Annotated in this window: 55 protein-coding genes and 1 tRNA gene (1 of these 56 only partly in view); 10 read left to right on the top strand and 46 right to left on the bottom strand. The window is 64.8% G+C overall.

The annotated features are described in order from the left end of the window. From ACQR0Z_RS20710 to rpsL, 27 genes are all read right to left on the bottom strand, one after another. Positions 1-274, bottom strand: the start of a protein-coding gene (locus ACQR0Z_RS20710) for an adenylate kinase (protein WP_434919825.1). 623 nt of this gene lie to the left of the window's left edge; the window shows 274 of its 897 coding nt (coding positions 1-274); the start codon lies at positions 272-274; its stop codon lies off the left edge, out of view. Between the two features lie 87 nt (positions 275-361). Beyond that, on the bottom strand, positions 362-1,699 hold the full coding sequence (gene secY / locus ACQR0Z_RS20705; RefSeq protein WP_434858704.1) for a preprotein translocase subunit SecY: 1,338 nt from the start codon (positions 1,697-1,699) through the stop codon (positions 362-364). A gap of 157 nt (positions 1,700-1,856) precedes the next feature. After that, positions 1,857-2,342, bottom strand: coding sequence for a 50S ribosomal protein L15 (gene rplO, locus ACQR0Z_RS20700; RefSeq protein WP_015667606.1), 486 nt, complete (start codon positions 2,340-2,342; stop codon positions 1,857-1,859). 11 nt (positions 2,343-2,353) lie between these two features. Continuing rightward, entirely contained in the window at positions 2,354-2,545 is a 192-nt protein-coding gene (rpmD, locus tag ACQR0Z_RS20695; RefSeq protein ID WP_434858703.1) for a 50S ribosomal protein L30, read from the bottom strand. Positions 2,546-2,589: 44 nt separating this feature from the next. Continuing rightward, on the bottom strand, positions 2,590-3,162 hold the full coding sequence (rpsE, locus tag ACQR0Z_RS20690; RefSeq protein ID WP_006611855.1) for a 30S ribosomal protein S5: 573 nt from the start codon (positions 3,160-3,162) through the stop codon (positions 2,590-2,592). 48 nt (positions 3,163-3,210) lie between these two features. Beyond that, a complete protein-coding gene (rplR, locus tag ACQR0Z_RS20685) occupies positions 3,211-3,573 on the bottom strand; it encodes a 50S ribosomal protein L18 (protein ID WP_008963474.1) in 363 nt (120 codons plus the stop codon). Positions 3,574-3,584: 11 nt separating this feature from the next. Then, positions 3,585-4,118 carry a 50S ribosomal protein L6 gene (gene rplF, locus ACQR0Z_RS20680; protein ID WP_434878108.1) on the bottom strand — a complete coding sequence of 178 codons (534 nt, stop codon included), beginning with the start codon at positions 4,116-4,118 and terminating at the stop codon, positions 3,585-3,587. 13 nt (positions 4,119-4,131) lie between these two features. Further along, positions 4,132-4,530, bottom strand: coding sequence for a 30S ribosomal protein S8 (gene rpsH, locus ACQR0Z_RS20675; RefSeq protein ID WP_012045037.1), 399 nt, complete (start codon positions 4,528-4,530; stop codon positions 4,132-4,134). A gap of 12 nt (positions 4,531-4,542) precedes the next feature. Then, entirely contained in the window at positions 4,543-4,848 is a 306-nt protein-coding gene (gene rpsN, locus ACQR0Z_RS20670) for a 30S ribosomal protein S14 (protein WP_006611851.1), read from the bottom strand. A gap of 46 nt (positions 4,849-4,894) precedes the next feature. Then, complete coding sequence (rplE, locus tag ACQR0Z_RS20665; protein ID WP_006611850.1) at positions 4,895-5,452, bottom strand: 50S ribosomal protein L5; 558 nt, start codon at positions 5,450-5,452, stop codon at positions 4,895-4,897. After that, positions 5,445-5,759, bottom strand: a complete 315-nt coding sequence (gene rplX / locus ACQR0Z_RS20660; RefSeq protein ID WP_006611849.1) for a 50S ribosomal protein L24 — start codon at positions 5,757-5,759, stop codon at positions 5,445-5,447. The genes rplE and rplX overlap by 8 nt, the downstream gene beginning before the upstream one ends. Further along, positions 5,759-6,127 (bottom strand): 50S ribosomal protein L14, encoded by a 369-nt coding sequence (gene rplN / locus ACQR0Z_RS20655; RefSeq protein WP_006611848.1) that lies wholly within the window; start codon positions 6,125-6,127, stop codon positions 5,759-5,761. The genes rplX and rplN overlap by 1 nt, the downstream gene beginning before the upstream one ends. Before the next feature lie 100 nt (positions 6,128-6,227). Further along, the gene (gene rpsQ / locus ACQR0Z_RS20650; protein WP_008963469.1) at positions 6,228-6,476 is read right to left on the bottom strand and encodes a 30S ribosomal protein S17; all 249 of its coding nucleotides are present in this window, start codon (positions 6,474-6,476) and stop codon (positions 6,228-6,230) included. A 10-nt stretch (positions 6,477-6,486) separates the two neighbouring features. Further along, complete coding sequence (gene rpmC / locus ACQR0Z_RS20645) at positions 6,487-6,693, bottom strand: 50S ribosomal protein L29 (protein WP_006611846.1); 207 nt, start codon at positions 6,691-6,693, stop codon at positions 6,487-6,489. A 5-nt stretch (positions 6,694-6,698) separates the two neighbouring features. Continuing rightward, positions 6,699-7,112, bottom strand: coding sequence for a 50S ribosomal protein L16 (gene rplP, locus ACQR0Z_RS20640; RefSeq protein WP_006611845.1), 414 nt, complete (start codon positions 7,110-7,112; stop codon positions 6,699-6,701). A 40-nt stretch (positions 7,113-7,152) separates the two neighbouring features. Next, positions 7,153-7,863 (bottom strand): 30S ribosomal protein S3, encoded by a 711-nt coding sequence (gene rpsC, locus ACQR0Z_RS20635; RefSeq protein WP_006611844.1) that lies wholly within the window; start codon positions 7,861-7,863, stop codon positions 7,153-7,155. 21 nt (positions 7,864-7,884) lie between these two features. After that, positions 7,885-8,265: a 50S ribosomal protein L22 gene (rplV, locus tag ACQR0Z_RS20630; protein WP_015667616.1), complete on the bottom strand. Its 381-nt coding sequence runs from the start codon at positions 8,263-8,265 to the stop codon at positions 7,885-7,887. A 10-nt stretch (positions 8,266-8,275) separates the two neighbouring features. Beyond that, entirely contained in the window at positions 8,276-8,554 is a 279-nt protein-coding gene (gene rpsS / locus ACQR0Z_RS20625) for a 30S ribosomal protein S19 (RefSeq protein WP_008963465.1), read from the bottom strand. A gap of 12 nt (positions 8,555-8,566) precedes the next feature. Continuing rightward, complete coding sequence (gene rplB, locus ACQR0Z_RS20620) at positions 8,567-9,400, bottom strand: 50S ribosomal protein L2 (protein WP_434858700.1); 834 nt, start codon at positions 9,398-9,400, stop codon at positions 8,567-8,569. A 12-nt stretch (positions 9,401-9,412) separates the two neighbouring features. Continuing rightward, positions 9,413-9,712, bottom strand: coding sequence for a 50S ribosomal protein L23 (locus ACQR0Z_RS20615; RefSeq protein ID WP_284423129.1), 300 nt, complete (start codon positions 9,710-9,712; stop codon positions 9,413-9,415). Continuing rightward, positions 9,709-10,329, bottom strand: coding sequence for a 50S ribosomal protein L4 (rplD, locus tag ACQR0Z_RS20610; RefSeq protein WP_434919824.1), 621 nt, complete (start codon positions 10,327-10,329; stop codon positions 9,709-9,711). Before rplD ends, ACQR0Z_RS20615 begins: the two co-directional genes overlap by 4 nt. Further along, positions 10,330-11,049 carry a 50S ribosomal protein L3 gene (rplC, locus tag ACQR0Z_RS20605; RefSeq protein WP_006611838.1) on the bottom strand — a complete coding sequence of 240 codons (720 nt, stop codon included), beginning with the start codon at positions 11,047-11,049 and terminating at the stop codon, positions 10,330-10,332. A gap of 57 nt (positions 11,050-11,106) precedes the next feature. Next, positions 11,107-11,415: a 30S ribosomal protein S10 gene (gene rpsJ, locus ACQR0Z_RS20600; protein ID WP_002712302.1), complete on the bottom strand. Its 309-nt coding sequence runs from the start codon at positions 11,413-11,415 to the stop codon at positions 11,107-11,109. An 87-nt stretch (positions 11,416-11,502) separates the two neighbouring features. Then, positions 11,503-12,693, bottom strand: a complete 1,191-nt coding sequence (tuf, locus tag ACQR0Z_RS20595; protein WP_434858699.1) for an elongation factor Tu — start codon at positions 12,691-12,693, stop codon at positions 11,503-11,505. 39 nt (positions 12,694-12,732) lie between these two features. After that, entirely contained in the window at positions 12,733-14,805 is a 2,073-nt protein-coding gene (gene fusA / locus ACQR0Z_RS20590; protein ID WP_434858698.1) for an elongation factor G, read from the bottom strand. Positions 14,806-14,838: 33 nt separating this feature from the next. After that, positions 14,839-15,309, bottom strand: a complete 471-nt coding sequence (gene rpsG, locus ACQR0Z_RS20585) for a 30S ribosomal protein S7 (RefSeq protein ID WP_006611835.1) — start codon at positions 15,307-15,309, stop codon at positions 14,839-14,841. A gap of 42 nt (positions 15,310-15,351) precedes the next feature. Continuing rightward, positions 15,352-15,723 (bottom strand): 30S ribosomal protein S12, encoded by a 372-nt coding sequence (gene rpsL / locus ACQR0Z_RS20580; RefSeq protein ID WP_006611834.1) that lies wholly within the window; start codon positions 15,721-15,723, stop codon positions 15,352-15,354. A gap of 833 nt (positions 15,724-16,556) precedes the next feature. On the opposite strand from rpsL, the gene ACQR0Z_RS20575 reads away from it, so the two are divergent. Next, on the top strand, positions 16,557-17,780 hold the full coding sequence (locus ACQR0Z_RS20575) for an FAD-dependent monooxygenase (protein ID WP_434920203.1): 1,224 nt from the start codon (positions 16,557-16,559) through the stop codon (positions 17,778-17,780). Here the strand turns inward: ACQR0Z_RS20575 and ACQR0Z_RS20570 are convergent. From ACQR0Z_RS20570 to secE, 11 genes are all read right to left on the bottom strand, one after another. After that, entirely contained in the window at positions 17,711-19,786 is a 2,076-nt protein-coding gene (locus tag ACQR0Z_RS20570; RefSeq protein ID WP_434919823.1) for an ABC transporter ATP-binding protein, read from the bottom strand. The genes ACQR0Z_RS20575 and ACQR0Z_RS20570 overlap by 70 nt on opposite strands. Positions 19,787-19,988: 202 nt before the next feature. Beyond that, on the bottom strand, positions 19,989-22,052 hold the full coding sequence (locus ACQR0Z_RS20565; RefSeq protein ID WP_434858693.1) for an FAD-dependent oxidoreductase: 2,064 nt from the start codon (positions 22,050-22,052) through the stop codon (positions 19,989-19,991). 339 nt (positions 22,053-22,391) lie between these two features. Then, on the bottom strand, positions 22,392-26,591 hold the full coding sequence (gene rpoC, locus ACQR0Z_RS20560; protein WP_434919822.1) for a DNA-directed RNA polymerase subunit beta': 4,200 nt from the start codon (positions 26,589-26,591) through the stop codon (positions 22,392-22,394). Between the two features lie 134 nt (positions 26,592-26,725). Next, on the bottom strand, positions 26,726-30,844 hold the full coding sequence (gene rpoB / locus ACQR0Z_RS20555) for a DNA-directed RNA polymerase subunit beta (protein ID WP_434858691.1): 4,119 nt from the start codon (positions 30,842-30,844) through the stop codon (positions 26,726-26,728). 545 nt (positions 30,845-31,389) lie between these two features. Next, positions 31,390-31,767, bottom strand: coding sequence for a 50S ribosomal protein L7/L12 (gene rplL / locus ACQR0Z_RS20550; RefSeq protein WP_008963453.1), 378 nt, complete (start codon positions 31,765-31,767; stop codon positions 31,390-31,392). Between the two features lie 60 nt (positions 31,768-31,827). Next, a complete protein-coding gene (gene rplJ / locus ACQR0Z_RS20545; RefSeq protein ID WP_434858690.1) occupies positions 31,828-32,346 on the bottom strand; it encodes a 50S ribosomal protein L10 in 519 nt (172 codons plus the stop codon). A gap of 574 nt (positions 32,347-32,920) precedes the next feature. Beyond that, complete coding sequence (locus ACQR0Z_RS20540; RefSeq protein ID WP_434878103.1) at positions 32,921-33,889, bottom strand: 2-hydroxyacid dehydrogenase; 969 nt, start codon at positions 33,887-33,889, stop codon at positions 32,921-32,923. A 79-nt stretch (positions 33,890-33,968) separates the two neighbouring features. Continuing rightward, positions 33,969-34,661: a 50S ribosomal protein L1 gene (rplA, locus tag ACQR0Z_RS20535; protein ID WP_434919821.1), complete on the bottom strand. Its 693-nt coding sequence runs from the start codon at positions 34,659-34,661 to the stop codon at positions 33,969-33,971. A 6-nt stretch (positions 34,662-34,667) separates the two neighbouring features. Next, a complete protein-coding gene (rplK, locus tag ACQR0Z_RS20530; protein WP_006611824.1) occupies positions 34,668-35,096 on the bottom strand; it encodes a 50S ribosomal protein L11 in 429 nt (142 codons plus the stop codon). Positions 35,097-35,498: 402 nt separating this feature from the next. Beyond that, positions 35,499-36,056 carry a transcription termination/antitermination protein NusG gene (gene nusG / locus ACQR0Z_RS20525; RefSeq protein ID WP_434858687.1) on the bottom strand — a complete coding sequence of 186 codons (558 nt, stop codon included), beginning with the start codon at positions 36,054-36,056 and terminating at the stop codon, positions 35,499-35,501. Beyond that, on the bottom strand, positions 36,056-36,247 hold the full coding sequence (gene secE / locus ACQR0Z_RS20520) for a preprotein translocase subunit SecE (RefSeq protein WP_006611822.1): 192 nt from the start codon (positions 36,245-36,247) through the stop codon (positions 36,056-36,058). Before secE ends, nusG begins: the two co-directional genes overlap by 1 nt. A 422-nt stretch (positions 36,248-36,669) precedes the next feature. Here secE and ACQR0Z_RS20515 point away from each other — a divergent pair, with 422 nt between their 5' ends. Beyond that, complete coding sequence (locus ACQR0Z_RS20515) at positions 36,670-37,902, top strand: ABC transporter substrate-binding protein (protein ID WP_434878100.1); 1,233 nt, start codon at positions 36,670-36,672, stop codon at positions 37,900-37,902. A 104-nt stretch (positions 37,903-38,006) separates the two neighbouring features. On the opposite strand, the gene ACQR0Z_RS20510 is transcribed toward ACQR0Z_RS20515, so the two are convergent. Then, positions 38,007-38,082: transfer RNA gene (locus ACQR0Z_RS20510), tRNA-Trp, on the bottom strand. A gap of 165 nt (positions 38,083-38,247) precedes the next feature. Here ACQR0Z_RS20510 and ACQR0Z_RS20505 point away from each other — a divergent pair. Next, positions 38,248-39,480, top strand: coding sequence for a serine hydrolase domain-containing protein (locus ACQR0Z_RS20505; RefSeq protein ID WP_434919820.1), 1,233 nt, complete (start codon positions 38,248-38,250; stop codon positions 39,478-39,480). Between the two features lie 309 nt (positions 39,481-39,789). Here ACQR0Z_RS20505 and ACQR0Z_RS20500 read toward each other — a convergent pair whose 3' ends face one another. Both ACQR0Z_RS20500 and ACQR0Z_RS20495 read right to left on the bottom strand, forming a co-directional pair. After that, the gene (locus ACQR0Z_RS20500) at positions 39,790-40,557 is read right to left on the bottom strand and encodes an SDR family NAD(P)-dependent oxidoreductase (protein ID WP_434878098.1); all 768 of its coding nucleotides are present in this window, start codon (positions 40,555-40,557) and stop codon (positions 39,790-39,792) included. Between the two features lie 248 nt (positions 40,558-40,805). Next, positions 40,806-41,513 carry a histidine phosphatase family protein gene (locus tag ACQR0Z_RS20495; RefSeq protein ID WP_434858683.1) on the bottom strand — a complete coding sequence of 236 codons (708 nt, stop codon included), beginning with the start codon at positions 41,511-41,513 and terminating at the stop codon, positions 40,806-40,808. Positions 41,514-41,657: 144 nt separating this feature from the next. On the opposite strand from ACQR0Z_RS20495, the gene ACQR0Z_RS20490 reads away from it, so the two are divergent. Together ACQR0Z_RS20490 and ACQR0Z_RS20485 are read left to right on the top strand one after the other, a co-directional pair. Beyond that, on the top strand, positions 41,658-42,443 hold the full coding sequence (locus ACQR0Z_RS20490) for an SDR family NAD(P)-dependent oxidoreductase (protein ID WP_009031819.1): 786 nt from the start codon (positions 41,658-41,660) through the stop codon (positions 42,441-42,443). Positions 42,444-43,451: 1,008 nt separating this feature from the next. Beyond that, the gene (locus tag ACQR0Z_RS20485) at positions 43,452-43,733 is read left to right on the top strand and encodes a hypothetical protein (RefSeq protein WP_434919819.1); all 282 of its coding nucleotides are present in this window, start codon (positions 43,452-43,454) and stop codon (positions 43,731-43,733) included. A 250-nt stretch (positions 43,734-43,983) separates the two neighbouring features. Here the strand turns inward: ACQR0Z_RS20485 and ACQR0Z_RS20480 are convergent, their stop codons facing one another. Both ACQR0Z_RS20480 and ACQR0Z_RS20475 read right to left on the bottom strand, forming a co-directional pair. After that, complete coding sequence (locus tag ACQR0Z_RS20480) at positions 43,984-45,042, bottom strand: phosphotransferase family protein (RefSeq protein WP_434919818.1); 1,059 nt, start codon at positions 45,040-45,042, stop codon at positions 43,984-43,986. Between the two features lie 321 nt (positions 45,043-45,363). Next, on the bottom strand, positions 45,364-46,599 hold the full coding sequence (locus tag ACQR0Z_RS20475) for an acyl-CoA dehydrogenase family protein (RefSeq protein WP_250174032.1): 1,236 nt from the start codon (positions 46,597-46,599) through the stop codon (positions 45,364-45,366). A gap of 210 nt (positions 46,600-46,809) precedes the next feature. On the opposite strand from ACQR0Z_RS20475, the gene ACQR0Z_RS20470 reads away from it, so the two are divergent. Further along, positions 46,810-47,481, top strand: coding sequence for a TetR/AcrR family transcriptional regulator (locus ACQR0Z_RS20470; RefSeq protein WP_434858678.1), 672 nt, complete (start codon positions 46,810-46,812; stop codon positions 47,479-47,481). A gap of 19 nt (positions 47,482-47,500) precedes the next feature. Next, positions 47,501-47,740 (top strand): hypothetical protein, encoded by a 240-nt coding sequence (locus ACQR0Z_RS20465; RefSeq protein WP_434919817.1) that lies wholly within the window; start codon positions 47,501-47,503, stop codon positions 47,738-47,740. Positions 47,741-47,976: 236 nt separating this feature from the next. Here the strand turns inward: ACQR0Z_RS20465 and ACQR0Z_RS20460 are convergent, their stop codons facing one another. Then, on the bottom strand, positions 47,977-49,203 hold the full coding sequence (locus tag ACQR0Z_RS20460; protein WP_434858676.1) for a CaiB/BaiF CoA transferase family protein: 1,227 nt from the start codon (positions 49,201-49,203) through the stop codon (positions 47,977-47,979). Positions 49,204-49,523: 320 nt separating this feature from the next. Further along, the gene (locus ACQR0Z_RS20455) at positions 49,524-51,623 is read right to left on the bottom strand and encodes a methyl-accepting chemotaxis protein (protein WP_434919816.1); all 2,100 of its coding nucleotides are present in this window, start codon (positions 51,621-51,623) and stop codon (positions 49,524-49,526) included. 243 nt (positions 51,624-51,866) lie between these two features. Between ACQR0Z_RS20455 and ACQR0Z_RS20450 the strand changes: the two genes are divergently transcribed. After that, positions 51,867-52,430: a hypothetical protein gene (locus ACQR0Z_RS20450; RefSeq protein WP_434875588.1), complete on the top strand. Its 564-nt coding sequence runs from the start codon at positions 51,867-51,869 to the stop codon at positions 52,428-52,430. Positions 52,431-52,589: 159 nt separating this feature from the next. Here ACQR0Z_RS20450 and ACQR0Z_RS20445 read toward each other — a convergent pair whose 3' ends face one another. Beyond that, the gene (locus ACQR0Z_RS20445) at positions 52,590-53,342 is read right to left on the bottom strand and encodes an NUDIX hydrolase (protein WP_434919815.1); all 753 of its coding nucleotides are present in this window, start codon (positions 53,340-53,342) and stop codon (positions 52,590-52,592) included. A 109-nt stretch (positions 53,343-53,451) separates the two neighbouring features. Here ACQR0Z_RS20445 and ACQR0Z_RS20440 point away from each other — a divergent pair, with 109 nt between their 5' ends. Beyond that, on the top strand, positions 53,452-54,489 hold the full coding sequence (locus ACQR0Z_RS20440) for an SPFH domain-containing protein (RefSeq protein ID WP_434919814.1): 1,038 nt from the start codon (positions 53,452-53,454) through the stop codon (positions 54,487-54,489). Further along, the gene (locus tag ACQR0Z_RS20435; RefSeq protein WP_434919813.1) at positions 54,476-55,405 is read left to right on the top strand and encodes a sugar kinase; all 930 of its coding nucleotides are present in this window, start codon (positions 54,476-54,478) and stop codon (positions 55,403-55,405) included. Before ACQR0Z_RS20440 ends, ACQR0Z_RS20435 begins: the two co-directional genes overlap by 14 nt. Positions 55,406-55,575 lie beyond the last annotated feature (170 nt).

The following is a 55,575-nucleotide window of genomic DNA, read 5'->3' as shown; positions in this document are numbered from 1 at the left end:
GCGGCACCGTGCGCGGGAAACCATCAAGGATGAAGCCGTTCTTGGCGTCGGGCTGCTCGATCCGGTCGGCGATGATGCCGACCACGACCTCGTCCGGCACCAGGCCGCCGGCGGCCATGATGTCCTTGGCCTTCAGCCCGATCGGCGTCTGTGCGGCCACGGCGGCGCGCAGCATGTCACCGGTCGAGAGCTGGACAATGCCGTACTGCTGGACCAGGCGCTGCGCCTGCGTCCCCTTGCCCGAACCGGGCGGTCCCAAAAGAATGAGTCTCATCGAATTCCGCCCCCCGGCACACGGTGGGCGACCCTCCCGCACACCTTGTTCTTGGCTTGTTGGTTCCCGGGCCGCGATCCGCCGCAACTAGCGGCGGCGCCCCCGCAACTTCGACTTCCTGATCAGGCCCTCATACTGATGGGCGAGCAGATAACCCTGAACCTGCGCCACGGTATCCATCGTAACGCTGACCACGATCAGAAGCGAAGTGCCACCAAAGTAGAACGGGACGGAAGCGTAGGAAATCAGAATTTCCGGGATTAGACACACGATCGCCAGATAGATGGCACCGATGACGGTGATCCGCGACAACACGTAATCGATGTATTCCGCGGTGCGCTCGCCGGGCCGAATGCCCGGGATGAAGCCGCCATGCTTCTTCAGGTTGTCCGCGGTCTCGGTCGGGTTGAACACGATCGCGGTGTAGAAGAAGGCGAAGAACAGGATCAGCGCCAGATACAGCACCAGGAACAGCGGCCGGCCATGGCCGAGCTGGGTGGTGATCCATTGGAACCACTCCCACCCCGAGCCCTTGCCGACGTTGAAATTGGCGAAAGTGGCCGGCAGCAGCAGCAGCGACGAGGCGAAGATCGGCGGGATGACGCCGGACGTGTTCAGCTTCAGCGGCAGATGCGAGGACTGGCCCTCGAACATCTTGTTGCCGACCTGGCGCTTCGGATACTGGATCAGGAGGCGGCGCTGGGCACGCTCCATGAACACGATGAAGGCGATCACGGCGACCGCCATCACGATGACGACCAGGATCAGGCCGGTCGACAGCGCGCCCTGGCGGCCGAGCTCGAGCATGTTGGCGAGCGCCGAGGGCAGCTCCGCCACGATGCCGGACAGGATGATCAGCGAGATGCCGTTGCCGATGCCGCGCGAGGTGATCTGCTCGCCCAGCCACATCAGGAACATGGTGCCGCCGGTCAGCGTGATCGCGGTCGACAGGCGGAAGAACAGGCCGGGATCGGCGACGACATTGCCGGCGCCCTCGAGGCCGACGGCGATGCCGTAGGACTGCACGGCGGCCAGGATCACCGTCAGATAGCGGGTGTACTGGTTCAGCATCTTGCGGCCCGCCTCGCCCTCCTTCTTGAGGGCTTCGAGCTGCGGTGACACCGTGGTCAGGAGCTGGATGATGATCGATGCCGAGATGTACGGCATGATGTTAAGCGCGAAGATCGCCATGCGGTGGATGCCGCCGCCGGCGAACATGTTGAACATGCCGAGGATGCCGCCGGACTGGCTACGGAACACCGAATCCCAGATGTTCGGGTCGATGCCGGGCAGCGGAATATAGGTGCCGAGGCGGTAGACCAGCAGCGCGCCGAGGGTGAACCAGATGCGCTTCTTCAGCTCATCGGCTTTTGCAAGCGCGCCGAAATTGAGGTTTGCCGCAAGTTGTTCCGCTGCTGAGGCCATATCTAGCTTTCTCCCGCCGCCCGTTCTTGACCGCATCAGCCCCGCGAGGGCTCGCGGGGCTTGGGCAGACGTCGGATATTATCTGGTACGCGAACGCGTTCTGTCCATTGCCCTGCCCTCTTCGGCGCAAGCCGGCCGCAGGGCAATGACGCAGAAGTTACGCCGCTTCGCCTTCATCCTTGGCGGGCGCCAGGATCTTGACGGTGCCGCCGGCCTTCTCGACCGCCGCGATCGCCGACTTCGAGGCGCCATACACCTCGATGTTGATCTTGGCCTTGAGCTCGCCGCGGCCAAGCAGACGCACGCCGTCCTTGGAGCGGCGCAGCGCGCCCGACTTCACCAGCGCCTCGGCGTTGATCACGCTGCCGGCGTCCAGCTTCTTGGCATCGATCGCCTGCTGGATCCGGTCGAGATTGATCTCGACGAAATCGAGCGCGAAGATGTTGTTGAAGCCGCGCTTCGGCAGACGGCGATGCATCGGCATCTGACCGCCTTCGAAGCCCTTGATGCGCACGCCGGAGCGCGCGGTCTGGCCCTTGCCGCCACGGCCGGACGTCTTGCCCTTGCCGGAGCCGATGCCGCGGCCGACGCGCATGCGCTTTTTGCGCGCGCCGGCGTTGTCGGCGATATCGCTGAGCTTCATCGCCCTTCTCCTTACTTCTCGTCGACGATGCGGACGAGATGATGAACCTTCGTGATCATGCCACGGACCGCCGGCGTATCCGCCAGCTCGGTCACGCGGCCGATCTTGTTGAGCTTCAACCCGATCAGCGTCTCGCGCTGCGAGTGATGCCGGCGGATCGGGCTGCCGATCTGCTCGATCTTGATCGTCTTGGCGTCAGCCATTGTCCTCACTCCGAGATGCGCCTGCCAAAGGCGGCGCGCGTTCGTTAGTCGGCGGCTGCCTCGGCATCGCCACCGACGCGGCGGGCCTGCAGGGTCGACACCTTGATGTTGCGGCGGGCAGCGACCGAGCGCGGGCTGTCCTGATGCTTCAGCGCGTTGAAGGTCGCGCGCACCATGTTGTACGGGTTCGACGAGCCGATCGACTTCGCCACCACGTCCTGGATGCCCAGCGTCTCGAACACGGCGCGCATCGGGCCGCCGGCGATGATGCCGGTACCGGCCGGAGCGGCACGCAGATAGACGCGGCCCGCACCGTGACGACCGAAGATGTCGTGGTGCAGGGTGCGGCCCTCGCGCAGCGCGACGCGGGTCAAATTGCGCTTGGCGGAGTCGGTCGCCTTGCGGATCGCCTCCGGCACTTCGCGCGCCTTGCCGTGGCCGAAGCCGACCCGGCCCTTCTGATCGCCGATCACGACGAGCGCCGCAAAGCCGAAGCGCTTACCGCCCTTCACGACCTTCGCGACTCGGTTGATGTGGACGAGCTTGTCGACGAACTCGCTGTCGCGCTCCTCACGCTCCTTGCGATCGCGACCGCCTCGTTCCCGTTCACCTGCCATGGTGCTATCCAATCTTCTGTGGGGCTCTCGCGCCCAAATCCGTTGATATTAGAAGCTCAGCCCGCTCTCGCGCGCCGCGTCGGCCAGCGCCTTGACGCGACCATGATAGAGATAGCCGCCGCGATCGAACACGACTTCCTTGATCCCGGCCTTCACCGCGCGCTCGGCGAGCAGCTTGCCCACCGCCTTGGCTGCATCGATGTCGGCACCGGTGTTGCCGGCCGCGCGCATCTCCTTCTCCATCGACGACGCCGAGGCGAGCGTCTCGCCCTTCTGGTCGTCGATGACCTGCGCGTAGATGTGCTTCGACGAACGGAACACCGACAGACGCGGACGGCCGCCGGCGGAGCGGCGCAGCGACAGCCTCACACGCTGCTTGCGCCGGGCATTCGTAACCTTTGCTCTCGACATGTCCGGCTCCGTTACTTCTTCTTGCCTTCCTTGCGGAAGATGAATTCACCCGCGTACTTCACACCCTTGCCCTTGTAGGGCTCCGGCGGACGGTAGGCGCGGATTTCGGCGGCCACCTGGCCGACGCGCTGCGGGTCGATGCCCGTGATCGTGATCTCGGTCGGCTTCGGCACGGCGATCGTGATGCCTTCCGGGATCTGGTAGACGACGTCGTGGCTGTAGCCGAGCGCGAGCTGCAGGTTCTTGCCCTGCATCGCGGCGCGGTAGCCGACGCCGGTGATCTCGAGCTTCTTCTCGAAGCCCTTGGTGACGCCCTCGACCAGGTTGGCGATCTGGGCGCGCGCGGTGCCGTAGAGCGAACGGGCGCGCTTGGTCTCGGAGCGCGGAGCGACCTTGACTTGGCCGTTCTCGAACTTCACCTCGACGTCGTCATGGACGAGGAACTGAAGCTGGCCCTTCGGCCCCTTCATCTTGACGGTCTGTCCGTCGACGGTGGCGGTCACACCGGACGGCACCGTCACAGGCTTCTTGCCAATACGTGACATGGCTCAATCCTTCTTAGAACACCGTGAAGAGAACTTCACCGCCGACATTCGCGTCACGCGCGCTATGGTCGGCCATGATTCCCTTCGGCGTCGACAAAACAGAAATTCCGAGCCCGTTGTTCACGCGCGGCAGGTTCTTCACCGAGGTGTAGACGCGCCGGCCAGGCTTGGAGACGCGCTCGATCTCGCGGATCACGGGCTCGCCGTCGAAATACTTCAGCTCGATCTCGATCTCGCTGCGGCCGGACGGATGCTCCAGCGTGGCATAGCCACGGATGTAGCCCTCGGACTTCAGCACTTCGAGCACGCTGGCGCGCATCTTCGAGCCGGGGGTCGTGACCTTCGACTTCGAGCGCATCTGCGCGTTGCGGATGCGGGTGATCAGATCGCTGATGGGATCGTGCGTTGACATGTTCGACCCTCCTTACCAGCTCGACTTCACGAGGCCCGGAACCAGGCCCTTGGAGCCGAGCTCGCGCAGCGCGATGCGGCTCAGCTTGTTCTTGCGGTAGTTCGACCGCGGGCGGCCCGTCAGCTCGCACCGGTTGCGGATGCGGGTCGTCGACGAGTTGCGCGGCATTTCCGCGAGCTTCAGGGTCGCGGCAAAGCGCTCCTCCATCGGCTTTTCCTTGTCGGCGATGATCGCCTTCAACCGGGCGCGCTTCGGAGCGGCGTTCTTCGCCATCTTCTTGCGCCGGTTGTTCTTCTCGACTGAACTCTTCTTTGCCATGCTTGGCTCCTGGGTATCCGCGTTTGAGAAGCTAGAAGTCAGCTGCTCACTGCCGGAACGGGAAATTGAATGCGGTCAGAAGGGCACGGGCCTCGTCGTCGGTCGTCGCGGTGGTGCACACCGTGATGTCCATGCCCCAGCTCTCCCCGGCCTTGTCGAAGTCGATCTCGGGGAAAATGATGTGCTCCTTGATGCCGAGCGAGTAGTTGCCGCGGCCGTCGAAGCTCTTCGGGTTCAGGCCGCGGAAGTCGCGGACGCGCGGCAGCGCGACGTTGATCAGGCGGTCGATGAACTCGTACATCTTGGCCTTGCGCAGCGTGACCTTGCAGCCGATCGGCTGGTTCTCACGCAGCTTGAAGGTCGCGATGGCGACGCGCGAATAGGTCACGACGGCCTTCTGACCGGCGATCAGCGACAGGTCGGCCGCAGCCGTCTCCGCCTTCTTGCGGTCGTTGACGGCCTCGCCGATGCCCATGTTCAGCACGACCTTGTCGAGCCGCGGCACCTGCATGACGTTGGCGTAGCCGAACTTCTCGGTCAGCGCGCTCTTGATCTTGCGGTCGTATTCCGTGCGGAGGCGCGGGGTGTAAGCGGTCTCAGCCATCGATCTCAACTCCCGAGCTCTTGGCAACGCGGACCTTCTTGCCGTCCGCCTGAATCTTGAATCCGATGCGCGTCGGCTTGCCGTCCTTGCCGACGTAGGCGACGTTCGACAGGTTGATGGGGGCTTCCTTGGTGATGATGCCGCCCTCCTGGTTCTGCGTCTGCTTCTGGTGACGCTTCACCAGGTTGATGCCGCGCACCAGCGCCGTGCCGGCGTCGGGACGCACCTCGAACACCTCGCCGGTGCGACCCTTGTCGCGGCCGGTCAGGACGATCACCTTGTCGCCCTTGCGGATCTTGGCAGCCATCACAGCACCTCCGGCGCGAGCGAAATGATCTTCATGTGGTTCTTGGCGCGCAGCTCGCGCGGCACCGGCCCGAAGATACGGGTGCCGACCGGCTCGGACTGGTTGTTGATCAGGACGGCCGCGTTGCGGTCGAAGCGGATCACCGAGCCGTCGGCGCGGCGGATGTCCTTGCGGACGCGCACCACGACGGCCTTCATGACGTCGCCCTTCTTCACCTTGCCACGCGGAATGGCTTCCTTGATCGACACCACGATGATGTCGCCGACGGTGGCATAGCGGCGCTTCGAGCCACCCAGCACCTTGATACACATAACACGGCGTGCGCCGGAATTATCGGCCACGTCGAGGTTGGTCTGCATCTGAATCATTGATGCACCTCGTCCTCTTCATATGCTGCGCAGGAAAGCTGCGCCTTTTCTGATCCCGAAAGCGAAACGGGCCCCTTCAATCAGGGCCGCGTCTCACGACTCAGGCGGTTTTCTTATGCTCGCCGCGGACCACCGTCCAGCGCTTGAGCTTCGAGATCGGCTTGCTCTCCTCGATCCAGACCATGTCGCCCGGCTTGAACTCGTTGTTCTCGTCGTGGGCGTGGTAGTTCTTCGAGCGGCGGATCGTCTTCTTGTAGATCGGGTGGGTGAAGCGCCGGTCGACGCGCACGACCACCGTCTTGGCCTGCTTGTCGCTGACGACAACGCCCTGGAGGGTCCGTTTCGGCATGTCGAGCCTCTTACTTCGTCTTGGCGCGCTGCTGCGCGGCGATGGTCTTGATACGGGCGATGTCGCGGCGCGCCTCACGCAGGCGCGCGGTGTTCTCGAGCTGCCCGGTGGCGCGCTGAAAACGCAGGTTGAAGCGCTCCTTCTTCAGATTGACGATCGCATCGTCCATCTGGTCGGGGCTCATCGCGCGAATGTCGGCAATCTTCATCTCGGCCATGACCATTACTCCGCAATGCGTTCGACGAAGCGCGTCTTGATCGGCAGCTTGGCAGCGGCCAGCGTCAGCGCCTCACGCGCGATCTGGTTGCTGACGCCGTCGATCTCGAACATCACCCGGCCCGGCTTGACGCGGGCCACCCACAATTCCGGCGAACCCTTGCCGGAGCCCATGCGGACTTCGGCCGGCTTCTTCGACACCGGCAGATCGGGGAACACCCGGATCCAGACGCGGCCGGCACGCTTCATGTGACGAGTCAGCGCACGACGGGCGGCCTCGATCTGGCGCGCGGTGACGCGATCCGGCTCCATCGCCTTCAGCCCGAACTGGCCGAAGGCCAGCGTCGCGCCCGAGGACGCAACGCCGTGGATACGGCCCTTATGCGCCTTTCGGAACTTGGTCTTCTTTGGTTGCATCATGGCTTTGAGCCCTCAAACCTGTCTTGTCGCGGCTGATCGATCAGGCCGCGTCGCGGCGCGAACGCGGCGACGGGCTTTCGCCACCGCCCTCGTTCATCCGCTTGTCCTGTGCCATCGGATCGTGCTCGAGGATCTCGCCCTTGAAGATCCAGACCTTCACGCCGCAGGTGCCGAAGGTCGTGAACGCGGTGGCCACACCGTAGTCGATGTCGGCGCGCAGCGTGTGCAGCGGCACCCGGCCCTCACGATACCACTCCATGCGGGCGATTTCCGCGCCGCCCAGACGGCCCGAGCAGTTGATGCGGATGCCCTCGGCGCCGAGGCGCATCGCCGACTGAACGGCGCGCTTCATGGCGCGGCGGAACGCGACGCGGCGCTCAAGCTGCTGCGCGATCGATTCGGCGACCAGCGTGGCATCGAGCTCCGGCTTGCGGATCTCGACGATGTTGATGACGACGTCCGACGAGGTGATGTCGGCGACGCGCTTGCGCAGCTTGTCGATGTCGGCGCCCTTCTTGCCGATCACGACGCCCGGACGGGCCGAGTGGATCGTGACGCGGCACTTCTTGTGCGGACGCTCGATCACGATGCGGGCGACGGCCGCCTGCTTGAGCTCCTTGTGCAGGATCTCGCGGATCTTGACGTCTTCATGCAGCAGCTTGCCGTACTCGGCCTTGCCGGCGAACCAGCGCGAATCCCAGGTCCGGTTGATGCCGAGACGCAGACCGATCGGATTGATCTTTTGACCCATCGTATTCTCCCAGCGCCCGGTTTAAGCGCTCGCCTCGACCTGACGAACAATGATCGTCAGCTGCGAAAACGGTTTGAAAACTCGGCCCGAACGGCCACGGCCGCGCGGCGAGAAACGCTTCATCACGATTCCCTTGCCGACGAAAGCCTGGGTGACGACCAGATCGTCGACCTCGAGCTCGTGGTTGTTCTCGGCGTTGGCGATCGCCGATTCCAGGCACTTCTTGACGTCGACCGCAATCCGCTTGCGCGAGAACTGCAGGTCGGCGAGGGCTGCCGACGCCTTGCGGCCGCGGATCATCTGCGCCACCAGGTTCAGCTTCTGCGGGCTCACCCGAAGCATCCGGGCCACAGCCTTGGCCTCGTTGTCGGGGAGGCTCCGTTCGCGCTTTGGTTTGCTCATCGCTTAATCCTCAAGCCTTCTTGGCTTTCTTATCGCCCGAATGGCCGTGGAAAGTGCGGGTCGGCGAGAACTCGCCGAACTTGTGGCCAACCATTTCCTCGTTGACCGCGACCGGCACGTGCTTCTGGCCGTTGTAGACGCCGAACGTCAGGCCGACGAACTGCGGCAGGATGGTCGAGCGGCGGCTCCAGATCTTGATGACGTCGTGACGGCCGGACGCGCGCGCCGCATCTGCCTTCTTGAGCAGCGACGCCTCGACGAACGGGCCTTTCCAGACTGAACGAACCATGTCCGTCGTTCCTTACTTCTTCCGCTTGTGGCGGCTCAAGAGAATGAATTTGTCGGTCGACTTGTTGGTGCGGGTCTTCTTGCCCTTGGTGGGCTTGCCCCACGGAGTGACCGGGTGACGACCGCCCGAGGTACGGCCTTCGCCGCCGCCGTGCGGATGGTCGATCGGGTTCATCGCGACACCGCGGTTGTGCGGGCGGCGGCCCATCCAACGCTTGCGGCCGGCCTTGCCGATCGAGGTGTTCATGTGGTCCGGGTTCGACACCGCACCGATGGTGCCGCGGCAACGGCCATGCACCAGGCGCTGCTCGCCCGAGTTCAGGCGGACGATCACGTAGTCCTGGTCGCGGCCGACGATCTGGGCGTAGGTGCCGGCCGAACGTGCGAGCTGGCCGCCCTTCCCGATCTTGACCTCGATGTTGTGGATGATCGTGCCGACCGGCATGTTGCCGAGCGGCATGACGTTGCCCGGCTTCACGTCGACATAGTTGCCGGCGACGATGGTGTCGCCGACGGCCAGGCGCTGCGGCGCCAGGATGTAGGCGAGCTCGCCGTCCTGATACTTGACCAGGGCGATGAAGGCCGTGCGGTTCGGATCATACTCCAGGCGCTCGACGGTCGCGGGAACGTCGACCTTGTCGCGCTTGAAGTCGACCGTGCGGTACGACTGCTTGTGGCCGCCGCCGAGGAAGCGGACGGTGATGCGGCCGGTGTTGTTACGACCGCCGCTCGACTGCTTGCCTTCGGTCAGCGCCTTGACCGGCTTGCCCTTGTACAGGGCCGAACGATCGACCATCACCAGCTGGCGCTGGCCCGGCGTCGTGGGGTTGAATGTCTTCAGTGCCATGGCAGCGTCGCCTTACAGTCCGGTGGTCACGTCGATGCGGTGGCCCTCTTCGAGGGTCACGATCGCGCGCTTGCTGTCCGATTGCGAACCGAGATTGCCGCGGAACACCTTGGTCTTGCCCTTGCGGACGAGCGTATTCACGCTCCGGACCTTGACGTCGAACAGCTTCTCGATCGCTTCCTTGATCTGCGGCTTGGTCGCCTTGGCGGCCACCTTGAACAGAACCTTGTTCTGCTCCGAGGCAAAGGTCGCCTTCTCGGTCACGACAGGCGCGATGATGATGTCGTAGTGGCGCGGATCGATGGTCTTCATTTGAAGCGCGCCTCCAGCGCATCGATCGCCGCCTTGGTCAGCACGAGCTTCTGACGGCGCAGGATGTCGTAGACGTTGATGCCCTGGATCGGCAGCACGTCCAGGTTCGGGATGTTGCGGGCCGCAGCGGCGAAGCCGTTGTGCAGCTCGGCGCCGTCGATGATCAGCGCATTGGTCAGGCCGAGACCCGAGAAATGGCCGATCAGCGCCTTGGTCTTCGCCGCCTCGAGGGTGGCGTTCTCCAAGACGACGAGATCACCGTCCTTGGCCTTGGCCGACAGCGCATGCTTCAGGGCGAGCGCACGGACCTTCTTCGGCAGGTCGGTCGCATGCGAGCGCACGACCGGACCGAAGGCACGGCCACCGCCACGGAACTGCGGCACGCGGGCCGAGCCGTGACGAGCACCGCCGGTGCCCTTCTGCTTGTACATCTTCTTGCCGGTGCGCCAGATCTCGGCGCGGCCCTTGGCCTTGTGGGTGCCGGCCTGGCGCCTGTTGAGCTGCCACTGGACGCAGCGCTGGATGATGTCAGCGCGCGGCTCCAGACCGAAGATGGCGTCGGACAGCTGGACGGAGCCCGCTTCCTTGCCCTCGAGCGTGGTGACTTTCAGTTCCATTTATGCGCCCTCCTGCACGGCCGGCGCTTCGGCAGCCTGCTCACCCGCGACCTTGAACTTGCCGGGCTTCGGCGCTTCCTTCGGCAGCGGCTTCTTCACGGCGTCGCGCACCGAGATCCAGCCACCCTTGGAGCCGGGCACCGCGCCTTCGACCAGGATCAGGCCGCGCTCGACGTCCGTCTGCACCACACGCAGGTTCAGCGTGGTGATGCGATCGACACCCATGTGACCGGGCATCTTCTTGTTCTTCCAGGTCTTGCCGGGGTCCTGCCGGCCACCGGTCGAACCGATCGAACGGTGCGAGATCGACACACCGTGCGTGGCGCGCAGACCGCCGAAGTTCCAGCGCTTCATGCCGCCGGCGAAGCCCTTACCGACCGAGGTGCCGGTGACGTCGACGAACTGGCCGACGACGAAGTGGTCGGCCTGGATCTCGGCACCGACCGGGATCAGCGAGTCCTCGCTGACACGGAATTCGGCGAGCTTGCGCTTCGGCTCGACCTTGGCGACCGCGAACTGGCCGCGCTCCGCCTTCGGCATGTAGACCGTCTTGCGGCTGCCGCTGCCGAGCTGCAGCGCGACGTAGCCGTTCTTCTCGGTGGTACGGTGACCGACCACCTGGCAATTGCCGAGCTTCAGCACGGTCACGGGGATATGTTCGCCGGTCTCCGTGAAGACCCGCGTCATCCCGACCTTTTGTGCGATCACTCCGGAGCGCATCGGCGTGCTTCCTGTTCTTCTCTATGTCCGCGAAAAGGCGAACGTGAATCCAAAAACTTAGAGCTTGATCTCGACGTCGACACCGGCGGCCAGATCGAGCTTCATGAGAGCATCGACGGTCTGCGGGGTCGGATCGACGATGTCGAGGAGGCGCTTGTGGGTGCGCATCTCGAACTGCTCGCGGCTCTTCTTGTCAACGTGCGGCGAACGGTTGACGGTGAACTTCTCGATGCGGGTCGGCAGCGGAATGGGTCCGCGAACCTGCGCGCCGGTCCGCTTCGCCGTGTTGACGATCTCGCGCGTCGACGTATCGAGGATGCGATGGTCAAACGCCTTGAGACGGATGCGGATGTTTTGGCCGTTCATTGCCGTATCTTTCTGTGAGTAGTGAGTGGCGAGTAGCGAACGGCGAATGGATCACCATTCGCCACCCGCCATTCCCTATTCGTGTTGTTACTCGATGATCGAGGCGACGACGCCGGCGCCGACGGTGCGGCCGCCTTCACGGATGGCGAAGCGCAGCTTCTCTTCCATCGCGATCGGCACGATCAGGTGCACTTCCATCGCGATGTTGTCGCCCGGCATCACCATCTCGGTGCCTTCCGGCAGGTGAACGACGCCGGTCACGTCGGTCGTGCGGAAGTAGAACTGCGGACGATAGTTGGTGAAGAACGGGGTGTGACGGCCGCCCTCCTCCTTGGTGAGGATGTACGCCTCAGCCTTGAACTTGGTGTGCGGCTTGACCGAACCCGGCTTGCAGAGAACCTGGCCGCGCTCGACGTCCTCACGCTTGGTGCCGCGGAGCAGCGCACCGATGTTGTCGCCAGCCTGGCCCTGATCGAGCAGCTTGCGGAACATTTCGACGCCGGTGACGGTGGTCTTCTGGGTGGCGCGGATACCGACGATCTCGATTTCCTCACCGACCTTGATGATGCCGCGCTCGACACGACCGGTCACCACGGTGCCGCGGCCCGAGATCGAGAACACGTCTTCGACCGGCATCAGGAAGGGCTGGTCGATCGGACGCTCCGGCTGCGGAATGTACTCGTCGACATTGCGCATCAGCTCGAGGATCGCGTCGTGGCCGAGCTTCTTGTCCGAATCTTCGAGAGCGGCCAGCGCCGAGCCCTTGATGATCGGGATCTTGTCGCCCGGGAATTCGTACTTCGAGAGCAGCTCGCGAACCTCGAGCTCGACCAGCTCGAGCAGCTCCGGATCGTCGACCATGTCGCACTTGTTGAGGAACACGACCAGCGCGGGAACGCCGACCTGGCGGGCGAGCAGGATGTGCTCGCGGGTCTGCGGCATCGGGCCGTCAGCGGCCGACACGACCAGAATCGCGCCGTCCATCTGCGCAGCGCCGGTGATCATGTTCTTCACGTAGTCGGCGTGGCCGGGGCAGTCGACGTGCGCGTAGTGGCGGTTCTTGGTCTCGTACTCGACGTGGGCGGTCGAGATGGTGATGCCGCGGGCCTTCTCTTCCGGCGCCTTGTCGATCTGGTCGTAGGCAGTGAACGTCGCACCGCCCGTCTCGGCCAGGATCTTGGTGATTGCAGCGGTCAGCGAGGTCTTGCCGTGGTCGACGTGACCGATGGTGCCGATGTTGCAGTGGGGCTTGTTACGTTCAAACTTAGCTTTGGCCATTTGACTCTCCGTTCAGTCGCTAACTTGAGCTCGCGACAATCAGGCAAACTTCTTCTGGACTTCAGCCGACACGTTGGCCGGCGCTTCAGCGTAGTGCGAGAACTGCATCGTGAAGGTCGCGCGACCCTGGCTCATCGAGCGCAGGTTATTCACGTAACCGAACATGTTCATGAGCGGCACCATCGCGTTGATGACGTTGGCGTTGCCGCGCATGTCCTGGCCCTGGATCTGGCCACGACGCGAGTTGAGGTCGCCGATGACCGAGCCGGTGTAGTCTTCCGGGGTCACGACTTCGACCTTCATGATCGGCTCGAGCAGAACCGACTTGCCCTTCTGCAGCGCCTCGCGGAAAGCCGCGCGGGAGGCGATTTCGAAGGCCAGTGCGGACGAGTCGACGTCGTGATACTTGCCGTCGACCAGCGCCACCTTGACGTCGACCACGGGGAAGCCCGCGACCACGCCTGCGCCGAGCACGCTCTCGATGCCCTTTTCGACGCCCGGGATGTATTCCTTCGGAACCGCACCACCGACGATCTTGGACTCGAACACGTAGCCGCCGCCCGGCTCGTTCGGCTCGACCACGAGGCTCACGGCCGCGAACTGGCCGGTGCCGCCGGTCTGCTTCTTGTGGGTGTAGTCCACATTGGCCGGCTTGGTGATGCGCTCACGGAACGCCACCTGCGGCGCGCCGATGTTCGCATCGACCTTGTAGGTGCGCTTCAGGATGTCGACCTTGATGTCGAGATGGAGCTCGCCCATGCCCTTGAGGATGGTCTGGCCCGACTCGTGATCGGTCGACACGCGGAAGGACGGATCCTCCGCGGCGAGCTTCGCCAGCGCGATGCCCAGCTTCTCCTGGTCGGCCTTCGACTTCGGCTCGATCGCGATCTCGATGACCGGCTCCGGGAATTCCATCTTTTCCAGGATCACCTGGTTGTTCGGGTCGCACAGCGTGTCACCGGTGCGGGCTTCCTTGAGGCCGGCGAGAGCGACGATGTCGCCCGCATAGGCTTCCTTGATGTCCTCGCGGTTGTTCGCATGCATCAGCAGCATGCGGCCGATGCGCTCCTTCTTCTCGCGGGTCGAGTTCACGACGCCGGTGCCCGAGGTCAGGATGCCCGAATAGATGCGGCAGAAGGTGATGGTGCCGACGAACGGGTCGTCCATGATCTTGAACGCCAGCAGCGACAGCGGCTCCTTGTCGTCCGCCTTGCGCACGACCTCGTTGCCCTTGTCGTCGGTGCCCTTGATCGCGGGAACGTCGAGCGGCGACGGCAGATAGTCGACGACGGCGTCGAGCAGCGGCTGCACGCCCTTGTTCTTGAACGCCGAGCCGCACAGCACCGGATAGAACGCGCCCGAGAGCACGGCCTTGCGGATGAGACGCTTGAGGGTCGCCTCGTCCGGCTCGGTGCCTTCGAGATAGGCCGACATGGCGTCGTCGTCGAGCTCGACGGCGGCTTCCACCAGCTTCTCGCGATATTCCTTGGCCTGGTCGGCGAGGTCAGCGGGGATCTCGACATAGTCGAACTTCGCGCCGAGCGACTCGTCGTTCCAGACGATCGCCTTCATGGTCACGAGGTCGACGCAGCCCTTGAAGTTGTTCTCGGCGCCGATCGGCAGCTGGATCGCAACCGGCTTCGCGCCCAGGCGGTCGACGATGTCGGCCAGGCACTTGAAGAAGTCGGCACCCGTCTTGTCCATCTTGTTGGCGAAGACGATGCGCGGCACCTTGTACTTGTCGCCCTGGCGCCAGACGGTCTCGGTCTGCGGCTCGACGCCCTGGTTGGAGTCGAGCACGCACACGGCGCCGTCGAGCACGCGGAGCGAACGCTCGACCTCGATGGTGAAGTCGACGTGGCCGGGGGTGTCGATTATGTTCAGGCGCTTGCCGTTCCAGAACGCGGTGGTGGCAGCGGAAGTGATCGTGATGCCACGCTCCTGCTCCTGCTCCATCCAGTCCATCGTCGCGGCACCTTCGTGCACTTCGCCGATCTTGTGGCTCTTGCCGGTGTAATACAGGATGCGCTCGGTCGTCGTCGTCTTACCGGCGTCGATATGCGCCATGATACCGAAGTTACGATAGTCTTCGATGGCGTGTTGGCGGGGCATGGATCTGTTCCCTGATTTCCGTTCGGGCCGCTGTTACCAGCGGTAGTGCGAGAAGGCGCGGTTGGCTTCCGCCATCCGGTGCACGTCTTCACGCTTCTTCACGGCGTTACCCCGGTTGTTCGAGGCATCGAGCAGTTCCGCCGAAAGCCGCTCGGTCATGGTCTTCTCGTTGCGGTCGCGAGCGGCCGAGATCAGCCAGCGGATGCCCAGCGCCTGACGGCGGGTCGAGCGGACTTCGACGGGCACCTGGTAGGTCGCACCACCGACGCGGCGCGAACGCACTTCGATCGTCGGCATCACGTTTTCCAGCGCCTGCTCGAACACCGTCAGCGGGCTCTGCTTGGTCTTGGCCTCGATGATGCCGAACGCACCGTAGACGATTCCTTCGGCGACCGACTTCTTGCCGGCGTACATCACCGAGTTCATGAACTTGGTGACGATGATGTTCCCGAACTTCGGATCCGGAAGCACTTCACGCTTTTCGGCTGAATGGCGACGCGACATCTGATCTGTTCCCGCTTCTCTCGAACGTCTTAGTTAAGCGACTTACTTGGGCCGCTTCGCGCCGTACTTCGAACGACGCTGCTTACGGTTCTTGACGCCCTGGGTATCCAGCACGCCGCGGAGGATGTGGTAGCGCACGCCCGGCAAGTCCTTGACGCGGCCACCGCGGATCATGACCACCGAGTGCTCCTGGAGGTTATGGCCTTCACCCGGGATGTAGCCGATCACCTCGAAGCCGTTGGTCAGGCGCACCTTGGCAACCTTACGAAGCGCCGAGTTCGGCTTCTTCGGGGTCGTGGTGTAGACGCGCGTGCAAACACCACGCTTCTGCGGCGACTGCTGCAGCGCCGGCACCTTCTTGCGCGACTTCTGCACTTCGCGCGGATTTGCGATCAGCTGGTTGATCGTCGGCATCTTGGCCTTCACCCTTCTCAACGTTCACACGGAAACCACCAGGGATTTCCGCAAATTCTGTTCGAGGTTCCCCGCCTCACCGGGCCGCCCAGCGCGACGAAAATCCGCGCAAAACGAAATCGCGCCAACCATTCATCGCTGAACGGAAAGCGCTTGACGCCACAGAGGACCGCGATCACCCTCCTCCAGCTTGCGCTGGCGGCGGCCTACCGAGGTCATGCATCCGAAATTGGTCTCAAGAGAACGAGCTCGAGAGATCTAAAATCGTTCTGGCATTGCCTAGCTATGATCGACAGCGTTTGAGCGGCATTCGTCGAGGTTGGTGCCCATTCTGCCCTGTAAGGGGCGGTCCGGGTGATCCGTACCGACGCTGGCGAAGCTCACCGCCTGTCGTTGAGTGCGCGCCTTTTATAAGCGGTAAATACCCAAGTCAAGCAAAACGACGCCGCAGGACGCGCAAACCAGCCGTTTCTATGTCGATGCCGGACCTTCAGGGCCGGCGCGCGGCCGCCGGGACCGGCACAGCTTACCTATTCACTCAAATGGGCAGGTCAAGCCCCTGACGTTATTGGAGATTATGGTGCCGTAGGCTGGGCAAAGCGGCGGCCGGAGGCGGCAGCGTGCCCACCATCTCACCGCAGAGCGTGACGCCCGATGGTGGGCACGGCGCCACGACCATCACGGGGGCGGGATTCAGCACGGCATCGCCTTTGCTCACCCTATTACTCCCCACGAATCTCCCCCCGTTCACCCTCCGCAACAATCTGAAACATCGCGGCTAAGGCTTTGTTCGGCTTTCGGAGCGAAGGATGGCGCTTCGACGAGGCGCCAAGATGACCCACTATACCGACATCGCGATCATCGGCGGCGGGCTGGCCGGCTCGCTCACGGCGGCCATGCTCGGACGCGCCGGCATTGCGGCGATTCTCGTCGATCCCCACGAGGTTTACCCGCCGGACTTCCGAATCGAGAAGATCTCCGGCGCCGAGCAGATCGGACGGTTCCGGCGCACGGGAGCCGCGGACCAGGCGCTGCACCGGGCGACCCTGGCGGCCGAGAACTGGATCGCCCGGTTCGGCTACGTCCTCGACAAGGCGCCGGTCCATCAATACGGCATCCTGTACGATGCGCTGGTGGCGGCCGTGCGCGAGGAGATCCCGGCGTCGGTCCTGCGAATCGTGGCCAAGGCCGTGGCGATCACGCCGAGCGACGATCGCCAATCGGTCGTGCTCTCCAACGGCGAGACGATCTCCGCCCGGCTGGTCGTGCTCGCCAATGGGCTGAACGTCGGCCTGCGGCATCAGCTGGGAATCACCCGGACGATCACGAGCGTCGCCCATTCGATCTCGGTCGGTTTCGACCTGGAGCCGGTCGGCCGTGCCGCCTTCCCTTTCCCCGCCATGACCTATTTCCAGGAACGGGCGAGCGCCCGCGTCCCCTACGTCACCCTGTTTCCGATCGGCGACCGCATGCGAGCGAATCTCTTCGCCTATCGCCCGGTCGACGATCCCTGGCTGCGGGCGGTCCGGCGCAACCCGGCAGAGATCCTGGCGGCCGCCCTGCCCGGCCTCCGGCGGATCACCGGCGATTACGCCGTCAGCGGCGAGGTCAAGGTCCGGCCGGCCGATCTGACCGTCAATAGCGGCATCCGGATGCCGGGCGTGGTGCTGGTCGGAGACGCCTTTTGCACCACCTGCCCGGTGACGGGTACGGGCTCCGACAAGATATTCACGGATGTCGAGCGCCTGTGCAACGTGCACATCCCGCGCTGGCTAGCCACCGACGGGATGAGCGAAGGCAAGATCGCCGCGTTCTACGACGATCCGGTCAAGATCGCCTGCGATGCGTGGTCGCTCGACAAGGCCTGGCGCTTCCGCGAAGTTTCGATCGGCACCGGCCCGTATTGGCTGGCGCAGCGCTGGGCGCGGTTTGCAGTCTCACTGGGCCGTGGCGTGCGGCACCGGCTGGCGAGCGCACCACGCGAAGCTTATTCGTCCTCGTCCTCGTCATCCTCGAAGTCGTCGTCCTCGTCATCGTCGGTGTCGTCGTCCGCCTGAGCGACCCGGCTCGGCTGATGGCCCTGGTCGTCCCAGAGCTTGCGATAGGTGCCGTTCTTGGCGAGCAGCTCGGCGTGGCTGCCGCGCTCGATGGCGCGGCCGCCGGAGATGACGATGATCTCGTCCATCTCGACCACCGAGGTCAGGCGGTGGGTCGACCAGATCATGGTGCGGCCCTTGGAGACCTTGAGCAGCGTGCGGTTGATCGCGGCTTCCGTGGTCTGGTCGAGCGCCGACGTCGCTTCGTCCAGCAGCAGCACGGAGGGATTGCGGATGATGGCGCGGGCGATCGCGATGCGTTGGCGCTGGCCGCCCGACAGGGTGTCGCCGCGCTCGCCGACCAGGGTGTCGTATTTCTGCGGCAGGCTCATGATGTAGCGGTGGATCTCGGCCTTCTTGGCCGCCTCCTCCACCTCCTCGTCGGTCGCGCCCTCCTTGCCGAGCCGGATGTTCTCGCGGAGCGACATGTTGAACAGCATGTTCTCCTGGAACACGACGGCCATGCTGCCGCGGAGCGAATCGCGCGTGACCTTCCGAATGTCGACACCGTCGATGGTGACCCGGCCCTCGTCCGGCACGTAGAGCCGCAGGATCAGGTTCAGCAGCGTGCTCTTGCCGGATCCGGAGGGGCCGACGATGGCGATGCGCTTGCCGACATCGAGCTTGAGGCTGAGATTGTCCAGTACCGGGGTCTGGCTGCCCTCGTACTGGAAGCTGACGCGCTCGAAGGTGATGTCATGGCTGATGCGCGGCAGGTCCGGCGCGCCGGGCCGGTCGGCGCCGCGGGTCGGCTCGTCCAGCAGCTCCTGCATGTGCCGGATCGCGGCGGCGGAGGAGATCGAGACCGGGACGAAGTGCATGACATGGGCGATGTTGTAGGACACCTCCCAGAACGCGCTCTCGAAGGTGACGAAGGTGCCGACCGTGATCTGGCCCTTGGTCGCGAGATAGGCGCCGATCGCGAGCACCACCAAATGCAGCAGCAGCACCGCGATAGTCACGGTGCGCTCGACCATGGTCGAGAGGAACATCGCGTCAGCGATCTTCCTCCGCGCCTCGTCATTGCGGAAGGTGAACCAGCCGAACACCTTGCGATGCAGGCTGAAGGCCTTGATCACCGCCTGCGCTGCGATGTTCTCCTGGATGACACCGAGCAGCGAGGCCTCGTTGAGCTTCTGCTCGTAATTGGCCTGGACCGCCTTGGGCGTCAGGATGCGCGGGCCGATCAGGGTGATCGGGAACACCAGCAGCGCAATCGCGGCGAGCTGCCAGTTGAGGAACAGCATCAGGATGATGCCGGCGATGAGCTCGAGCAGCGGCAGCGCGGCGCTGTTGGCGAAGGTCTTCACCACGCCCTCGAACGCCGACATGTCGACCGAGAAGCGCGACAGGATCTCGCCGCGCTTGGTGCGCTGGAAATACGCCGCCGGCAGGTTCTGCACGTGGTCGAACAGCCGGCTGCGGACGTCGGAGATGATGCAGGCCGCCAGCCGCGCGTCCCAGCGCTCGTACAGCACGGCGACGATCGAGGTGAAGATGCCGGCGACCGCGAGCACGCCGAGGATGCGGTAGAGCGCCTCGAAATCCTCCTCGCCGAGCGCGTCGTCGATCAGGAACTTGAGGCTGAGCGGCATGATGACGTTGAACAGCGTCTCGATCAGCACGCCGATCGTGACGAAGGCCAGCATCTTCTTGTATTTGCCGAGCAGCGGCGAGACGAAGCCGTAGATCGTGGCGAGCGCGCCGGCGGCCTCGCGGGCCGTATAGACGACCAGGTCCTCGTCGTCGTCATCGTCGTCGAGATCCAGGCCGGCCTCGTCGCCGTCCTCCTCGTCCTCATCATCCTCGTCGTTGATCGGCGCCTTGTCGCTCGCCAATGGCTTGGCCGTTCCGGCTTTCGGAACCGCAGAGCCGGCCTTGGCCGCGGCCCGCTTGTCCAGCTCATCAGCAGGTTCGGCTGCCGACCTGGACTTGGGATCTCCCGGCACTGATGATTTGGGCGACATTCAACGAACCGGTCCTGCACGGCCAGCATGACCGTAACGGATGAAAGCGGCTCGGCTTTATCATCTGCGAAAGTCGGCCGCCAGCATTCTCGCGACACGGCGCCGCACCCTCGCCGACCACGGCCCGGCCCTGTCGCGCAATCGGCACAGTCGGCGACTTTCAGCCCGGCCGACGCGCCAGGCCACGGCATGGCGGCCGGTGCTAGTCCTCGTCGTCCTCGACCTTGTCGAAGAACGAGTAGCGCAGGCTGTCGGCGTCGGCATACCACTGGCCGGGGCCCTTGTTGGCGGCCAGGGTCGCCGCCCACACCTCGTCGGTGCAGTCGCGCCTGTGCATCGCCAGATCGAAGCCGTTGCCGAAAAACAGCTCCGACCACTCCCACCAGGTGCCGAGCTTCTTCACCCCGCGCAACAGGTCGTAGCGGTCGACCAGCGCCGGCGCCATGTCAGAGGTGATCGAGCCGAACACGAGGCCGGTCTTGACCACGCGGTTGAGCTCGCGAATCGCGCGCGCGACCTGCTTGTCGCCGAGATGGCAGAGGCTGGTCTCAAATACGAAATCGAACTCGCCGCGCTTGAACGGCAGGTCGGCGATCGAGCCGAGCTTGTTGTATTTCTTGAGCGCCTTCGGCGTCTTGCCGTGGATGTAGCGGTTGTTCTCGATGCCCCAGGCATCGATGCCGCGGTCGCGCAGCGCACCGACCAGTTCGCCGCTCGCGGAGCCGGCGACGAGCAGCTTGTAGCCTTTGCCCTTGCTCTTGTTCCAGACGATCTTGATCAGGCTGAGCAGGTAGTCGGGATCGGTGAACTGCGACCACGCTTCGCTGTACGGCCCCTGCCCGCGATAATTGTCGAAATAGTCGCGGTCGATCTTGTCTGACAGCGGCTTCTCGGCCTGCGACCTGGCGCGGCGCAGCCGCATCATCTCGGTCAGGATGATGTCGGTCGCGGCATCCGAGGAATCGAGCAGCCCGTTGAGGGTCGAATCGAACAGATAGTCGCCGACGACCACGATCCCCGGATGCTCCTTCGGCTCGGGGCGGTGATTGGTCATGACGTCGCGCACCGGCAGGCCGCCGGGCAGCGCGTTGACCGACGACAGCCAGCGATGGATCTTGCCTTCCATGAAATGCGCCCTGGAATCGCCGAGCGCCGCCGGCAGCGACTTCAGCGCGGCATCGATCAGTTCCTGGTCGGACAGATTGGCGAACGCCAGCGCATCGGAACCTGCGATCAGCCAGTTCAACACGCCGTGCTTGCCGACGTCGTGGCGCGAGCCCTCGTTGTAGATGCAGCAGCCGCCGAAGGCTTCCGACATGAACCAGGAGCCCGGGATCTTGTCGCCCCAGAACGGGGAATCGAACAGGATCGAGACGCGCAGGTAGTGCGCGGGGCGATCGAAATAGGCGACGTGCTTGACCATCGACTGGCGCAGCTTCTCGCCGTCCCAGCCGACCGTCGACAGCCAGGAATGCGGCAGGCAGACTAGCACGAGATCGAACTCGCGCGTCTCCGGGCCCTTGCCGTTCATCATGTTGAGGCGGTAGCGGCCCTGCTCGGTCTTGCCGATGCGCAGCACGCGGTGATTGAGCTGGATGTCGGCATCGACCTCGGAGCGGAGGCACTCGATCAGCTGCTCATTGCCGTTCTGGATCGAATACAGACCGATGTAGTCGTCGATATCCATCACGAAGTTCTTGAGCGCGTTGAGGCCGTTGGTGTTGTGGGCCTCGGTCGCGATGTCGGAACGCGACATCACCTTGAAGAAGCGCTTGGCGGTGGGATCCTCGACCTCCTCGTCGAGCAGTTCCTCGCAGGTCTTGTAGGCCCAGGGATGCTCGTTGTCGTGGGCGCCGACGCCCTCGTAATATTCGACCGGCGACATCACCTCCGAGCAGCGCTTGCGGAACGCTTCGACGGCCGCGGCGGTCTTCGGCCCGTATTTGCGGCGCAAGCCGGGAACGTCGTCGAGCAGCTCGCCGTCGAGTTGCACCTGCAGCGCGTCCATAGGGATCGTCTGCAAACCGAAATGCTGGATCAGCTCACGCAACGGATCGGGGCCGGTCATCGAGTAGTCGTAGATCTCGGCTACACCGGCTTCATACATCGCCGGCGCGCTGTCGAACTTGCGCGTGACGATCTTGCCGCCGAGCCGGTCCGATGCCTCGAAGATCGTCACCTTGCAGAGATCGCCGAGCTTCCGCCTGAGATACCAGGCGCTCATCAGGCCGCCCGGACCGCCACCAACAATCGCAAGGTCAAGCATCGAAGTTCCGCCATCTCCGGCTGTCTGCAGCAGCGCCGGTCGTCCGTGTCACGGGTCCTGCCACCCTCGGGGCTCGATCGGCCATAGCCTACCCGGCCCGCACAGGGTTTGCGCCGGAGCAAATCGGCGCATCGCCACGAACGGTGGACGGACATCAGCTCAGCGGATCTGAGCCTCCCAGAAGCGCCTTTGTGCCTGAAGGGAAGATGAACAAGGGGGCAGCAGCGCGGCAACAGGAGAAGATCTTGTCAAAAAAAGGCCGGCAAGCGCCGGCCTTTTCTCTGGTCGATGAACGAGCGGCAGCACCTGACACCGTCAGGGGCTGCCGCAACGTTCCGTTTACTCTGCGGGCGGCAGCGCCAGCGGCTGCGGCTCGGGCTGCGACGGCACGATCGCGGCCTGCTTCTCGCGCTCGTCGAGAATCAGCTTGTCGCGCTTGAGAGCGACCTCGCGGATGCGGGCCATGGAGGCGCCGGTGCCGGCCGGGATCAGGCGGCCGACGATGACGTTCTCCTTGAGACCCTCGAGCGGATCGATCTTGCCGTTGACCGCCGCCTCGGTGAGGACGCGGGTGGTCTCCTGGAACGAAGCCGCCGAGAAGAACGACCGCGTCTGCAGGCTCGCCTTGGTGATGCCGAGCAGAACCGGATTGCCGGTGGCGGGCTTCTTGCCCTCCTCCTGCGCCTTCGCGTTCAGCAGATCGAACTCGATCTTGTCGACCTGTTCGCCCGAGATCATGTCGGTGTCGCCCTGGTCGGTGACCTCGATCTTCTGCAGCATCTGACGAACAATCACCTCGATGTGCTTGTCGTTGATGAGCACGCCCTGGAGCCGGTAGACCTCCTGGATCTCGTTGACCAGATAGGCCGCGAGTTCCTCGATGCCCTTGATCGCCAGGATGTCGTGCGGCGCCGGGTTGCCTTCGACGATGAAGTCACCCTTCTCGACGATGTCGCCATCCTGCAGATGGATGTGCTTGCCCTTCGGGATCAGGTACTCGCGCGGCTCCTCGGTCTTGTCGACCGGCTCGATCGAGATGCGACGCTTGTTCTTGTAGTCGCGGCCGAACCGGATGGTGCCGGCGATCTCAGCGATGATCGCGGCATCCTTCGGCTTGCGCGCTTCGAACAGCTCCGCCACCCGCGGCAGACCGCCGGTGATGTCGCGCGTCTTGGCGCTCTCTGTCGAGATACGCGCCAGGATGTCGCCCGGCTTCACCGTCGCCCCGACGTCGACCGACAGAATCGCGTCGACCGACAGCATGTAGCGGGCATCACCGCCACGGGCGAGCTTGAGCACCTTGCCGTCCTTGCCCTTGATCACGATCGCCGGACGCAGATCCGCGCCACCGCGCGTTCCACGCCAGTCGATGACCACGCGCTTGGCGATACCGGTGGACTCGTCGAGCGTTTCCGAGATCGATAGACCTTCGGTCAGATCCTCGAACCCGATCGTGCCCTCCGCTTCCGTGAGGATCGGGCGGGTGTAAGGATCCCACTCGGCGATGCGCTGGCCGCGCTTGATCATGTCGCCGTCGTCGACATGCATGCGCGAGCCGTACTGGATACGGTGCGTCGCACGCTCGGTGCCGTCGGGGTCGACGATCGTCACGACCATGTTGCGGACCATCGCGATCAGGTGACCTTCGCTGTTGCGAGCGATCGCCTTGTTGCGGATGACCACCTTGCCTTCGAAGTTCGATTCCACGAAGGACTGCTCGTTGAGCTGCGCCGCACCGCCGATGTGGAAGGTGCGCATCGTCAGCTGGGTGCCGGGCTCACCGATCGACTGCGCGGCGATGACGCCGACAGCCTCACCGTGGTTGACCGGCGTACCGCGCGCGAGGTCGCGGCCGTAGCACATCTTGCAGATGCCGTTGACGAGCTCACAGGTCAGCGCCGAACGGATCTTCACCTCCTGCACGCCAGCCTGCTGGATGGCGTCGATGTGGCTCTCCTCCATCAGGGTGCCGGCCTTGACCAGCACGGTATTGGTGGCGGGATCGCGCACGTCGTCGCAGGGCACGCGGCCCAGGATGCGCGAGCCGAGCGAGGCCACCAGCGTGCCCGCGTCGACGATGGCGCGCATCTTGATGCCGAGATGGGTGCCGCAATCGTCCTGCGTGATGATGCAGTCCTGCGCGACGTCCACCAGACGACGGGTGAGGTAACCCGAGTTCGCGGTCTTCAACGCGGTGTCCGCGAGGCCCTTGCGGGCGCCGTGGGTCGAGTTGAAGTACTCGAGAACCGAGAGACCTTCCTTGAAGTTCGAGATGATCGGCGTCTCGATGATCTCACCCGACGGCTTGGCCATCAGGCCGCGCATGCCGGCGAGCTGACGCATCTGGGCCGGCGAACCACGCGCACCGGAGTGCGACATCATGTAGATCGAGTTGATGTCGGCATCGGCGCCCGTCGCCGTCTTCTTGGTGACGGAGATCTCCTTCATCATCTCCTTGGCGATCTCTTCCGAGGCCTTCGACCAGGCGTCGACGACCTTGTTGTACTTCTCGCCATGGGTGATCAGGCCGTCATTGTACTGCTGCTCGAAATCCTTCGCCAGCGTACGCGTCGTGTCGACGATCTTCCACTTGCCCGCCGGCACGACCATGTCGTCCTTGCCGAACGAGATGCCCGCCTTGAAGGCGTTGTAGAAGCCGAGCGCCATGATGCGGTCGCAGAAGATCACCGTCTCCTTCTGGCCGCAGTGACGATAGACCTGATCGATGACGCCCGAGATCTCGCGCTTGGTCATCAGCTTGTTGATGATCTCGAAGGTCACGCGCGGGTGCCTCGGCAGCAGGTTGCCGAGCATGACGCGGCCCGCGGTGGTTTCGATCCAGCGCTTGGCGATCTTGCCTTCCTCGTTCATCCCCTCCCAGCGATACTTGATCTTGCTGTGGAGATGGATGGCCTTGGCGTGCAGCGCATGCTCGAGCTCGGCCATGTTGCCGAACGTCATGCCCTGGCCGGGCATGCCTTCGCGCATGATCGAGACGTAGTACAGGCCGAGCACGATGTCCTGCGACGGCACGATGATCGGCTGGCCGTTCGCGGGATGCAGGATGTTGTTGGTCGACATCATCAGGACGCGCGCTTCCAGCTGCGCTTCGAGCGACAGCGGAACGTGCACGGCCATCTGGTCGCCGTCGAAGTCGGCGTTGAAGGCCGAGCAGACCAGCGGATGCAGCTGGATCGCCTTGCCCTCGATCAGCACCGGCTCGAACGCCTGAATGCCGAGGCGATGCAGCGTCGGCGCGCGGTTCAAGAGCACCGGATGCTCGCGGATGACCTCGTCCAGGATGTCCCAGACCTCCGGGCGCTCCTTCTCGACCAGCTTCTTGGCCTGCTTGACGGTGGTCGACAGGCCCTTGGCGTCCAGTCGCGAGTAGATGAACGGCTTGAACAGCTCGAGCGCCATCTTCTTCGGCAGGCCGCACTGATGCAGGCGCAGCTCGGGACCGACCACGATGACCGAACGGCCGGAGTAGTCGACGCGCTTGCCGAGCAGGTTCTGGCGGAAGCGCCCCTGCTTGCCCTTCAGCATGTCGGCGAGCGACTTCAGCGGACGCTTGTTGGCGCCGGTGATGACGCGGCCGCGACGGCCGTTGTCGAACAGCGCATCCACCGCCTCCTGAAGCATGCGCTTCTCGTTGCGGATGATGATGTCCGGCGCGCGCAGCTCCATCAGCCGCTTCAGGCGGTTGTTGCGGTTGATGACGCGGCGGTAGAGGTCGTTGAGGTCGGAGGTCGCGAAGCGGCCGCCATCGAGCGGCACCAGCGGACGCAGGTCCGGCGGGATCACCGGCACGACGGTCATGATCATCCATTCCGGCTTGTTGCCGGAGTGGCGGAAGGCCTCGACGATCTTCAGGCGCTTGGCGAGCTTCTTGTGCTTGATGTCGGAGTCGGTCTCCTGCATCTCGGCACGCAGCGTCTGCTCGAGCTTCTCCAGCTCGAGGCCGCGCAGCAGCTCACGGATGGCCTCGGCGCCGATCATGGCGGTGAAGCTGTCCTGGCCGTATTCGTCCTGCGCCTTGAGGTACTCGTCCTCGGACAGCAGCTGACGGTCCTTGAGCGCGGTGAGACCCGGCTCCAGGACGACGTAATATTCGAAGTACAGGATCCGCTCGAGATCCTTCAGCGTCATGTCCAGCAAGAGGCCGATGCGCGACGGCAGCGACTTCAGGAACCAGATGTGCGCGACGGGAGCGGCGAGCTCGATGTGGCCCATGCGCTCGCGCCGGACGCGCGACAGGGTCACCTCGACCGAGCACTTCTCGCAGATGATGCCCTTGTACTTCATCCGCTTGTACTTGCCGCACAAGCACTCGTAGTCCTTGATCGGCCCGAAGATGCGGGCGCAGAACAGGCCGTCGCGCTCCGGCTTGAAGGTGCGGTAGTTGATCGTTTCCGGCTTCTTGATCTCGCCGTAGGACCAGGACAGAATCTTTTCCGGCGACGCGATCGAGATGCGGATCTGGTCGAAGACCTGAGCCGGCGTCGTCGGGTTGAAGAGATTCATAATTTCTTGGTTCATCGTATTCTCCTCGCGGACCGATCGGGGGTCAGCCGCAAATTCGAAAATCTCTCTTGAGACGACGCCCTGCCCGACCCGCGGGAGGAAGGCGCCGGCACCCGGCCGCAAGCGGCGGCCGAGCCGGATCTCTTGAACTACTCGGCGGCTTCCGACGTCGGCGCCGGCCCGAGCTTGGAGTTGTGCAGGTCGACGTTGAGGCCGAGCGAGCGCATTTCCTTGACCAGCACGTTGAACGATTCCGGAATACCGGCCTCGAACGTGTCGTCGCCGCGCACGATCGCCTCGTAGACCTTGGTACGGCCGGCGACGTCGTCCGACTTCACGGTCAGCATCTCCTGCAGCGTGTAGGCCGCGCCATAGGCTTCGAGCGCCCACACCTCCATTTCGCCGAAGCGCTGGCCGCCGAACTGGGCCTTGCCGCCCAGCGGCTGCTGGGTGACCAGCGAGTACGGGCCGATCGAACGCGCGTGGATCTTGTCGTCGACCAGATGGTGCAGCTTCAGCATGTAGATGTAGCCGACGGTGACCTTGCGATCGAACGGGTCGCCGGTGCGGCCGTCATAGACGGTCGACTGGCCGGACGCGTCCATGCCGGCGAGCTTCAGCATCTCCTCGATGTCGCTCTCCTTGGCGCCGTCGAACACCGGGGTGGCGATCGGCACGCCGCGGCTCAGATTGTGACCAAGCTCAAGCAGCTCATTGTCGTTGAGCGTCTTGATGGTCTCGTCCTCGCCGTAGATGCGCTTCAAGGTTTCCTTCAGCGGCTTGACGTCCTGCTTCGACAGATAGGCATCGACCGTCTGGGCGATGCGCTTGCCGAGGCCGGCGCAGGCCCAGCCGAGATGCGTCTCGAGGATCTGACCGACGTTCATGCGCGAGGGCACGCCCAGCGGGTTCAGCACGATGTCCGCATGGGTGCCGTCCTCCAGGAACGGCATGTCCTCGATCGGCACGATCTTGGAGACGACGCCCTTGTTGCCGTGACGGCCGGCCATCTTGTCGCCCGGCTGGATCTTGCGCTTCACGGCGACGAAGACCTTGACCATCTTCATCACGCCCGGCGGCAGTTCGTCGCCACGCTGCAGCTTCTCGACCTTGTCGAGGAAGCGCTGTTCAAGCCCCTTCTTCGACTCGTCGTACTGCTTCCGCATGGCCTCGATCTCGGCCATCAGCTTGTCGTTGGCCGAGGCAAACAGCCACCACTGCGACTTCGGATACTCGTCGAGCACCGCGCGGGTGATCTTGGTATCCTTCTTGAAGCCCTTCGGGCCGGAGATGCCCTGGCGGCCATCCAGCATGTCGGCGAGACGGCTGTAGACGTTGCGGTCCAGGATCGCCTGCTCGTCGTCACGGTCCTTGGCGAGACGCTCGATCTCTTCCCGCTCGATCGCCAGCGCACGCTCGTCCTTGTCGACGCCGTGGCGGTTGAACACGCGGACCTCGACGATCGTGCCCTGCACACCGGGAGGAACACGAAGGGAAGTGTCGCGAACGTCCGAGGCCTTCTCGCCGAAGATGGCGCGGAGCAGCTTCTCTTCCGGCGTCATCGGGCTTTCGCCCTTCGGCGTGATCTTGCCGACCAGGATGTCGCCGGCGCGCACTTCCGCGCCGATATAGACGATGCCGGCTTCGTCGAGGTTCTTCAGCGCCTCTTCCGACACGTTCGGAATGTCGCGCGTGATTTCCTCCGGACCCAGCTTGGTGTCGCGGGCCATCACCTCGAACTCCTCAATGTGGATCGAGGTGAAGACGTCTTCCTTCACGATCCGCTCGGAGAGCAGGATCGAGTCTTCGAAGTTGTAGCCGTTCCACGGCATGAACGCGACCAGCACGTTGCGGCCGAGCGCGAGCTCGCCGAGATCGGTCGACGGACCGTCAGCGATGATGTCGCCCTTCTTGACGATGTCGCCGACCTTCACCAGCGGACGCTGGTTGATGCAGGTCGACTGGTTCGAGCGCTGGAACTTCATCAGCCGGTAGATGTCGACGCCCGACTTGGTCGGATCGAGATCTTCCGTGGCGCGGATGACGACGCGGGTCGCGTCGATCTGGTCGATCACGCCCGAGCGGCGCGCCGCGATCGCAGCGCCGGAGTCACGGGCGACCACGCCTTCCATGCCGGTGCCGACGAACGGCGCCTCGGCGCGAACCAGCGGCACCGCCTGGCGCTGCATGTTCGAGCCCATCAGCGCGCGGTTGGCGTCGTCGTTCTCGAGGAACGGGATCAGCGCCGCGGCGACCGAAACCAGCTGCTTCGGCGACACGTCCATGTAGTCGACCTTGTCGGGCGTCATCGGCACGACTTCGCCGGCATGACGGCAGACCACGAGGTCCTCGGTGAAGCGGCCCTTGGCATCGAGCGGCACGTTGGCCTGCGCGACGCGGTAGCGCCCCTCCTCCATGGCGGACAGATACACCACCTCGTCGGTGACGCGGCCGTCCTTGACCTTGCGGTACGGCGTCTCGACGAAGCCATACTTGTTGACGCGGGCGAAGGTCGCCAGCGAGTTGATCAGGCCGATGTTCGGACCTTCCGGCGTCTCGATCGGGCAGATGCGGCCGTAATGCGTCGGATGCACGTCGCGCACCTCGAAGCCGGCGCGCTCGCGAGTCAGACCGCCCGGTCCAAGCGCCGACAGGCGGCGCTTGTGGGTGATCTCCGACAGCGGGTTGGTCTGGTCCATGAACTGCGACAGCTGCGACGAGCCGAAGAACTCGCGCACCGCGGCCGCGGCGGGCTTCGCGTTGATCAGGTCCTGCGGCATCACGGTGTCGATGTCGACACTCGACATGCGCTCCTTGATCGCGCGCTCCATGCGGAGCAGACCGATGCGGTACTGGTTCTCCATGAGCTCGCCGACCGAGCGGACACGGCGGTTGCCGAGATGGTCGATGTCGTCGATCTCGCCCTTGCCGTCGCGCAGGTCGACCAGGGTCTTGATGACCGCCAGGATGTCTTCCTTGCGCAGGGTGCGCTGGGTGTCCGGCGCATCGAGCTCGAGGCGCATGTTCATCTTGACGCGGCCGACCGCGGAGAGGTCGTAGCGCTCTGCGTCGAAGAACAGCGACTGGAACATCGCCTGCGCGGAATCGAGCGTCGGCGGCTCACCCGGACGCATCACGCGGTAGATGTCGAACAGCGCGTCCTCACGCGTCATGTTCTTGTCGGCGGACAGCGTATTGCGGATGTAGGGGCCGACATTGACGTGGTCGATGTCGAGCAGCGGCAGGTCCTTGTAGCCCTGCTCGTTCAGCACCTTGAACAGCTTGTCGGTGATCTCCTCGCCGGCCTCGGCGTAGATCTCGCCGGTCTTGGGGTTGACGAGATCCTCGGCGATGTAGTTGCCGAGCAGCTCCTCATCCGACATGCGCAGCGCCTTCAGCCCCTTCTCCTGGAGCTGGCGGGCGGCACGGACGGTGAGCTTCTTGCCGGCCTCGAGCACGACCTTGCCGGTGTCGGCGTCGATCAGGTCGTTGACGGTCGAGTAGCCGCGGAAACGGTTGGCGTCGAACGGAACGCGCCAGCCTTCCTTGATGCGCTTGTAGATCAGCTTCTTGTAGAAGGTCGCCAGGATCTGCTCGCCGTCGAGGCCAAGCGCGAACATCAGCGACGTCACCGGCAGCTTGCGGCGACGGTCGATGCGCGCGAACACGATGTCCTTGGCGTCGAACTCGATGTCGAGCCAGGAGCCGCGATACGGGATGACGCGGGCGGCGAACAGGAGCTTGCCCGACGAATGGGTCTTGCCCTTGTCGTGGTCGAAGAACACGCCCGGCGAGCGGTGCATCTGCGAGACGATGACGCGCTCGGTGCCGTTGACGATGAAGGTGCCGTTCATGGTCATGAGCGGGATGTCGCCCATGTACACGTCCTGCTCCTTGATGTCCTTGACCGACTTGGCGCCGGTTTCCTCATCGATATCGAACACGATGAGGCGCAAGGTCACCTTAAGCGGCGCAGCGAAGGTCATGCCGCGCTGGCGGCACTCATCGACGTCGTACTTCGGCGGCTCGAACTCGTAGCGGACGAACTCGAGCATGGAGGTGCCCGAGAAGTCGGAGATCGGGAACACCGAGCGGAACACCGCCTGCAGGCCCTCATCCGGCCGCCCGCCCGTGGGCTCGTCCACCATCAGGAACTGGTCGTAGGACGCCTTCTGAACCTCGATGAGGTTCGGCATCTCCGCGACTTCCTTGATGTGTCCAAAGAACTTGCGAACGCGTTTGCGACCGGTGAATGTCTGCTGCGCCATCGTGGCCTCTCATGTCGTCGCCCGGAGGGGCGATCCTTCCGAAACAGCGGCTGCCACCGCCCTTCCGGGTTGAATTTCGATCCATTTCGAAGGTCTGAGGGACAGAGCGCGGAACGGAAACGCCCCAGATCTGTTCTTCACACCGCCAAAACGCAAAACGACGCGCGAGGCGCGAGGACGCACCCGCTCGTCAGAACCATCTCGTCACGGACTGCAAAAGCCCGAAATTGCCTATCTCCCAACGGCTTACGACGGAAACGCCACTCCATCGTCAAAACCGGCTTTTCGTGCTGCCGACCCAATATGGGTTGACATTAGTCGAGATTCGAGAGCGACGTCCCCAAATCTCCACACTTTTCCGTGTTCGGCCCGCAGCGAAGGTTTCCGTTGCACGCCTTTTGCAACGATTCCGGCCGCTCCGGATACCCCCGCAAACGTCTTTGTCTTTATGATGACCGGGCGATGTTACCACCCGGTCACCGAAATCGTTCGGAAGCGCCTCGCCCGGCCATCAGGCGGCGAGGCGCTCCATCAGGAGCTGCCGATTACTTGAGCTCGACCTTGGCGCCAGCCTTCTCGAGCTGAGCCTTGATCTTGTCGGCCTCTTCCTTGTTGACGCCTTCCTTGAGCGGCTTCGGAGCACCCTCGACGAGGTCCTTGGCTTCCTTCAGGCCCAGGCCGGTGATGGCGCGGACTTCCTTGATGACCTCGATCTTCTTGTCGCCGGCCGAAGCCAGGACAACGGTGAACTCGGTCTTCTCTTCCGCCGGAGCGGCAGCGGCGCCACCCGCGCCCGGAGCGGCGACGGCCACGGCGGCCGCGGCGGACACGCCCCACTTCTCTTCCAGGAGCTTCGCGAGCTCAGCGGCCTCGAGAACGGTGAGGGCCGAGAGGTCGTCGACGATCTTCTGCAGGTCAGCCATTGATGTAGTCCCTTAGTGTGGTTCGGTTCGAAACCAGGTTGTGAGTGTTTGCGAAGGGCGTCAGGCCGCTTCGCCCTTTGAGGCATGAGCCTGAATGACGCGCGCGACCTTGGCCGCGGGAGCGTTGGCGAGCTGGGCCAGCTTGGTCGCCGGAGCCTGGATCAGGCCGACGAGCTTGCCGCGCAGTTCGTCCAGCGACGGCAGCGAGGCGAGCGCCTTCACGCTGTCGACATTCAGGACGGTTGAGCCCATCGAGCCGCCGAGGATGACGAACTTTTCGTTCGCCTTGGCGAATTCGATGGCAACCTTGGGCGCCGCGACAGGATCGTTCGAAGTTGCGATCACGGTCGGCCCCTTCAACAGGGGACCGATGCCGACGACGTCCGTGCCTTCAAGAGCAATTTTGGCGAGACGGTTCTTCGAGACCTTCACCGACGCGCCAGCCTGCTTCATCTGCGAACGCAGCTTCTGCATCTGGGCCACGGTGAGGCCGGAATAGTGAGCGACGACCGCGACGCCCGTGGTCTTGAAGACCTCGTGCAGTTCTTCGACCGCCTCTTTCTTTGCCGCTCGTTCCACAGCAAGCTCTCTCCGGTTGGCGGCCTTCGCCCGAAAGCGGGACCGCCGGGTTAAACCCGCCGCCCGCCAAACCTGACCTCTGGACCGATGACCCCGAGGACACGCAAGGCAAAACGGCGATGAATAGCCTGCCCTTCCGCGCGCCTTGCGGCACGGGGAGTGTCGAGGTTCGAACCAAACCTGCATGCCACCACGACAAAGCGCAGAGGACATGCCGAAATCCGGTCTTCACCCGTCTATGCAGGCTGAATGATTAAGCCCTTGAGGAAATTGGATTTCCGCGCCGGCGCCTGCAGTCTCGGACAGGATTCGAGGGGATCGGCGGACCGACCTCCCCTGCGGCCTTCGAAAGCAGAAAGTTCCTTCTTCCTTCCGAGTCATCCGAATGGATATCCTCAAAAGGAATGCTGGCTCTCTCCAGGTCTTTCGGAATGCGCGCACAGGCGCGCCAGCAACAGCCGGCCCGCCTGGAAGACGGTTCTTTAACGGGTCGATGGCGACTTGCCAAGACCCTCAGGGCAAAATTCGCACCAATTAGAGGCGCGGCGCACCTGCGGGCAGCTCTTAAACTCGTTTATGAGCCCGCCGAGGACGCAGATACCGCGTAAGGCAGCTTCTCGCCGGCGAAGAAGGCCGTGAGATTGGCCACCACGCACGCCTGCATCGCCACATGCGACTCGCGGGTGTTACCGCCGATATGGGGCGTCACCACGACGTTCGGAAGCGCCGTCAGTTCATCCGGAGCATGAGGTTCCGTCTCGAACACGTCGAGCCCGGCGCCGGCGATGGTGCCGTCCTTCAGTGCGGCCACCAGCGCCTGCTCGTCGATGACCGAGCCCCGCGAGATGTTGACGACATGGCCATCCGTGCCGAGTTTCTTCAGCAGATCCGCATTGACCACGTGGGTCGTCTCGGCACTCGCGCGAACCGCGACCATCAGCACGGTGCACCATTCGGCGAGCGCCCCGAGGCTCGGGAAGTATGTGTACGGCAGCCCGTCGTAGCGGGTGCGGCTGAAGTAGCCGACGTCGCTTTCGAACGCCGCGACACGCGCGGCGATCTTGCGGCCGATCTCGCCCATGCCGTAGATGCCGACCTTGCAGCCAGCCAAGCTCGGCGGCGGCTTCATCAGCGGCGACGGCTTGGCGCCGGCCCAGCCACCGTCGCGGACGTAAGCGTCGGCGACCATCAGCCGCCGCGTGCTCGCGAGCATCAGCATGACCGCGACATCGGCTACCGCCGCAGCATTGGCGCCGGGACTGTGCCCTACCGCGATGTTGCGCGCCGCCGCCGCCTCCAGGTCGACGCCGTCATAGCCGGTGCCGTAGCAGACGATCGCGCCCAGCGCCGGCAGCCGGTCCATCTCTTCCGCGCCCAACCGCGTGGCGCCCGCCGTGAGCAGCGCGCGGACCTGCGCCACCTCCTCCGCCGCAAACACCTGGTGGGCGGGCTTCCCGCCGGTGTCGAGCAGGTCGAAGCGGTCGGCGAAGCGCTGGGTGAGGGATTTGGGGAAGCGGGAATAGATCAGGACCTTGTCGGGCATCGCGGCTGCGGACTCCAAAATGCGAAGGGCGGGATCGATCAACGATCCCGCCCTTGCTGTCTAACCTATGCGAGGCCGCTTACGCGAGCACGGTGCCCGGCTCGACCTTGACGCCCGGGCCCATCGTCGAGGACACCGCAACGCGCTGGACGTAGGTGCCCTTGGCGCCCGCCGGCTTGGCCTTCACGACCGCATCCGCCAGCGCCTTGATGTTCTCGACCAGCTTGTCCTCGGCGAACGAGGCCTTGCCGACGCCGGCCTGGATGATGCCGGCCTTCTCGACGCGGAACTCGACCGAGCCGCCCTTGGCACCCTTGACGGCGCCGGCGACGTCCATAGTCACGGTCCCAATCTTCGGGTTCGGCATCATGCCGCGCGGACCGAGCACCTTACCGAGACGGCCGACCAGCGGCATCATGTCGGGGGTGGCGATACAACGGTCGAAGTCGATGTTGCCGTTCTGCACCTTCTCGACCAGGTCCTCCGCGCCGACCACGTCGGCACCGGCGGCCTTGGCCTCGTCGGCCTTGGCACCACGGGCGAACACGCCGACGCGCAAGGTACGGCCGGTGCCGTTCGGCAGCATCACGACGCCACGGACCATCTGGTCGGCGTGACGCGGATCGACGCCGAGGTTGATCGCGACCTCGATGGTCTCGTCGAACTTCGAGGTGGCGCGCTCCTTGATCATCTTGATCGCATCAGCAAGCGGGTAGAGCTTGGTGCGGTCGACGCCCTCGCGGGCCTTCTTCAAACGCTTTCCGATAGCCATGGCCGCTTACCCCGCAACTTCCAGACCCATCGAGCGGGCAGAGCCCTCGACCATCTTCATGGCCGACTCGATCGAGTCGCAATTCAGGTCCTTCATCTTCTTCTCGGCGATCTCGCGCACCTGCGCCTTGGTCACCTTGCCGGCCTTGTCGCGACCCGGGGCCTTGGAGCCCGACTGGATCTTGGCGGCCTGCTTGAGGAAGAAGGACATCGGCGGGGTCTTCATCTCGAAGGTGAAGGACCGGTCCGCGTAAATGGTGATGACCACCGGGATCGGGGTGTTCTTCTCTTCCTTCTGGGTCTGCGCGTTGAACGCCTTGCAGAACTCCATGATGTTGAGACCGCGCTGACCGAGCGCGGGGCCGATCGGGGGCGACGGGTTCGCCGCGCCGGCCGGGACCTGAAGCTTCAGGTAACCGGTTACTTTCTTTGCCATTGTGATTCTCCAACGCGTTCGCGCTTTTTGCCTGATGCGAACGCACCGCCCTCCGGGCGACAAAACCCTTTGGGCGAGGTTTGGGACCGTGGTCCGGCGCGCTTTATTCCGGCTGGCAAAGCCGGCCGCGCCTCCCACGAACGAAATTGCCCCCCATTCGGGGAGCGAAGCGCGCCCGATACACGAGATCGGACGAAAAGGAAAGGGTCGAGCCGAAGCTCTCTCCTCCCGTCATTCCGGGGCGCCCGCAAGGGCGAGCCCGGAATCCATAGCCACAGGATGCCATCTGGGGCACGCTGGAGCTGACAGTTCGCCGTGCCATCCCGCCGGGGTTATGGATTCCGGGCTCAGCCCTTTCGGGCTGCCTCGGAATGACGGCGGAGAGACCGAGGATCGCCGGCCCTAGCCGACCACCTTCTCGACCTGGTTGAATTCCAGTTCGACCGGGGTGGCGCGGCCGAAGATCGACACCGCGACCTTCACGCGCGAACGGGCCTCGTCGATTTCCTCGACCACGCCGGAGAACGAGGCGAACGGGCCGTCGGCGACGCGGACGTTCTCGCCGATCTCGAACGACACCGACGATTTCGGCCGCTCCACGCCTTCCTGCATCTGGTTCAGGATGCGCATCGCCTCGCCTTCGGAGATCGGCATCGGCTTGTTCTCGGCGCCGAGGAAGCCGGTCACCTTGGGCGTGTTCTTGATCAGATGAAACGCCTCGTCGGTCAGCTTCATCTTCACCAGCACGTAGCCGGGGAAGAACTTGCGCTCGGCGTTGATCTTGCGGCCGCGGCGCACCTCGGTGACGTTCTCGATCGGCACCAGCACCTGCTCGAACAGCTCTTCGAGATTGCGCTGCTTGGCCTGCTCGCGGATCGACTCCGCGACCTTCTTCTCGAAGTTCGAATAGGCGTGGACGATGTACCAGCGCTTGTCGGACGAATGCGTTGCGGTTGCCATCAGTGGATGCCCAGCACGAGGGTGATGAGATAACGGATGATCTGATCGGCGGCGAAGAAGAACACCGAGGCCAGCGCCACCATCACGAACACCATGATCGTGGTGATGGTGACCTCGCGACGGCTCGGCCACGAGACCTTGGCGGTCTCCGAGCGCACTTCCTGCAGGAATTTGAACGGGCTTGTAGCCATCGTCAGGGGTCCTCGTCCGTCATCGGACGATTGAAGAGTTGACTGGGAAAACCGAACAGCCGACCGCTGCCCACCCTCTTGTCGGAGAGATGAGCCGGAAACCACGGGCTCGCTTGTTCGGGGAGTGAAAAGCCGCGCCGGATATCCGCTGTCCGCGGGCCGGCTGCAGGTCCCCGATATCTACTGTCGGACCGGCCCGAGGTCAAGATATGGGCAGGCCGGGTGTCCCCGGTCATATCAGCGGCACAGCCTCGACGGCTCCGCTTTACACCGGTTTTTCGCGCCACGGCAGGCCATTTCCGCACCACGGCAGGTTGAGCAGGTGCCGCGACGAAATGCCCGGGATGGAAGGTTTCCAGCCCTTGCCGCCCCTGCGACGCCCCCTCATGCTCGCGGGCACAAGAACAATCAGGAGGAAACCCATGACCTTTGCCACGGGCAAGGGACGGACGCGCCTTGCCGCCGTCGGTCTCGTTGCCGGCCTTGCCGCCCTCACCCTGACCGCCGTCCCTGCCCGCGCCCAGGCGCCGCTCAAGATCGGCGTGCTCGGCGACTTCTCGTCGGTCTATTCGGACATCGGCGGCCAGGGCAATCTCGAGGCGACCAAGCTTGCGGTCGAGGAGTTCGGCGGCACCATGTTCGGCAAGCCGATCGAGGTGATCAGCGCCGATCCGCAGAACAAGGCCGACATCGCCGCCTCGATCTCGCGCAAATGGTACGAGAACGAAGCCGTCGACATGATCATCGACATGCCGACCTCGGCGACCGCGCTCGCCGGCATGGAGATGTCGAAGCAGTTCGAGAAGATCATGATCGTGACGGACGCGGCGAGCTCCGACATCACCGGAAAATCCTGCTCGCCCTATACCCTGCACTGGACCTACGACACCTACGGCAACGCCCACACCGTCGGTCAGGCCATCGTCAAGAATGGCGGCGACAGCTGGTTCTTCATCACCGCGGACTATCTGTTCGGCCACTCGATCGAGCGCGACACCGGCGACGTCGTCCGCGCGGCCGGCGGCAAGGTGGTCGGCAGCGCCAGGCATCCCCTGAACAACCAGGACTTCTCGTCCTTCCTGCTGCAGGCGCAGGCCTCCAAGGCCAAGATCATCGGCATGGCCAATGGCGGCGGCGACACCATCAACACCATCAAGCAGGCCGCCGAGTTCGGCATCGTCGCCGGCGGCCAGAACCTCGCCGGCATCGTGATGTTCATCTCGGACATCCACAGCCTCGGCCTGAAGCTGGCGCAGGGCCTGATCATCACCGAGGCCTATTACTGGGATCTCAACGACCGCACCCGCGCCTTCGGCAAGAGGTTCTTCGACAAGATGAAGCGGATGCCGACCATGAACCAGGCCGCGACCTACAGCGCCACGCTGCATTACCTCAACGCGGTCAAGGCCGCTGGCACCCGCGACACCAAGCCGGTGCTCGCCAAGATGCGCGAGACCCCCGTGCGCGACGCCTTCACCGACAACGGCATCGTCCGCGAGGACGGCCGCATGGTGCACTCGATGTTCCTGTTCGAGGTCAAGAAGCCGGAGGAATCGAAGGGCCCGTGGGACTATTACAAGGTGCTGGCGGAGGTGCCCGGCGACCAGGCGTTCCGGCCGCTGAAGGACGGCAATTGTCCTTACGTGAAACAGTAAGTGCCGGCCAAAACGCATTCGGGGCTCGCGCATCGCGGGCCCCGGGCAAACTGTCTTCGTCGATTTTGGCTTTAAGTGCTTGATCTCGCTGGCAGCTGCCTCGCTGGCAGGAGTGGAGAGGCTCGAACTCCCAACCCCCGGTTTTGGAGACCGGTGCTCTACCAATTGAGCTACACTCCTAGCGAGCCGGGACTGCGTCGCCGGTTCGGGCGCTTTCAAGCATAGACCTCCCCCCCAATGCAAGGGTGCATTGGGGCAAATCGACTGGTCAGACCACAACTTCCGCGCCAGACTTGATGCAAGCCAACAACACTGCCCAGAACAAACCTGCCCAAGGGAGAGCCCATGACCCCGTCCCCCGCCCCCAGCATGCCGCTGTCCGCGCTCCGCTCCCTGAGCCCGCCGCTGCCGGATGACCGGCCGGAGGCGCTCGGACTGTCCGCGGCGCGCTTGCAGCGGGCGTCGGACGCGTTCAAGCGCGAGGCCGACAAGGGCACGATCCCCGGCGCCACCCTGCTGGTCGGCCGGCGCGGCCGGATCGGCTGGTTCGATGCGATCGGCCGGCAGGCGCCGGATGCGGACACGCCGATGCGCCCTGATTCGCTGTTCCGCATCTTCTCGATGACCAAGCCGATCGTGTCGCTGGGCATCATGATGCTGGCCGAGGACGGCGATCTCTTGCTGTCCGACCCGGTTGCAAAATTCATCCCGGAGTTCGGCGACCAGAAGGTCGGGATCGATAATGGCGGCAAGCTGGAGCTGGTGCCTATCGCCCAGCCGATGACGGTACAGGACCTGCTGCGCCACACCTCGGGTCTCGCCTATGAGCACACCGGCACCGGGCCGGTGCACCAGCTCTACAAGCAGTCGCGGGTGCGCAGCCGCAAGATCAGCAATGCCGAGCATGCCGCCATCGTCGCCGGCCTGCCGCTGATCTGCCAGCCGGGTGCGGAGTTCAATTACAGCCGCTCGACCGACATTCTCGGCCGGATCATCGAGGTCGTTTCGGGCCAATCGCTCGGCGCATTCCTCTCCGGGCGCATTCTGTCTCCGCTCGGCATGAACGAGACCGCCTTCTTCACCAGCGAGGCCAATGCCGGCCGGCTGGCCGAGCCGTTTGCCAGGGACCCCTGGACCGGCGAGGCCGTCAATCTGTTCAAGATGACCGAGCAGCCGGTGATGGAGTCCGGCGGCGGCGGCCTGGTCGCGACCACGATGGACTACGCCCGGTTCTGCGCGATGCTGCTCAACAAGGGCAGCCTCGACGGCACCAGGCTGGTCGGCCGCAAGACACTCGAGCTGATGGCCTCCGATCATCTCGGCCCCGAGGTGAAGACCGTCGGCACCCTGCTGTCGCCGGGTCATGGCTTCGGCCTCGGCTTCGCCGTCCGTCGCGACGCCGGCATCGCCCCCTTCCCCGGTTCGCCCGGCACCTTCTTCTGGAGCGGCATCGCCGGCACGTTCTTCTGGATCGACCCGAAGGAGGAGCTGTTCTGCGTGTTCATGGCCCAGGCCCCGGGGCAGCGCGACTACCTCCGCACGCTGGTGCGCGACGTCGTGTACGCGGCGGTGGAGTGAGCCGGCTGGATCGTTTGCCCGGATGCGACAACAATCACCGCCGTCGTCCCGGCGAACGCCGGGACCCATACCGCGTGATTTGTCGAGGGACGTCACTGCCAGTTGCCTGTCTCATGATGGCCGGTGGTTATGGGTCCCGGCGTTCGCCGGGACGACAGTGGTGAGTGTCTGTGGAGTGAGGGACGTATACTCTCTCCGTCGTCATGCCCGGGCTTGACCCGGGCATCCACGTGCATCGACACCCGCCGCTCGACGTGGATGGCCGGGACAAGCCCGGCCATGACGGAGAGCGCAGAGACAGCGTCGACCTCAACTGATCGTCGCGCCGCCGTCGATCACCATGGTCTGGCCGGTCATGAAGTTGCCCGCCGCCGAGCCCAGGAACACCGCGGCGCCCGCGATCTCGTCGGGAATGCCGATGCGCAAGAGCGGCGAGCGGGCGGTGGAGGCCTTCAGGTTGTCCGGATTGTCCCACAACGCCTTGGCGAAGTCGGTCTTGATCAGGCCGGGCGCGATGCAGTTTACGCGCACATTGTGCGGGCCGTATTCGCAGGCGAGATTTCGCGCGAGCTGCATGTCGGCGGCCTTGGAGATCGCGTAGGCGCCGAGGATGGTCGAGCCCTTCAGGCCGCCGATCGAGGAGACGATGATGATCGAGCCGTCCTTGCGTGCGATCATCTGCGGCACCACCATGCTGATCAGCCAGTTGTTGGCGACGATGTTGTTGTCGAGGATTTTGCGGAACTGATCGTCGGAGATGCCGGCGAGCGGTCCGTAGTACGGGTTCGACGCCGCGTTGCAGACGAGCACGTCGATCTGGCCGTAGATGCGGTTGGCCTCGTCGACGAGGTTCTGCAGATTCTCCTTGCTGGAGATGTTGGCGGCGACCGCCGCCGCAGTGCCGGCGCCGAAGCGGTCATTGAGCTCCTTGGCGACGGCGTCGCAGACATCGGCCTTGCGCGACGAGATCACCACCTTGGCGCCGTGCTCCGCCATGCGCTCGGCGATGGCGAGCCCGATGCCGCGGGTCGATCCGGTGATGACGGCCACCTTGCCGGTCATGTCGAACAGGGTCATGGGAGTCCTCCTGGTTGTTGTTAGGTAGTTATCGGGGCGACATTTGTCGTGAGGCGGATGGAAGCCGTTCCACCCACCGCCGTCATGCTCCGCGCAGGCGGAGCATCCAGTACGCTGCGGCGGTCATGAGACCCGGGAGGCCGGCGTGTACTGGATCGTCCGCCTCCGCGGACGATGACAGTTGAATGTGCGGGTGCACTGAGAGGCTCACCACCCATATTCAACCTGTCGAACACCCACGCGTCTCCTCACGCCAGCTTGCTCGTCGTGACCTCCGGCCCGGCCGGCTGATGCATCGCCTTGTGTGCGGCATCGGCGATCCAGGGCTGCTGGTTGACCATCGGCAGGCGCCACGTGCTGACGTCGCCGGCCACGATGTGATCGAGCCTCGTCACCGAGCAATTGTCGATATCGAACGCCAGCCCCTTCTCGACCAGGCCGCCAAGCGCCAGGCCGACCGCGGCCTTGATCGTGCCGCCATGGCCGACCGCGATGACGTCGCGGCCGGCTTCGGCCACCGTGATCCGCCCGATCGCCGCCGTGACGCGCGTGTACAGATCCATGTAGCTCTCGCCGCCCGGCGCGGGCTCGTCGATCGCGGCGAACCAATGGCTGCCTGCCGGGCGGCTCGCCAGGAACGCGGCGCGGTTCATGCCCTGCCATTGGCCGAGATGCTGCTCGGCAAAGGCGGCTTCCTTGATCATCGTATCGGGCTGCGGAAACCCGGCGGCCCAGATCGCCTCCGCGGTCTGATGCGTGCGCATCAGATTGCTCGCATACCACACCGCGCTACGCGGCAGGATTTTTGCGACCGCCTCGAACACCTCGCGATCCCCCGTGTCGCAGGCGATGTCCGACTGGCCATAGATGTTGCCGCCGTCGCTGCGCACCGGCGCGTGGCGCACCCACCACCAGCGCGTGGTGACCACAGAAGGCTTGCTTCCATCACTCGTCATCGCTCACCCTTCCCTCTGCCGGTCTCTCGCTGTACGTGAAGGCATCAGTCGTCTCAAGCCGCTTGCCGATCCCGGCACGTTTGAAACGGCGTTTGAATTCCGTTGCGCGGCACGCAACTGATCGCAACCACAACAGGAGGAAACATGGGCCGCCTCGAAGGCAAATCCGTCATCATCACCGGCGCCGGCAGCGGCATCGGCCGCGCGGCATCCCTGATGTTCACGAAGGAAGGCGCGCGGCTGATTGCGGTCGATCGCAGCGAGGCCGTCAAGGAGACGGTCGACATGGTCAAGCAGCAGGGCGGCATCGCCGAGGCCGTGCTCGCCGACGCCGGCTCCGAGGCCGATGTCTCCGGCTTCATCGATCGCGCGGTTGCGACCTACGGCAAGCTCGACGTCATCTGGGCCAATGCCGGCATCTCCGGCGGGCTGAAGCCGATCGCCGAGCAGACGGTCGAGCACTGGCAGGAGATCCTGCGCATCAATCTGATCGGCCCGTTCCTCGCGGTCAAATACGCCATGCCGCACATGGTGCGGCAGCAGCGCGGCGCGATCGTCTGCACGGCCTCGGTTGCCGGCCTGAAGTCCGGCGCCTCGGGCCATCCCTACGCGGCCAGCAAGGCGGGCGTCATCAGCCTGGTGCAGACCACCGCCTACTCGCTGTCCGGCACCGGCGTGCGCATCAATGCGGTCTGCCCCGGCCTGATCGAGACCGGCATGACCAAGCCGATCTTCGACGGCGCGAAAGAGCGCGGCACCGAAGGCAAGATCGGCCAGCTCAATCCGCTGAAGCGCGCCGGCCAGCCGCATGAGATCGCCGCCATGGCCCTGTTCCTCGCCAGCGACGAAGCCTCCTACGTCAACGGCCAGGCCTTCCCGGTCGACGGCGGCCTGACGGCCTCGATGCCGTATGCGGGCAAGCCGATTTAACTGAGCCACCGCTCCGTCCACCAGCGTCGTCCCTGCGAAAGCCGGGACCCATACCCCCAGGGAGCGGTTTGAGGCAGGCTGGTCATTGGCTTTTTGCCCAACAGTTCTGCTGCGGCGTATGGATCCCGGCTCTGCGCACCGCCAGTGCGTTCGCGCTGCCGGTGCTTGGCCGGGATGACGGTGCGTGTTGTGAACGTCATCGCGAGCGCAGCGACGCGATCCAGAGTTTTCGCCTGAGCCCTGGATTGCTTCCGCCTTCGCTCTTCGAGCTACGGCGGACAAGTCGCTGCGCTCGCAATGACGGAGTGAAATCATGCAGATTTGTTCCCGCGGCGCATCCACGCCCGAGTGATCCTGATAGTCACCGCCCCTCGCAATCGAAGGGCGCAGGGAAGGCCAGGCGTCGGCTGACGCCTGCGGCCCGCCTGCGAGAAAAAATGCAGGCGGCAGGTACCACAGGTGCAGCCGGACAACACCCGGCCTTCCCTGCGCGATGGTCTTCACGCTTATACGCAGTCTGCCTGGTGCGCCGGGCTTGTTGGCCACCATGGCTCGCGCGGCGCGCATGCGCCGTCACGAACGTAGCACCAGCATCGGGGTGCCAGCACGCTGCGACTTCACGTCCGCGCCCTGCCGTTCGTCCGCGTAGCCAGGCTACGCTGCGACAGGATCGCGGCCACCGCTCCCCGCCCCGCGTGTCGTGACGATCGCGCGCAACGCCCCTTCGGTGGGACGGGATGCGCGTATCAAATCATGTTATTCGGAAAAACGAAAGCTGAATTTTTCGTATCAACGAACTGAAAGCCGCGATCACCTTGATCGTGCTGGCGAACTTTTTTTCCTCGAGAACGAGTTGCTCTCGTCGCCGCGAAGGGTGATCGGGTTCAAGCCAGAACTCGAGCGCCAGCGAGATTTTTCCGGCCCACATCTTCGAACCCGCCGCGCGAAGCCGCCGTCGAACCTCGCAAGCGGACCATTCCGGCTTCGCCGAAACGAAGGATGGACACCATGTCGAGATTATCGAAGCTAGTCTTGATCACTTTGGGCGCTCTCACCGCCGGCGCGGCCATGACGAGCGCGAACGCGCGCGAGACCCAGTGGCCGGGCTGTGAACTCGTCTCCTGGACCGCATGCGGCACTGAGGTTCCGGTGCAGCAGGCCGGGCGGCGTCCCAATCGAGATACGTCGCCGATCTACATGAAGCAGACCGACCCGCGCTACAGCAGCGCGATGACCGCGGCCGGTGGCGGCGGAGGTGGCGGTGGCGGTGGCGGTGGCGGCGGGCGCTAACATACACCGAGGCGGCGGCCGGATCGGCTCGTAGGGTGGGCAAAGGCGCAGCCGTGCAATCTCCACATACGAGATCGTCGTGGCGCCGTGCCCACCATCCTTGCCAATGAGTTTGCTGATGAGTTCGCGGATGGACGGTGGGCACGCCGCCGCCTTTGGCGGCCGCTTTGACCACCCTACCCGCCATGCGTCCGCGCCGTCGACGGTGCCTGACTCAACGATGTCGTCGACGGTGCTTGGATCTGCGTAGCTACACTGCGCCCGCCTTCTGCGCGTATTCCCAGGCCTGCTTGGTCATCGGCACCATGCGCTTGACGGACTCGATCGCCTTGTCATTGGCGGCGGTGCCGTCGCGGATGCGGCCGATGATGCCCTGGAGAATGCCGGCAAGGCGGAACAGATTGTAGGCGAAGTACCAGTTGAGGTCGGGCAGCTCGGTCCCGGTGACGCCGCGATAGATTTCCGCCGCCTCCTCCATGGTCGGAATGTTCAGCGCCTTGAGATCGACGCCGGCGAGGCCGGGCATGATCCACTGCATCAGCAGATAGGTGAAGTCGGCCATGGGATCACCCAGGGTCGACAGCTCCCAGTCGAGCACGGCGATGACGCGCGGCTCGGTCGCGTGGAAGATCATGTTGTCGAGCCGGTAGTCGCCATGCACGATCGAGACGCGCTGCTGCACCGGCAGGGTGCGCGGCAGCCATTCGATCAGCTTCTCCATCTCCGGCAGATGCTCGGTTTCCGAGGCGCGATATTGCTTGGTCCAGCGGTCGACCTGACGGGCAAAATAGTTGCCGGGCTTGCCGAAATCGGCCAGCCCGATTGCGGCGGGATCGTAGGTGTGCAATTTGGCCAGCGTCTCGATCTTGCTGGTGAAGATCGCGCGGCGCTCGGGAGCCGCGACATGCGGCAGGGTCGGATCCCAGAACACCCGGCCCTCCTCCATCGACATGATGTAGAAGGCCGAGCCGATCACGCTGTCGTCGTTGCATAGCGCATAGGCGCGCGCGACCGGGAAGCCCTGCTTGCCGAGGGCTGCGATGACGCGGAATTCGCGATCGACGGCATGCGCCGACGGCAGCAGCTTGCCGAACGGCTTTCGCCTGAGCACGTAGGAGCGCGACGGCGTGTTGAGCCGGTAGGTCGGATTCGACTGGCCGCCCTTGAATTGCAGCACGGTCAGCGGGCCGGCATAGCCCTCGACATGCTCGGCCATCCAGGCCGCGAGCCTGGCCTCGTCGAAACGATGCCGCTCCTCGACCGGCTTGGTGCCGGAGAATTCTTCGTCCTTTTTGACGCCGTCGGCCACGACGAACTCCCTTGGTCGCTTGGTGTGATCTCTCATCCATCGAGCGGCGGCCATCTGCGCCATTCGATCCCTCCGTCATTGCGAGCCGGCGGGCGCGCGGAGCGCGTTCGCCGAGCGAAGCAATCCAGAGTCCCGGCGGAACCCTGGATTGCTTCGCTACGCTCGCGATGACGGAGATCGTGGTTGCGAGCGTGCCGAGAAACGTAGGGTGGGCAAAGCGAAGCGTGCCCACCGTCTTGCTTCAAACGCGAATGGTGGGCACGCATCCGCCTGCGCGCTGCGCGCACAGCCGGATGCTTTGCCCACCCTACAAGTTCGCGCTCAGTGGCGCGGCTCGTTGGCGTATTTCTTCATCTCGAGCCGGGCGATGGCGCGGTTGTGGACCTCGTCCGGGCCGTCGGCCAGACGCAGCGTGCGGATGTTGGCGTAGTCCTTGGCAAGACCCGCATCATCGGACACGCCGGCGCCGCCGAACGCCTGGATGGCGTCGTCGATGATCTTCAGCGCCATGTTCGGGGCGGCGACCTTGATCATCGCGATCTCGCCCTGCGCGGTCTTGTTGCCGACCTTGTCCATCATGTCGGCGGCCTTGAGGCAGAGCAGCCGGCACATCTCGATATTGGTGCGCGCCTCGCCGATGCGCTGCTCCCACACCGAATGTTCGATGATCTTCTTGCCGAACGCGGTGCGCGTCATCAGCCGGCGCACCATCTTCTCCAGCGACTCCTCGGCCTTGCCGATGGTGCGCATGCAGTGATGGATGCGACCCGGACCGAGGCGGCCCTGCGCGATCTCGAAGCCGCGGCCCTCGCCGAGCAGGATGTTCTCGGCGGGCACGCGCACGTTCTCGAGCAGCACCTGGGCGTGGCCGTGCGGGGCGTCATCGAAGCCGAACACCGGCAGCATCTTCTCGACCTTGATGCCGGGGGTGTCGAGCGGCACCAGGATCTGCGACTGCTGCTGATGCTTGGCGGCCGACGGATCGGTCTTGCCCATCAGGATCGCGATCTTGCAGCGGGGATCACCGACGCCCGACGACCACCATTTGCGGCCGTTGATGACGTAGTGATCGCCGTCGCGCACGATGCGTGTCTCGATGTTGGTGGCGTCGGAGGAAGCCACGGCCGGCTCGGTCATCAGGAACGCCGAGCGGATCTCGCCGTCCATCAGCGGGCGCAGCCATTTGCGCTTCTGCTCCTTGGTGCCGTAGCGGATGAACACCTCCATGTTGCCGGTGTCCGGCGCCGAGCAGTTGAACACCTCGGAGGCCCAGGAGATGCGGCCCATCTCCTCCGACAGCAGCGCGTATTCGAGATTGGTCAGGCCGGCACCGCGGAACTCGTCATCCTCGTGCGGCGACGGCGGCATGAACATGTTCCACAGGCCCTCGGCTTTCGCCTTGGCCTTGAGGTCCTCCAAGATCGGGATCACCTTCCAGCGGTCACCCTCGGCGTCCTGCTGCTTGTAGATCGGCACCGCCGGGCGGACATGCTTGGTCATGAAGCTGCGCACGCGCTCCAGCCATTCCTGCTGCTTTGCCGACATCGTGAAGTCCATGGGACTCTCCTTGGGTGTTTCCTCGAACCTTGTTTGGCCGCAGTGTCGATCCGCCGGCCGCGTCAGCGCAAGAGCGATCTTGCGCGGCACGGTTTCGCGGACACCGTCGCTGCGGTGCCGAAATCTCGCCCCGCGGAAGCACCGCGATTGACATTCCGGCCGTCTCAAACGATAGTTTCATACAATTGTTTGAAACGCAACGGGGACCCTATGGCGACCGACCAGACCCGGACTGCGATCCTCGTCGCCGCCGAGCGGCTGTATGCCGAGCGCGGCTTCTCCGACGTCACCTTGCGCGACATCGTCGCGGCAGCGAACGTCAATCTCGCCGCGGTGAACTATCATTTCGGCTCCAAGGACGAGCTGATCGCCGAGCTGTTCGTGACGCGCTCGATCGCGCTCAATCGCGAGCGGCTGCGCGAACTGCGCGAAGCCGAGGATGCCGGCGGCGGCCGCGCCGAGATCGGCGCCATCCTGCGCGCGCTGGTGGGCCCGATCCTGCGCGGCTGCCTGGGGCCACAGAACCAGCGCTCGCCGGTGGCGCAATTCATGATCCGCGCCTCGATCGAGAGCGTGCCACCGATCCGCCGCATCAAGACCAAGGAAATCGACCACTTACGAAAATTCGCCGCAGCGATGGCGCGCGCGCTCCCGGACAGTTCCGAGGTCGACCTGTTCTGGGGCCTGCATTTCGCGCTCGCCATGGCGCATCACACCATCCGCGAGAGCGAGCGGCTGACAAAACTGTCCGACGGCCAATGCGACCTCGACGATGTCGAGGATGTGATCGCGCGCGTGGTACGCGGCGCCGTGCTCGGCTTGACCGCGCGCGTGCCGGCGGCAAAGTCAGCGCCGAAGGTTGCGGCGCGCGAGGCGCGCTGATGAGAATGGAGCAAGCCTGATGACGCAGCGCCTGCGATTGATCATGGCCATCGCCGCCGCGGCGATCGTGATGGTCTCGGCCTGCGAGCCGGTGCTCGCGCGTGGTGCCGCCGCCAACATCATGAACTCCCCCGGCTATCAAAGGCGCCTGCAGGAATCGCGGCAGCAGCTCGGCGCGCCGCCGCCTGCGCCATACGTGGCAGAGCCGCGCTATCACCGGCCGAAACCGAAGCGGCACAGGCATCACCGTACACGTTAGCGGGGAGCAGTCCCCACCCACGCCCGCTGTCATTCCGGGGCATTCGCGCGCAAGATGGCGAAGCCATCTTGAAACAGCGCGAATGAGCCCGGAATCCATAACCACGAACAGCAATCGTTCGGAGACAGCGGCCACGTCCAGCTCGCTCTACCTTGACCGCTTGTGGCTATGGATTCCGGGCTCGCGCTTACGCGCGCCCCGGAATGACGAACGGAGAGAGCCGGGATTCGGAGGAGCTACACCACGCCCTGCTGCTTCAGCGCCGCGATCTTCGCCGCGTCGTAGCCGAGCCCGGCCAGCACGTCCTGCGTATGCTCGCCGAGCAGTGGCGGGGCGCGATAGTCGGTGATCGGCGTGCCCGAAAAGGTCAGCGCGTTGCGGATCACCGACAGTTGCGGCTCGAACTTGTGCTCGACCTTGACCTCCATGCCGCGCGAGCGGACGTGCGGATCGGCGAACACATGGGCGAAGTCGTTGACGGGGCCGCAGGGCACACCGGCCTTTTCCAGCTCCTCCAGCCAATGCGCGACCGAGTTCTTCAGGAACAGGCCGGCGAAGATCGCCATGATCTCCTTGCCGTTGACGACGCGGTCGTTGTTCTTGAGGAATTTGGGATCGGTGGCGAGCTCCGGTGCGCCCAGCACCGCGCAGGTGCGCGCGAACTGGGCGTCGTTGCCGACCACCAGCATCAGTTCGCCGTCGGTGCAGCGGAACACGCCGGCCGGCATGCCGCCATTGCCCCAGGTGCCGCGCCGCGGCGGCGACTTGCCGTTGATCAGGAAGATCTGCGCGTAATGCGACAGCGACGCGATCACGGTGTCGAACAGGCAGACATCGACGTGCTGGCCGCCGCCGCCATTGACGTCGCGGTGGTACAGCGCCGAGAGGATGCCGATCGAGGTGTTCATGCCGGTCATGTAGTCGACGATCGACGGTCCGACCTTCATCGGCCCCGCCCCCGGCTCGCCGTCCATGTGGCCGGTGACGCTCATCAGCCCGCCCATCGCCTGGAAGATCGCGTCATAGCCGGCGCGCGGCGAATACGGCCCGGTCTGGCCGAAGCCGGTGACCGAGCAGTAGATCACATCGGGATTGACCGCCTTGATGGCCTCGTAATCGAGACCGTAGCGCTTGAGATCGCCGACCTTGTAGTTCTCCATGAACACGTCGCAGTCCTTGGCGAGCGCGCGGATGATCTCCTGCCCTTCCCGACAGGCGATGTTGACCGTGACCGACTTCTTGTTGCGGTTGGCGCAGATGTAGAACGAGTTGTTGTTGTTGGCCTTGCCCTCGGGGTCTTTCAGGTAGGGCGGGCCGAAGGCGCGCGCGTCGTCGCCGGTGCCCGGCCGCTCGATCTTGATCACCTCGGCGCCGAGATCCGCCAGCATCTGGGCGGACAGCGGCCCGGCCAGCACGCGGGTGAGGTCGAGAATCTTGATGCCAGATAGCGGCAGCGCCGACATGGAGTTCCTCCGGGAGTTTATTCCTTGTGGCGGACATGCCCCGTGAGGCGCCGCCAGTCACCCGCGGATACACCATTTCGCGGCCCCGAGCACTGCGCTCTCGGCATGCCGCAATGTCGTTGGGGACGCATGCCCCTCTGCCGCCATCGAGGCCGTCATTCCGGGGCGTGCGCAACACGAGCCCGGAATCCATCCCTCTGCATCGCCTGCCGCCCGATGGATTCCGGGCTCGCGCTGCGCGCGCCCCGGAATGACACCGGTGGTGAGGCGACGGGCGGTGGCATCACGTTCCGCCCAGATGATTCCCGCAGATCACGACGCTACGCCGAGCGCAGTTGGCTCACGAACTGGTCGACGTCGTGGCGCAGATCGGCGGACAGCTTTGACAGCGTGCGCACGGAGTCGAGCACGCCGCCGGCAGCCTGGCCGGTGGCGGCGGTGGCCTCCGACACGGTCGAGATGTTCTGCGACACCGCGTTGGTTCCCTCGGACGCCTGCTGCACGTTGCGCGCGATCTCGCGGGTCGCGGCACCCTGCTGCTCGACGGCTGCCGCGATCGCCGAGGCGATCTGGTTGACGCGATGGATGGTCGAGGAGATCGCCTGGATGGCGTCCACCGAAGCCTTGGTGGCGCTCTGAATGCAGGCGACCTGCGAGGTGATCTCCTCGGTCGCCTTGGCGGTCTGGTTGGCGAGTGTCTTCACCTCGGCCGCGACCACCGCAAAGCCCTTGCCGGCCTCGCCGGCGCGCGCGGCCTCGATGGTCGCGTTCAGCGCCAGCAGGTTGGTCTGCTCGGCGATACCGCTGATCAGGGCGACGACGTCGCCGATCCGCTGCGCTGCATCCGACAGTGCCCGCACCTCGTCATTGGTCTTCTCCGCCTGCGTCGCCGCAGCGCTGGCGATCGAGGTGGACTCGGTGACCTGGCGGCTGATCTCGCTGATCGAGGCCGACAACTCCTCCGTCGCCGCCGCCACCATCTGGACATTGCCCGAAGCGCGCTGCGACACGTCGGCGACGGACGAGGCCTTCTGGCGGCCCTGATCGGCGGTCGCCGACATCGACTGCGCGGTTGCGTTCAGCTCGCTCGAGGCCGAGGTCAGCGTCTTCAGCGACGAGGTCACGGTCGCCTCGAATTGCCGGATCAGCGCATCGACGGTGGCCTGACGCTGCTCGCGCCGGGCCTGCGCCGCTTCCTTCTCGCTTGCAAGCTGGTCGCCGGCGATCATGCTGTCCTTGAATACGGCGACGGTACGCGACATCTCGCCGATCTCGTCGCGACGGGCGAGCCCGGCGAGCTCGATCGTGTAGTCGCGATCGGCCAGGCGCTGCATCGCCGCGGCCAGCGAGCGGATCGCCGCCGAGATGCGGCTCTGCACCACGACCATGCCGACGAGCGCCACGGCGAGCGCGATGCCCATCATCACGAGGTTGATGATCAGACTCTCGCGCGCCTCCCCGATGCGCCGGCCGGCGACCGCGACCATCTCCGCCAGCGCCGCATTGGCGGCGTCGACGCTGTAGGACAATAGCGCGGTGTTGAGCTTGGACAGCTCGGCGAACTTGAAGTCGATGCTCTGGTTGTTGCGCAGCGCCTTGACGAGCCCGGCCTGCTGCTCGGCCATGGCCGTGGCCTCCGCCTGCTTGGAGCGGTTAACGGCATCGACGAGCGCAGCAGGCGCGTCGGGCCGCGCGGCGGCCGTCTGCACCTGGCTCCAGGCCTGCGCCTGCCGGCCGGAATCATCAGCGCCGGCAACGATCTCGGCGACGCTCCACGGCTTACCCGAAGCCGCCGCGTTCTCGATCTTGATCGCGAACTGGCCGCCGAAATTGCGCGCCGCCCAGGCCGACTGCTTGACGTTGACCATCTGGTCCACGGCGGGATCGGCAAGCTTCATCGTCTCCTCGAGATCGGCGGCGATGACGAGCAGCGCATCGAGATAGTCCTGCGCGGCCTTGCGGAAGGCATCGGCGGTTTGCCCGTCGCGCGACGTCTTGGGCTGCCTGATGGCCCGCTCGGCGTCGGGCCGCAGCGAGGCCAGCCGGTCATGCGTCGCGACGAGCGTGCTGAGACGGCTCGCGATCTTGGCGTCGGCCACGCCGGACAGCGCCTCCTGCACCTGCTTGTAGGCCGTCTCGGATATCTGGCGGTTGGTCGTGATGCGCGTCTCCGCCGCCTGGTCGGCCGTCCCCTCCGCGGCCAGGGTGGCCAGGAAGGTGCCGCGCTCGAGCCGGAAGCCGATCAGGGTGTTGAACAGCTGCTGGTCGGCGCTGGCGAGCCGCGCGATCCGCTGCGCCGACTGATAGCGGCCGAGCGCGTCGACCAGGCCGGTGGCGAGGCTGCCGATCAACAGCAGCGCCAGCGCGCCGATGATCAAGCCGAGAACGGTTCGTATGGTCAGGCCGTCGAGCAATCGCATCTGATCAATCCACCCCGAACTATTGCGGGACTACTTTCATCTGTTGTCGTTAATAATTCGTCGGTCGCCGTCCGCCGCCGCACTTGCGAATGCTCCGCAAAATTACGGACATCGTCGACTTTCTTGCTTCGTTTTGTGTGCAACCCGCGGCCCGACACATCGGGACATACGGAACAAGACCCTGTTAAGCGCCCCGGTCGACAGCTTGAGGCAGGTTTGATGTCGCAACCTTCGGAGCACGCCATGACGTCGATCTCTGCCTCCTCCATGAGTGGCTTCTCGCCACTCGATTTGCTCAAGCAGGAGCTCACCAAGGAAGTCTCGGCCGGCAAGGTCAGTTCGACCGACCAGACCGCGTTGTCGTCAGCGCTCGACGACATCGATTCGGCGCTGACGAGCGGCAGCAGCAGCTCGTCCGCGTCGACGAGCTCCACGCCGCCCTCACCCAAGGAGATGCAGTCGAAGATCGACGATCTGATCCAGAGCGAGGTCGACAGCGGCAAGCTCACCTCGGACCAGGCAACCGAGCTGAAGAACGTGTTCGCCAACGCCTTCTCCGGCGGTCCGGGTGGCGCCGGCGGCCCGCCGCCCGGACCGCCGCCGAGCGACGACTCAAGCACCGACACCACGTCGAGCACCTCGTCATCGACGTCGACGGACTCCTCGTCGCAGATCGAGGAGCTGCTGAAGAAGCTGCTCGAGGCGCTGCAGAGCTCGAACAGCAGCACGACGTCGTCCTACAGCGCCAGCGGCAGCAGCTCCTCGAGCTCGACCAGCAAATCGCTGGTGGTGGATTTTTCGGCCTGATCCGGCCTTGCGCCGCGCAGCCAGTGCGGTCGCTTGGCGCATTGTCCTCTCATCCCAGTCATTGCGAGCGTAGCGAAGCAATCCAGAGTCCTTGCTCGGCCCTGGATTGCTTCGCTACGCTCGCAATGACGGTGGCGAGGCAGACGGGCTACACCACCGTCACTCCGGCGCGTTGAACGTGCGCGCAAAGTATACCGGCGCGGCCGCCTTCTTCAGACGGTAGAGCTGGGCCGGCCGGTTCGGCCCCTTGCGCATCTTGTCGATCGGCTCGATCAGGTCGGCTGAGAGCATGCGGGTGCGGAAGGCGCTCTTCTCCAGCGCGCGATCGAGCACGATCTCGTAGGTCCGCTGCAGCTCGGGGAGCGTGAACTCCTCCGGCATGAGATAGGCCGGCAGCGAGGTGTATTCGACCTTGTTGCGCAGCCGCTGCACGGCGGCCTGCAGGATCTCGGCATGGTCGAAGGCGAGCTTCGGCTTCACGCCTGTACCTTGAAGCGGAAACCATTGCGCATCGGCCGCCAATGCAGCCTCCGCCGCTGACGACGAGATCAGTACGAAATACGCATGCGTCGCCGACCAGCCGCGCGGATCGCGCGTGGCGCTGCCCCAACTGCCGAGCTGCTCCAGATACGGACTGACCACGCCGGTCTTCTCGGCGAGCTTGCGCCGGGCGCAGGCGGCGAGATCGGCATCCTTGGTCACGTCGACAAAGCCGCCGGGCAGCGCAAACGTGTCCGGAAACGGCTCGCCCTCGGCATGGCCGCGGCGCACCAGCAGCACATGCAGCGCCTCCTGTCGGATCGTGAAGATGACGACGTCGACCGTGGTCAGCGGCCGCGGAAAATCCAGGCCGGCCCTTCTGGCCCCCGCCTGATCGCCTGCTCCCCCGCCCTGCCCCTGCCGTCCCGCCATACCGCTGCCCCCGCCGATTTTGCCCCTTGACACTAGCACGCTTAGTTGTACTGTCCAACTTACTTAGTTGGCGTGACACACTTATGTCGCCAAACGTCAGGAGACCGCCATGTTCGGCTTACGTTTCATCAAGGCCCAGCCCACCACCTATTTGCTCAAGTACCGCGCCGGCACTGTGGTCGAGGAAGGCGCCGGGCTTTCCACCTTCTACTACGGGCCCGCGACCTCGCTGGTCGCGATCCCGATCGGCAGCCGCGACGCCGCCTTCATCTTCCAGCAGATCGCCCGCGACTTTCAGACGCTGACGATCCAGGGCCAGGTCACCTACCGCATCGGCGAGCCGAAGAAGGCGGCGGCGATGCTGAACTTCACCCTCAAGCGCGACGGCAAGACCTACGAGTCCGACGACCCCGAGGAGCTGCCGCAGCGCGTGCTCGGCGCGGTCGAGGTGCTGGCGCAGCAGGCGGTCAAGGACATGACCCTCCGGGAAGCGCTGCGCGCTTCCGACCGCATCGCTGAGGCGATCGCGGCCGGATTGAAGCAACGGGCCGACATCGATGCGCTGGGTCTTGAAATCCTCGGCGTCGCCGTGCGGGCGGTGAAGCCGACGCCGGAAACGGCAAAGGCGCTCGAAGCCGAGGCGCGCGAGGCGATCCTGAAGACCGCGGATGAAGCCATCTTCGCGCGGCGCAATTTCGCGGTCGAACGCGAGCGCGCCATTCGCGAGAGCGAGCTCGACACCGAGATCGCGGTCGAGCAGAAGAAGCGCTCGATCCGCGAGACGCAGATGGACGCGGAGGCCAGCGTGTCCGCAAAGAAGAACGAACTGCGCGAGGCCGGCATGGTCGCCGACATCGGGCTGGAGGCCAAGCGCAAGGACTTCGTGTCGTTGAATGCGGCCAACACCCGCACGCTGGCGGACGCCGAAGCCTACCGCGTCGGCGCGCTGATGAAGATCTTCGAGGGCGTCGACACCCGCGTGATCCAGGCGCTGGCGGCGACCGGCATGCAGCCGGGCCAGCTGATCGCGCAGGCGTTCTCTGGGTTGGCCGAAAAGGCCGAGAAGATCGGGCAGCTGAACGTCTCGCCGGAGCTGCTGAACAGCCTCATGCAGAAGCCCGCGGAGGCGCCCCGTGTCCGGCAATGACCGCAAGGTGATCCTGGTCACCAGGAGAACGCGGCTTGAGGAGCTGATCGCAAAGTTCCTCACCGCGGACCAGGCCCGCTTCTATGTCGAGCATCTCGGCGCCGACTTCTCCGACTACGAGCGCGAGCACGCGGCCTACCAGGCCGCGCGCGCCACGGCGACGCAGACCCTGGAGCGCTGGGGGCGCTACCAGATCGTCGACCGCGGCTTCCTGCCGAACTTCATCTTCGGCCCGGCTGACATCGTCGCGGCGCTCGGCCCCGACGGGCTCGTCGCCAACACCATGAAATATCTCGACGGCCAGCCGCTGCTCGGCCTCAACCCGGATGCCGCCCGCCATGACGGCGTGCTGCTACCGTTCGCGCCGGATGATCTCGCGAGCCTGCTGCCTGAGGTGGCCGCCGACAAGCGCGCGGCCAAGGCGGTGACCATGGCGCGCGCGAGCCTCGCCGACGGCCAGGTGCTGTACGCGGTGAATGACCTCTTCATCGGCGCCCGCACGCATGTGTCGGCGCGCTACGAAATCGCGACACGCGAGGCGGACGAGCGCCAGTCGTCGAGCGGGCTGATCGTGGCGACCGGGCTCGGCTCGACCGCCTGGTTCAAGAGCATCGTCACCGGCGCGCTGGCGATCGCCGGCAGCTATGGCAGCCATGGCGACGGCGACTACACCGCCCTCCCCTGGGACGCCCGCGCATTGCGCTTCGCGGTGCGCGAGCCATTTCCGAGCAAGACGTCGCAGACGACGCTGGTGTGCGGTGGGCTCGATGGCGCGGAGACGCTGCGCCTGCGCTCGCTGATGCCGGAGAATGGCGTGATCTTCTCCGACGGCATCGAGGCGGATCATCTCGATTTCAATGCCGGGACCGAGGCAGTGATCGGGATTGCGGAACGCCAGGGGCGGCTGATTGTATAGTCTGCCTCTGCAGGTCGCTCTGCCGATGGCGCGCCCCGCTCTCACCGCGTCATTGCGAGCGCAGCGAAGCAATCCAGAATCCCGCCCACCACCCTGGATTGCTTCGCTGCGCGTAACTGCCCAGGTGTCCGTCTGTATCGCTTGACTGGCCACATGTGTTTGTGAGTCAA

It is taken from the genome of Bradyrhizobium sp. HKCCYLS3077 (assembly GCF_051167555.1).
Taxonomy (GTDB): Bacteria; Pseudomonadota; Alphaproteobacteria; order Rhizobiales; family Xanthobacteraceae; genus Bradyrhizobium.
This window is presented reverse-complemented; position numbering and strand designations above follow the sequence as displayed.

Excerpts from the sequence above, each read along its gene's own strand:
- rplX (WP_006611849.1), bottom strand. The coding sequence starts at position 5,759 with ATGGCTGCCAAGATCCGCAAGGGCGACAAGGTGATCGTCCTGACCGGC.
- ACQR0Z_RS20500 (WP_434878098.1), bottom strand. The coding sequence starts at position 40,557 with ATGACCCTGTTCGACATGACCGGCAAGGTGGCCGTCATCACCGGATCG.
- ACQR0Z_RS20490 (WP_009031819.1), top strand. The coding sequence starts at position 41,658 with ATGGGCCGCCTCGAAGGCAAATCCGTCATCATCACCGGCGCCGGCAGC.
- rpsH (WP_012045037.1), bottom strand. The coding sequence starts at position 4,530 with ATGTCAACGCACGATCCCATCAGCGATCTGATCACCCGCATCCGCAAC.
- ACQR0Z_RS20455 (WP_434919816.1), bottom strand. The coding sequence starts at position 51,623 with ATGCGATTGCTCGACGGCCTGACCATACGAACCGTTCTCGGCTTGATC.
- rplD (WP_434919824.1), bottom strand. The coding sequence starts at position 10,329 with ATGGAACTGAAAGTCACCACGCTCGAGGGCAAGGAAGCGGGCTCCGTC.
- rplO (WP_015667606.1), bottom strand. The coding sequence starts at position 2,342 with ATGAAGCTCAGCGATATCGCCGACAACGCCGGCGCGCGCAAAAAGCGC.
- ACQR0Z_RS20515 (WP_434878100.1), top strand. The coding sequence starts at position 36,670 with ATGACCTTTGCCACGGGCAAGGGACGGACGCGCCTTGCCGCCGTCGGT.
- rplL (WP_008963453.1), bottom strand. The coding sequence starts at position 31,767 with ATGGCTGACCTGCAGAAGATCGTCGACGACCTCTCGGCCCTCACCGTT.
- fusA (WP_434858698.1), bottom strand. The coding sequence starts at position 14,805 with ATGCCCCGCCAACACGCCATCGAAGACTATCGTAACTTCGGTATCATG.
- rplB (WP_434858700.1), bottom strand. The coding sequence starts at position 9,400 with ATGGCACTGAAGACATTCAACCCCACGACGCCGGGCCAGCGCCAGCTG.
- rpoB (WP_434858691.1), bottom strand. The coding sequence starts at position 30,844 with ATGGCGCAGCAGACATTCACCGGTCGCAAACGCGTTCGCAAGTTCTTT.
- rpsQ (WP_008963469.1), bottom strand. The coding sequence starts at position 6,476 with ATGCCGAAACGGACCCTCCAGGGCGTTGTCGTCAGCGACAAGCAGGCC.
- rplC (WP_006611838.1), bottom strand. The coding sequence starts at position 11,049 with ATGCGCTCCGGAGTGATCGCACAAAAGGTCGGGATGACGCGGGTCTTC.
- ACQR0Z_RS20475 (WP_250174032.1), bottom strand. The coding sequence starts at position 46,599 with ATGGACTTCACGATGTCGGCAAAGCAGCAGGAATGGCTGGAGCGCGTG.
- ACQR0Z_RS20485 (WP_434919819.1), top strand. The coding sequence starts at position 43,452 with ATGTCGAGATTATCGAAGCTAGTCTTGATCACTTTGGGCGCTCTCACC.
- rplK (WP_006611824.1), bottom strand. The coding sequence starts at position 35,096 with ATGGCAAAGAAAGTAACCGGTTACCTGAAGCTTCAGGTCCCGGCCGGC.
- ACQR0Z_RS20495 (WP_434858683.1), bottom strand. The coding sequence starts at position 41,513 with ATGACGAGTGATGGAAGCAAGCCTTCTGTGGTCACCACGCGCTGGTGG.
- nusG (WP_434858687.1), bottom strand. The coding sequence starts at position 36,056 with ATGGCAACCGCAACGCATTCGTCCGACAAGCGCTGGTACATCGTCCAC.
- ACQR0Z_RS20565 (WP_434858693.1), bottom strand. The coding sequence starts at position 22,052 with ATGCTTGACCTTGCGATTGTTGGTGGCGGTCCGGGCGGCCTGATGAGC.
- rpsE (WP_006611855.1), bottom strand. The coding sequence starts at position 3,162 with ATGGCAGGTGAACGGGAACGAGGCGGTCGCGATCGCAAGGAGCGTGAG.
- rplV (WP_015667616.1), bottom strand. The coding sequence starts at position 8,265 with ATGAGCAAACCAAAGCGCGAACGGAGCCTCCCCGACAACGAGGCCAAG.
- ACQR0Z_RS20465 (WP_434919817.1), top strand. The coding sequence starts at position 47,501 with ATGACGCAGCGCCTGCGATTGATCATGGCCATCGCCGCCGCGGCGATC.
- ACQR0Z_RS20505 (WP_434919820.1), top strand. The coding sequence starts at position 38,248 with ATGACCCCGTCCCCCGCCCCCAGCATGCCGCTGTCCGCGCTCCGCTCC.
- ACQR0Z_RS20470 (WP_434858678.1), top strand. The coding sequence starts at position 46,810 with ATGGCGACCGACCAGACCCGGACTGCGATCCTCGTCGCCGCCGAGCGG.
- rpmC (WP_006611846.1), bottom strand. The coding sequence starts at position 6,693 with ATGGCCGAGATGAAGATTGCCGACATTCGCGCGATGAGCCCCGACCAG.
- ACQR0Z_RS20450 (WP_434875588.1), top strand. The coding sequence starts at position 51,867 with ATGACGTCGATCTCTGCCTCCTCCATGAGTGGCTTCTCGCCACTCGAT.
- ACQR0Z_RS20460 (WP_434858676.1), bottom strand. The coding sequence starts at position 49,203 with ATGTCGGCGCTGCCGCTATCTGGCATCAAGATTCTCGACCTCACCCGC.
- rplF (WP_434878108.1), bottom strand. The coding sequence starts at position 4,118 with ATGTCACGTATTGGCAAGAAGCCTGTGACGGTGCCGTCCGGTGTGACC.
- ACQR0Z_RS20440 (WP_434919814.1), top strand. The coding sequence starts at position 53,452 with ATGTTCGGCTTACGTTTCATCAAGGCCCAGCCCACCACCTATTTGCTC.
- ACQR0Z_RS20540 (WP_434878103.1), bottom strand. The coding sequence starts at position 33,889 with ATGCCCGACAAGGTCCTGATCTATTCCCGCTTCCCCAAATCCCTCACC.
- secY (WP_434858704.1), bottom strand. The coding sequence starts at position 1,699 with ATGGCCTCAGCAGCGGAACAACTTGCGGCAAACCTCAATTTCGGCGCG.
- rplA (WP_434919821.1), bottom strand. The coding sequence starts at position 34,661 with ATGGCTATCGGAAAGCGTTTGAAGAAGGCCCGCGAGGGCGTCGACCGC.
- ACQR0Z_RS20445 (WP_434919815.1), bottom strand. The coding sequence starts at position 53,342 with ATGGCGGGACGGCAGGGGCAGGGCGGGGGAGCAGGCGATCAGGCGGGG.
- ACQR0Z_RS20615 (WP_284423129.1), bottom strand. The coding sequence starts at position 9,712 with ATGAAGACCATCGATCCGCGCCACTACGACATCATCATCGCGCCTGTC.
- rpsS (WP_008963465.1), bottom strand. The coding sequence starts at position 8,554 with ATGGTTCGTTCAGTCTGGAAAGGCCCGTTCGTCGAGGCGTCGCTGCTC.
- rpsN (WP_006611851.1), bottom strand. The coding sequence starts at position 4,848 with ATGGCAAAGAAGAGTTCAGTCGAGAAGAACAACCGGCGCAAGAAGATG.
- rplE (WP_006611850.1), bottom strand. The coding sequence starts at position 5,452 with ATGGCTGAGACCGCTTACACCCCGCGCCTCCGCACGGAATACGACCGC.
- rplP (WP_006611845.1), bottom strand. The coding sequence starts at position 7,112 with ATGATGCAACCAAAGAAGACCAAGTTCCGAAAGGCGCATAAGGGCCGT.
- ACQR0Z_RS20575 (WP_434920203.1), top strand. The coding sequence starts at position 16,557 with ATGACCCACTATACCGACATCGCGATCATCGGCGGCGGGCTGGCCGGC.
- rpsL (WP_006611834.1), bottom strand. The coding sequence starts at position 15,723 with ATGCCGACGATCAACCAGCTGATCGCAAATCCGCGCGAAGTGCAGAAG.
- rpoC (WP_434919822.1), bottom strand. The coding sequence starts at position 26,591 with ATGAACCAAGAAATTATGAATCTCTTCAACCCGACGACGCCGGCTCAG.
- secE (WP_006611822.1), bottom strand. The coding sequence starts at position 36,247 with ATGGCTACAAGCCCGTTCAAATTCCTGCAGGAAGTGCGCTCGGAGACC.
- rpsJ (WP_002712302.1), bottom strand. The coding sequence starts at position 11,415 with ATGAACGGCCAAAACATCCGCATCCGTCTCAAGGCGTTTGACCATCGC.
- rpsC (WP_006611844.1), bottom strand. The coding sequence starts at position 7,863 with ATGGGTCAAAAGATCAATCCGATCGGTCTGCGTCTCGGCATCAACCGG.
- rpmD (WP_434858703.1), bottom strand. The coding sequence starts at position 2,545 with ATGGCTGACGCCAAGACGATCAAGATCGAGCAGATCGGCAGCCCGATC.
- rplR (WP_008963474.1), bottom strand. The coding sequence starts at position 3,573 with ATGTCGAGAGCAAAGGTTACGAATGCCCGGCGCAAGCAGCGTGTGAGG.
- tuf (WP_434858699.1), bottom strand. The coding sequence starts at position 12,693 with ATGGCCAAAGCTAAGTTTGAACGTAACAAGCCCCACTGCAACATCGGC.
- rpsG (WP_006611835.1), bottom strand. The coding sequence starts at position 15,309 with ATGTCGCGTCGCCATTCAGCCGAAAAGCGTGAAGTGCTTCCGGATCCG.
- ACQR0Z_RS20570 (WP_434919823.1), bottom strand. The coding sequence starts at position 19,786 with ATGTCGCCCAAATCATCAGTGCCGGGAGATCCCAAGTCCAGGTCGGCA.
- rplN (WP_006611848.1), bottom strand. The coding sequence starts at position 6,127 with ATGATTCAGATGCAGACCAACCTCGACGTGGCCGATAATTCCGGCGCA.